Here is a 57,671-nt window from a genome sequence, read left to right as displayed (position 1 = left end):
CGGCGGGCTCCCCCTCGGGGCCGCTGATGAGCTCCTCCAGGTCGACATAATACCGGCCCGACCGCACCGGCTCCCCGAGGGCGATCCGGCGCGCCGTGTCCGCGGCCGCCGCCCCGCCGTGGACGACCGCCGACCCGAGCTGAGGCCATGTGCTCACCGACTGCTGCACCTCGATGAGCGACGCGCGGAGCCGGAGCGAGATCGCCTCTTGGCCGATGATCTGCATGACATAAGGCACCTTGTCCTCGGTCGACAGGCCGCGGACGCGCTCGGGCGTGAGATCGCCGACGAGCCCATGGAGAATCGGCCGATCGCCCTCCCGATCGAAGCGCTCGACGTCGATGAGCCCCCGGTCGCTCGTCTCCATCACGACCGGTATGCGGTGGGCGCGCGCGCTCGCGCGGAGCAGGAGCTTGATATCGAGGCTGTCGCACTCGTCCACGAGGACATCGAGCTTGCCCCCGTCGAGCAGGAAGCGCTCGATATTGTCCTCCGTGACCCCCTCGGGGAAGCACGTCACGTGGAGGAACGGATCGAGCTCGGCTATCTCGCGCGCCGTGGCGACGACCTTCGGCAGGTCGAGGTTGTGCGCGCCGGTCCGGATCCGGTTCAGGTTCGAGAGATCGAGGTGGTCGAAGTCCGCGAGGCGCAGCTCGCCGGCGCCCCGCTCGAGCGCGATGGTCATCGCCACGGACTGCCCCACCGAGAGGCCGACGACGCCGATGCGCCGGCGGGCGAGCGCCGCCTGCTCCTCGCCGCTGATCTTGTGCTTGTTCCGGTCGGTCCGCAGCTCGACGAACTCGGCCTCATCGAGCAGGTGCACGAGGCGGTGCGACCACGGATAGTAGACCCAGACTCCATAGGCCTCGATGGGGGCGCCGTTCAGGTGCTCTCCCACGAGCCGCGCGACGTCCCGCTCACCGAGGCGCTCCCGGGGGTGGCGGGTCTTCACGAGATCGGCGAGCTGCCGGTCGATCGTGTCGAAGATCTCGATTCGGGCGTCGTCGTGGAGCAGGCGGCCGAGCTCCTCCGCGTCGTCCTCGCGCGCCGGGCGGAAGAAGCGGGGCCGCCACGCGCCGTTCGGGGCCTCTCGCGCCTCTCGCGAGGAGATGAGCTGCTGCCAGCGGGTCGTGTTCATCGCGGTGGTCCGGTCCCCCTCCTACCACCCCCGCGCCCCAGGCGTCGCCACGATCTCCCCGGCGGCCCCCGGGTCAGCGCGGCGCGCGGGACGGCCGGCCCTCGATCTCGAGTCTCATCTTCGTGACCTTGTGTTGCACCAGGGCCGCCTCAGGCCCGGTGATCTCCAGATAGCGCAGCGCGGCCACGACGTCGCTGCCCCGGAACGCCTTGACCCGCGGGTTGAACCAGCTGAGCGCAGTCCCGATCTGCCGGACGAGGAGCGCGTCCGTGCAGATCGCCACGGTGAGCGCGGTCTTGCTCACGTAGTCGTTGATGGATGCCCGCTGCTTCGCGTTGGGTCCCCCCCCGGCGGTCACCACGAGAGTCTTCGTGCAGGCGGGCGGGAGACTGCCCGCCGCCTGCATATACCCTTCCCATTCCTCGTCGCTCGGCGGTTCCCTGCCGTGGACGGCGATGAGCACGTGCTCCGTCGTGTCGAACAGCATGCTGGGTTTCGTCATCGTCTCACCGAGCGCGCACCGATCTTACGTCTGCGCACCGCCGAGCCGCCAGCGCGCACAGCCATCCCCTGGGATAGTCGTGCGCCTGGCCACCGGGCAAGGATCCGCGAGGTCCATGGGGTGCACCTAGGACGGTTCGATCGACGGAGCAACGACCACGAGCGACTTTCGATGCGGTGCTCCGGTGGACGGGCCGCGCCGCGCTTCGGCGCGACTCCTCCCTGGCCGCGCGCGACGCGTCGCGCGCGGCGCGACCGCGACCGCGACCGCGCCGGGCCGGCTCGACGTGGGGCATCGCGGCGGATGGAGTCGCTCGAGCGGCATGGTCCTCTCGTTCGCGTCGTTCGCGTCGTTCGCGCGGCCCACCCAGGGCATACCCGAGTTATTTCCAAAGTATTTCATGACGTGCTGCTGGGCAGTTGCACGGTGGGCCGCCAGCTGCTCTGTGGTCTATACTACGGGATGTGCGCTGGGGATCTTCCGCAGGCGGGTGCGGTGCGCGCCGCATCGCACCGAGGCTTGACGGATGGCCCCCACCGCATGTAGCGCTCGATCGGTGGGCTGTGATGCCCAGCAGCCAGGGGCGGCGCCCGGCGTGTTGGTCGGGGCTGCCGAGTGACGACCTCGCCGGGGGGAAAGGTTTTTCACGATGCGTGTGCTGGAAAACTTCGTCGGCGGAGCCTGGTCTCGAGCTTCGGGGGCGACGCGCCTCGAGGTGAAGAACCCGGCGACCGGGGAATCTCTCGCGGAGGTGCCCCTCTCGACGGCGGCCGACGTCGACGCGACGGTGAAGGCCGCGCAGGCGGCGTTCCCCGGCTGGAGCGCGACGCCGCCGGTGCAGCGGGCGCGCTACCTCTTCAAGCTGCGCGAGATCTTCGACGCCCATCGCGACGAGATCGCGGCGATCTGCACCTCCGAGCACGGCAAGACGCTGGCCGAGGCCCGGAACGATTTCGGTCGCGGCATCGAGAACGTCGAGCACGCGGCCGGCATCCCGGCCCTCCTGATGGGGCAGGCCCTCGAGGACGTCGCGTCCCGGATCGACTGCCACACGATCCGCCAGCCGCTCGGCGTCTTCGCCGCGATCACGCCGTTCAACTTCCCCCCGATGGTGCCGCTCTGGTTCTTGCCGTACGCGATCGCGACGGGGAACACGTTCGTGCTCAAGCCGTCGGAGCAGGTCCCGCTCTCGCAGCAGCGCATCTTCGAGCTGATCGAGCAGGCCGGGCTGCCGCCCGGGGTGGTGAACCTGGTCCACGGCGGCCGCGACGTCGTGAACGCCTTCTGCGCGCACAGGGACATCGCGGGCGTCTCGTTCGTCGGCTCGTCGGCGGTCGCGCGCCACGTGTACAAGAGCGCCGCGGAGGCGGGCAAGCGGGTCCAGGCGCTCGGCGGGGCGAAGAACTTCCTCGTCGTGATGCCGGACGCCGAGCGGCAGATGACGGTCGCCAACGTGGCCGAGTCCATCTACGGCTGCTCCGGCCAGCGATGCCTGGCCGGCAGCGTCGTCGTGTGCGTCGGCGACACCTACGAGGCCGTGCGCGACGGGCTCGTGCGCCACGCGAAGGGGATCGTGCTCGGCGACGGATCGAAGCCGGGCGTGACCATGGGCCCGGTGATCTCGGCGGCGCACAGGGACCGGGTGCTCTCGTACATCAACCAGGGCGTGGCGGAGGGGGCCACGCTCCTCCTCGACGGCCGGGACGCCAGGGTCGAGGGGTATCCGAACGGCAACTGGGTGGGGCCCACGGTCTTCGACGACGTGCGGCCAGGGATGGTGATCGCGACCGAGGAGATCTTCGGGCCGGTCGCGTGCCTGATGCGCGCGAACGACCTCGACGAGGCGATCGCGATCGCGAACCGGAGCGAGTACGGCAATGCGGCGTCGATCTACACGTCGAGCGGCCGCGCGGCGCGCGAGTTCCAGCACCGCGCCGCTGCCGGGATGGTCGGCGTGAACATCGGCGTCGCGGCGCCCATGGCCTTCTTCCCCTTCGGCGGCCAGAAGGGCAGCTTCTTCGGCGATCTCAAGGCGCACGGCCCGACGGCCATCGACTTCTACACGGAGCGCAAGATCGTCATCACGAGGTGGTTCTGATGGCACGGAACGTACTTGGCGGGCTGATCCAGTGCTCCACCCCGATCGGCGACGACGGCGCCTCCGTCATGGCCATCCGGGACGCGATGTTCGAGAAGCACCTGCAGTTCATCGACGAGGCGGGGAAGAGGGGTGTGCAGATCCTCTGTTTGCAGGAGGTCTTCAATACACCTTACTTCTGTCCTTCGCAGGACGCGAAATGGTGCGATGTGGCCGAGCCCGTCCCCGGACCGACGGTCGAGCGGCTCGCGGCGTACGCCAAGAAGTACAAGATGGTGATGATCATCCCGATCTACGAGCGGGAGATGGCGGGCGTCTACTACAACACGGCCGCCGTGGTCGACGCCGACGGCACGTACCTCGGCAAGTACCGGAAGACGCACATCCCGCACACGAACGGGTTCTGGGAGAAGTTCTTCTTCAAGCCGGGGAACCTCGGCTATCCCACGTTCCAGACGCGGTATGCGCGGATCGGCGTCTACATCTGCTATGATCGCCACTTCCCGGAGGGGGCGCGGCTGCTCGGCCTGAACGGCGCCGAGATCGTGTGGAACCCCTCGGCGACGGTCGCCGGGCTCTCCCAGTACCTCTGGAAGCTCGAGCAGCCCGCGCACGCCGTGGCCAACGGCTACTTCATCGCCGCCTCGAACCGCGTCGGCACCGAGGCGCCGTGGAACATCGGCAAGTTCTACGGGACGAGCTACTTCTGCGACCCGCGGGGCAGCTTCCTCGCGACGGGGAGCGAGGACAAGGACGAGCTCGTCGTCGCCGAGATGAACCTCGACCTGATCGAGGAGGTGCGGAGGACGTGGCAGTTCTACCGCGATCGCCGGCCCGAGACGTACGGCGAGCTCACGGAACAGCTGCCCTGAGGGCCCGGGGCGGCGGGAGGACGGCGAGGTCGGGCAACGAGCGATGCGAAGTCCACCGCGAAGACACCAGCAGCGCCGGGGCGCTGGTCGCGGCCGGCTCTCCCCCCCGGCGTTTCCCCCGCCATGGCGGCGCCGCCCCCCGGAGGGGACGCGCCGCCCGGCGCTCACCCGCGGAGGAGCAACATGGGCATCCTGATCAAGAACGGCGAGATCATCACAGCGAGCGACCGGTTCGTCGGCGACGTCTACTGCGAGGACGGGAAGATCGCCGCGGTCGGCGCGGGGCTGTCGAAGGAGCGCGCGGGGGACACCGTGATCGACGCCTCGGGGCAGCTCATCTTCCCCGGCGGGGTCGACGCCCACGTGCACATGGAGCTGCCGTTCATGGGGACGGAGAGCTCCGATGATTTCGAGACCGGCACGGCGGCGGGCGTCGCCGGGGGCACGACCTCGATCATCGATTTCGTGATCCCGGCCCGAGGGCAGGCGCTGCTCGACGGGCTCGCGATGTGGAACGAGAAGGCGAAGAAGGCGGTCTCCGATTACGCCTTCCACATGGCCGTCACCTGGTTCGGCGACGACACGCTCGAGGAGATGGCCGTCTGCACGCGCGAGCACGGCATCCCGTCGTTCAAGACCTTCATGGCCTACCGCGGGGCCATCGGCGTCGACGATCCGGAGCTCATCCAGGTGATGCAGGCCGCCAAGGGCCTCGGCGCGCTCGTGACCGTGCACGCCGAGCACGGCGACGCGGTCGTCGCGCTCCAGAAGAAGCTCCTGAAGGAGGGCAAGACCCACCCGCGGTACCACGCGCAGAGCCGCCCCGCACCGATCGAGGGCGAGGCGACGGGGCGCGCGATCATGCTCGCCCGGATGATCGGCGAGCCGATCTACATCGTCCACCTCACCTGCAAGGAGGCGCTCGCCGCGGTCACCGAGGCGCGGAGCCGGGGCCAGGTGGTCATGGCCGAGACGTGCCCGCAGTACCTCCTGCTCGACGACTCGGTCTACGAGAAGCCCGGCTTCGAGGGGGCGGCCTACGTGATGAGCCCGCCGATCCGGCCGAAGGGCCACCAGGACGCGCTGTGGGCCGCGCTCTCGTCGGGGCTCATCCAGACCGTGGCGACCGACCACTGCCCCTTCAACCAGGTCGGCCAGAAGGACATGGGCAAGGACGATTTCTCGCGGATCCCGAACGGCGCCGCGGGCATCGAGAACCGCCTCGCCCTGCTCTGGACCTACGGGGTGCTCGCGGGGCGGATCGACGTCCACCGCTTCGTCGATCTCTTCTCGACGCAGCCGGCCAAGATCTTCGGGCTGTACCCGCGCAAAGGCTCGATCGTGCCGGGCGGCGACGCGGATCTCGTGGTCTTCGACCCGAAGGGGACGAGCACGATCTCCGCGAAGACCCACCATCACCGGTGCGATCGGAGCATCTTCGAGGGCTTCGAGGTGAAGGGGAAGCCGACGCACGTCATCGTCAACGGCCGGGTCCAGTGCACGGACGGCAAGCTCGACGTGCAGCGCGGCGCAGGGCGCTATCTACCCCGCCGGCTCGCCCCGACCCAGGGAGCCCAGGCCTTCTAGCCACCACGCACCATCCGAGAGGAGCCGCGCGAGCGCCAGCATGACCCGAGCCCCGATACGCCTCTCAGCCCTCCCGTCCGGCCGGATCGAAGAGCGATTCGAGGACAAGAGCCCGCGTTACACCGACGCCGAGGCGGTCGCCGAGGCGAACCGGTGCCTCTATTGCGTCGACGCGCCCTGCGTCAAGGCGTGCCCGACGGCGATCGATATCCCGAGCTTCATCCGGAAGATCGCGGCCGGCCAGGTGAAGGGCGCGGCCCGCACCATCCTCACGGCCAACCTGCTCGGCCAGTCGTGCGGGCAGGCCTGCCCCGTCGAGGTGCTCTGCGCGGGCGACTGCGTCTACAACGGGTGGGGGCGAGAGCCGATCGCGATCGGCCGCCTCCAGCGCTACGCGGTCGAGTCGGCCCTCGCGCGCGATCCGCGGATCTTCCGGGCGAAGCCGCCCACCGGCAAGAGCGTCGCGCTCGTGGGCGCGGGGCCCGCGTCGATCGCCGCGGCGGGCTACCTCGCCCTCGAGGGGCACCGCGCCGTGATCTTCGAGCGGAAGGCGATCCCCGGCGGCCTGAACACGCTCGGGATCGCGCCCTACAAGATGAAGGGGCACGAGGCGCTCCACGAGCTCGAGTGGGTCCTGTCGCTCGGGGACATCGAGCTCCGCGCCGGCGTCTCGGTCGTCGCGCAGGCGGCCGGGCCGGGGGAGGTCTCCGCGCGCGACCTGGTCGCGGAGTACGACGCGGTCTTCCTGGGGCTCGGCCTGGGCGCCGACGCGCGCCTCGGCCTCCGCGGGGAGGACGGCGACGGCGTGGTGGGCGCGACCGCGTTCATCGAGCGGCTCAAGGCCGACCCGGGCCTCGACCTCGCGGGCGTGCGGCGCGCCGTCGTCATCGGCGGCGGCAACACGGCGCTCGACGTTGCCCACGAGCTGGCCCTGCTCGGGGTCGAGGTGGCCGTTGTGTACCGCCGCTCCGAGGCCGAGATGTCGGGGTACGCGCACGAGCTCGAGGGCGCGCGGGTCGCCGGCGCGCGCCTCGTCGAGAACCGGGTGCCGGTCGAGGTGGTGCGCGAGGGCGGCAAGGTCGTCGCGCTGCGGATCGCGCCCGCCGACGCGCCCGCCGACACCGGCGCGCGGGGCCCGGCGCCAGGGCCGGCCCAAGAGGAGCTCCTGCCCGCCGACCTCGTCGCGGTCGCGATCGGGCAGAGCCGGGCGACGCAGGTGGCGCTCGCGTTCGAGGGGGTGGTGCTCGACCCGAGGGGGCGCGTGGTGGTCGATCCGGCGACGCACCGCACGGGCAACCCGAAGGTCTACAGCGGCGGCGACTGCGTGAACGGCGGCAAGGAGGTCGTCAACGCGGTCGCCGAGGCGAAGATCGCCGCGCGCGCGATGCACGAAGCGATGACGACGGGGGCGGGCGGCGCGGCGCCCTTGCCCTCACCGCAAGGGAGCTGAGCGATGGCCGACCTCTCTATCGACTTCGCCGGGATCAAGAGCCCGAACCCGTTCTGGCTCGCCTCGGCGCCGCCGACCAACACCGGAGATCAGGTCCGGCGCGCCTTCGACGCCGGCTGGGGCGGCGCCGTCTGGAAGACGCTCGGGAACCCCATCGTCAACGTGTCGAGCCGGTTCGGCGGCATCGACTACGGCAACACGCGGCTCATGGGGCTCAACAACGTCGAGCTCATCACCGATCGCCCGCTCGACGTGAACCTCAAGGAGATGCGCGAGATCAAGCGGCGTTACCCGGGCCACGCGCTCATCGCCTCGCTGATGGTCGAGACGAAGGACGAGTGGCGCGAGATCATCCGCAAGGCCGAGGACACGGGCGCGGACGGGCTCGAGCTCAACTTCGGCTGTCCGCACGGGATGTGTGAGCGCGGCATGGGCTCGGCCGTCGGCAACGAGCCGGCGGTCCTCCAGGAGATCGCGCGCTGGGCCGTCGAGTTCGCGACGACGCCGGTCATCGTGAAGCTCACGCCCAACGTCGGCGACATCCTGGAGCCGGGCGAGGCCGTGCTCCGCTCCGGGGCGCACGGCGTCTCGCTGATCAACACGGTCAAGTCGCTCATGGGCGTCGATCTGGAGCGGATGGTCCCGCTCCCGCGGGTCGGCGGCGCGTCGACGAACGGCGGTTATTGCGGGCCCGCGGTCAAGCCGATCGCGCTCCACCTGCTGAGCCAGCTGGCGCGCCACCCCGGCGTCGGCCGGCTGCCCATCTCCGGCATCGGCGGCATCTCGAACTCCCGCGACGCCGCCGAGTTCATCGCGCTCGGCGCGACGAGCGTCCAGGTCTGCACCGCGGTGATGCATTACGGCTACCGCATCGTCGAGGAGATGATCGAGGGGCTCAGCGACTGGCTCGACGATCACGGGATGCGCTCGGTGAACGAGCTGCGCGGCAGGGCGATCCCGCAGGTCCAGGAGTGGGGCGAGCTCGACCTCTCGTACCGCGTGGTCGCGGACATCAGCGCCGACAAGTGCATCGGGTGCCAGCTCTGTTACGTCGCCTGCATGGACGGGGCGCACCAGTGCATCCACCTGCCGGGGAGGACGGAGGCGGAGGCGCGCGCGGCGGGCCACACCCACCTCCCGAAGGTCCTCCCGGATCGCGCGGTGACGGCGGATCCGAGCGGGGACGCGGCGCCGTCGCGGGTCCCGTTCGTCGACGAGGAGGAGTGCATCGGCTGCAATCTGTGCGCGCTGGTGTGCCCGGTGCCGGGGTGCATCACGATGAGGGAGGTGCCTTCAGGCAAACCCCCCGAGACGTGGAACGACCGTGTCCAGAAGGGGACGGACTTCGTGCCCGGCGGGCTGGAGACGACGGCGCGCGCGCGGAGCTCGTGATCGCGGGCTCCTGGCCAGGCGGCCAGGAGCCCGCGACGACCGCGAGCGCGCCGGGGCGCTGCCCGGGCTACGGGGCGAGCTTCACGACGATCGCGTCCGCGCGGTCGTACGTGCCAACGCCGATCACGTTGCCGGCGCTGTCCACGGCCAGATCGAAGATGTCCCCGTGCTCCGCGTCGCCGATCGGGTCGACCGACCACAGCACGGCGCCCGACGGCGAGAGCTTCGCGACAGCGCCGGGCGGGTTGATGAACACGTTGCCAGCGCCGTCGAGGGCGACGGCAGGGATGCCCCAGGTGTTGGAGAGCAGGCCGAGGCCCGTCGTATCGACGCTCCACAGCGGCGCGCCCGAGGCGGTGAGCTTGGTCACGGTCGTGCCCAGGGCGACGATCAGCTCCCCGGACGGGGTCGCGGCGACGTCGGCGTCATCCGGCGTGCCGGAGACGACCTGGCTGAAGACGTGATTCCCGGCCGCGTCGAACTTCGCCAGGTACATGCCGTGAGCCGTCGGCGAGCTCGCCAGCGGTCCGCCACCGAGGTCGAGCGCGCCGGAGAAGCGGCCGAGGACGATGACATTGCCCGCGCCGTCCACGGTGACGCTCGCAGGGTCGCTGTCGTACGGGTCGCTCGCGAAGGTCCTGGTCCAGATCGGCGCGCCCGCCGCGTCGAGCTTCGCGACCAGGAGATCGCTGCCCGGCCCGCCGGCGAGGGGGCCGGTGCCGAGATCGACCGTGTCCCACAGGACGCCGGCGAGCGCGGCGGCGCCCGCATTGGCGCGGGCGACCTTGACCTGGCCGAGGCCAACGACCTCCGCGAGGAGGTCGCCCGACGCGGTGAACCGCTGCAGGCCGAAGTTCGAGCCCGCGATCAGCTCGCCGGACCCCGACGCGGCGACGCTCAAGAAGGTGCCGCCGTGCTGCGGGCGCCTGTCCCACACGTGGTTCCCCGCGGCGTCGAGCTTCGCGAGGAACTTGGTGTCGAGCATCCCCTCGGGGAGCGGCCCGCCGTGCCCGGCGAAGTCGATCGGGCCATAGGCGTAGCCGCCGAAGATCACGTTGTTCGCGCCGTCGACCGCGACGGCGCGCGCGCGCATCGACTCGTACCAGCCGTTGACGAAGCGCCTGCTCCAGAGGACGCTGCCGGGGGCGCACGGCGCGCAGCTCGGGCCCCCGCAGTCCACGCCGGACTCGGCGCCGTTCTGGATGCCGTCCTCGCAGGTGTCGTGGTAGCAGACAGTGAGCGCCGGCCGCTCCGTGGCGCTCGCGCTCTCGCTGCTCCGCAGGGTGCTCCGGGTCACCGCGGCCTCCTCGATCAGCACGCCGTGGTTGGCGATCTCGCCGCTCACCCAGGCCTGCGCGAGCGCGGTCACGTCGATGTTCCGGAAGCCGGTGGTGCCGGAAGGACCGCCGGTGACGAAGGAGGCCTCGATCGCAGGATCGAAATGGCCGCCGCCGCCGGAGTTGCCCCACGTGATGCCCGACTCCGTCCACGCGGCGGTGGCCCGGTGGACGCGCACGGTGCTGCTCTCGAGCTTGTACGTCTGGTACAGCGACAGCGTCGCCGAGGCGATCTCCGCGCTCGCCGGGACGCCGGCGAGGTTGAACCGGAGGAGGCTCCGCCGGACGCCGCCCGTGCCGGTGCCCGTCGAGAGCGTGGTGCTGGCGCCGTCGTTCCACGTGGGCGATACCTGCCAGAGCGTCGCGTCGGCCACGTCGCCGCCAAGGCCGCGCCGGAAGGTCACGCACCGCGGGTCGCACGCGTCGCCATGCCCGTCGGCGTCGCCGTCCACCTGCGACGGATTCGCGGCATCAGGGCAGTTGTCGTCCGCGTCGATCACGCCGTCGGCGTCGCTGTCCTGCGCGAGCTCGAGCGCGTACGCGGGGGAGCCCACGATGACCGAGCTCCCCGAGATCGCGACGGTCTTGCCGAACGCGCCGCCGGTCGGTCCGCTGCCGGCGAGCTTGGCCTGCGGGCCCTCGACCCACACGCCCCCGCTCCGCACGAACACGTAGGCGGCGCCCGCGCCCCCGGTCCCCCAGGGCGCCCCGACCACGGCCGTGTCCGCCGAGATCGCGACCGAGGCGCCGAAGCCGTCGCCCGCGGCCCCGTCGCCCGGGACGAGCCTGGCTTGTTGCGTCCAGGCGCCGCCGCTCTTCACGAACACGTACGCCGCGCTCCCGGGCGCCCCGACGATCGCGGTGTCGCCCGACATGGCGATCGCGTCGCCGTTCAGGTGGATCGGGGTCGAGCCGTCGACCGCGATGAGCGCCGTCCGCTCCGAGGCGGCGAGCGGATCCACCGTCACCGGGTACGCGGCCCCGGCGGTGTCCACGCGCAGCGACAGCGTGCGCTCGTCGACGCCGAGCTCCATCCACGCGGGCAGCGTCCGCCCCGCGGCGTCGGTGGCGTGGAGATCCGTGTACCGCATCGCCACCGCGCCGGACGCCTCGCGCAGCGCGACCCCCTCGCCGCCGGCGAGCGGCGTCGCGCGGAGATCGCCGCCCAGGGCGAGCTCGATGACGAGGTCCTGGTCCCCGGCGGCGAGGCAGGGAGGCGCACCGGGCACCGTGAAGCCCTGCTCCAGCCCGAGCGGCCCGTTCACGTACCACTCCACGAGCCCCTCGCCCGGCGACGCGCCCTGCCGGCGGAGCTCCACGCGGTTCTTCGTGGCGGTCGGCGCCGCACGCGGCACCTCGCGCAGATCGCCCGCGCAGCCGTACCGGGCGGCGGCCATCGAGAAGCTCCACCGCGCCTCGCCCTCCGGGGCGATCCGCACGCCCGACGCGCTGAAATCGGCCGCGAGCCGGTGCGCCGGGTTCGGCGCGCGCAGGCTCGCCTCGTTCCCGCCCGGAGACGCCTCGATCACCCGGTAGCCCTCGGGCGCCGACGCCTGCACGGCCGCGATGTACGCCGCCCGCAGGCGCGCGGGGCCCAGCGCCGTGTCGGGCGCCGTGGTCGCCGCCGCCGCGCCGTCCACCGACGGCGCGGGGTCTCGCGGCGCCTCGGTGGAGGCGCAGCCCCCCACCATGGCGGCTGCGGCCATCACCTGTCCAATCCTCCCCATTCGATGTCGCATAGGCTGGCTCTCCCTCTGGCTGACGCTCGCTGACGCTCCTCCGCGCAGGCGCACCGGGCGCCGGAGCGCTCCGCGCCGGAGGGCAGCGAGCTCGCGGCGCCTCATCGCAAGGTCCGCGCCCTCGCCGCGGACGGGGGCCGCGCCCTCGCGATGGACGAGGAGCGCAGCCGTCGCCGGCGCCCTCTGCCGACCGAGGCGGGGTCCAGGGCGCCCTCGCGGCCCGCTCCTGGCTCCTGGCCGGCCATCGGCGGCACGAGGACGTGCCATCTCGGCCGACCGTGCGCGCCGGACGGTCCTCCGACAGGGCGCGCCGGGGCGACCTCGAAGCGCCCCGGTGAAGCGGCGCGCGGCCCGCGTTTGCGAGCGACGCGCGGCCGCGTCCGATTTCGTGACACGCGCGACGCGGTGACCGGAACAAACAACACGGAGGGCAAGAGCCCTCGCTGGAGGAACATGGTCCCGAAAGACGCAGCGACGATCACCCCGCGGAATCGCGGTCTCACGCCGAACGCCCAGGCGAAGCAGGGGCGGGCGGGCATGTCCGATCACGATGAGCGGGCCGAGCTGCTCGCCGATCACCGCCCGGAGCTCGCGCGCCTGCTGCAGAGCCTCCCGGCCCGCAGCAGCGCCCCCGCGCCGCTGACGGGTTATCTCCTCTCCTTGCGAGAACCGACGGGCTATCTCATCGCGATCGGCCTGCAGCAGCGCGACCCGGCTCTCGAACCCGAGCGCATGCTCCGCGCCGCCCTGGCCGCGGGCGAGCGCGCGCCGATGCTGGTCGGCGTGATGGCGCGCTCGGCGATGGCCGACATCATCGCGCCGCTCGCGCCGGTCACGCGCGCGGTCGCCGCGCGCCTGAAGCGACCGGCCCCCTCCGGCACGCTGCGGGTCGTCGTCGCTGCGGCCGGCGGGGCGGAGCTCTTCACCGTGAAGCTCTCGGAGCTCACGTCCCCCTCGTCCGGCTCCGGCTGAGCGAGCTGCCCGCTCCGGCGCTCACTCGTTCGCGTAGACGCGCCGCTCGCTCGAGTCGAGCCCCAGGTACACCACCCGGCTGTCGAGGCTCGCGCCCCCGCGCTCGGCGCCCTCGGGCGCCGGCCGGCGGTCGGCGGCCTCGTCGCCGTTGCGCAGCGCCTCGTACTCCGCGACGGAGGCGCGACGGCACCCGTCGAGCGGGGCGTCGATCTCGAGGGCGGCCACGAGCGCCCCGGCCTCCGGCCCGATCCTGCCCGCGAAGAACTCGGCGCAGCAGCCCGAGCCGTAGCTGAACAGCCCGACGCGCTGCCCCTCGAGCGCGCGGGCCTCCGTGTTGAGCAGGGACGCGAGCGCCAGGTAGAGCGAGCCCGTGTAGATGTTGCCGATGCGCGACGGCAGATCGAGCGACGGCTCCACCTCGACAGCGAAGCTCTCGTCGGCGGCCTGCTCGGTCAGGCCGTCCATCGCCAGCCGGTGGCGGTGGGCCTTGCGGGCCATCTTGCCGTAGGGGACGTGATAGCAGGTGCGCGCGAGGGGATCGCCGTCGCCCGCCACGCGGCGCCAGTCGCCGTAGGCCCCGGCGAGGGCGTCGAGGTAGCACTGCACCGAGTAGTGACCGTCGACGAGCGCCTCCTTGTGGTGGAGCGGCCGCCAGAAATCGTAGACGTCGCGCGCATACGTGCCGGTCTGGCCGACCTCGATCTCGACGAGGCGCGGGCGCTCGCGCACGAGCAGCGCCACGGCGCCGGCGCCCTGGGTGGGCTCGCCCGCCGAGCCGAGCGCGTACCGCGCCACGTCCGAGCACACGACGAGCGCGGCGCGGCCGCGGGCCGAGCCCGAGGCGATCCAGTCCACCGCGTTGAGGAGGCCCGCGGTGCCCCCGAAGCAGGCGTGCTTGGCCTCGAAGACCCGGCACGCGCTCGGCAGCCCGAGCAGGCCGTGGAGGAAGGAGGCCGCCGGCTTCGCGTGGTCCACGGCGGTCTCGGTGCCCACGACGCAGAGCCCGATGTCCGCGGGGCTCGCGCCCGACCGCTGGAACAGCCGGCGGGCCGCGTTGGCGCCGAGGGTGATCGGATCCTCGTCGGGCGCAGCGATCGCCATCCGGCGGGTCCCCAGGCCGGTCAGGTACTTGGAGGGCGCGATGCCCCGCGCCTCGGCGAGCTCGGTGAGCTCGACGAAGCGGCGGGGGACGGCGAGCGCGATCGCATCGATGCCGATGCGAGGAAAGTCATGACGTAGGCTCATACCTGCATCCTAGGGGCGCATTGTGCAGAGACCATCCAGCCCATGCGGAGCGTCCGAGGAGCCGAGGCGCCCGACGGCCGCGGCGCCGCGTTCCAGCTGGCGCCCTCGCTTCACGCAACCGGTGGCGCGTGGCGCGTGGCCACGTGGCCGTGCCCGCGCCTCCATCCACCGCGCCTCGCCGTGCGCACCACGTGGAATGACAAAGACGCTTCCATGATACATGTCATGGAACAGCCTCCGAGAAAAATCGCGGTCAGGTCAAAATCGTCACCACATCTCGTTGCAATTGTGCAATCTGAAATAGCGCGTTCATGCGCCCTAGCGGTCGAGGTTCATGTGAAGCTCTCCCGGTCTACCATGTTGGTTCCGCTTCTTGGGTTGGGTGTTCTGGTGATGACCGGCGCCGCAGGGTGCTCCTGCAGCTCCGGGGCGGAGGGCGACGCGGACGCGACGGCTGGAGCGAACGTCGGTGGAGCCGGCGGCGCGGGCGGGGGCGGCGAGGGCGGCGGGGGCGGGGGCGGCGCGGGCGGTGACGACGGGGGGATGATCGGCAACGGCTCCAGCGGCGCCAACACGGGTGGCAGCGGCCCCGTGACGCCCGATACGGCCTGTGTCGCCACGGTCGCCGAGGCCACGCTCACGAAGCGGCCGGTCGACATCGTGTTCGTCATCGACAACTCGCCCAGCATGGCGAACGAGATCATCAGCGTACAGAACAACATCAATGAGAGCTTCGCCTCGATCATCGGCGAGAGCGGCATCGATTACCGCGTCATCATGATCTCCGCGCACGGCGCTGCGGAGGAAGACGACTCGATCTGCGTCGGCGCCCCGCTCAGCACCGAGAGCTGCTCCCCGGTCCCCGAGGCACCGGGGAACAACCCGCCCGTCTTCTACCATTACAGCCACGAGATCAGGAGCAACGACGCGCTCTGCGTGCTCCTCGGGAGCTACAACGGCGGCCTGCCCGACGAGCACGGCGTGGCGCCGTCCGGGTGGTCGGAGTGGGTGCGCGAGGACTCGTTCAAGGTGATCACCGTGATCACCGACGACCACGTGGGCTGCCAGTCGACGCACCTCCCGCGCAACATCTATATCGACGACACGCGGCAGCCCTGGGAGGACGTCGCCACGGACTTCGAAGAGCTGCTGTTCGGCCTGGACCCGGCGGTCTTCGGCGACGCGACCGCGCCCAACTACGTCTTTCACAGCATCGTCGGGCTCCACGAGAACACGGTCGCCACGGACGCCTACGCGCCCGATGCGGACGTGGTCGAGGAGACGTGCGGCACCGCCGTGGCGCCGGGCACGGGTTACCAGACGCTCAGCAAGAGGACGGGTGGCCTCAGGTTCCCGCTCTGCCAGACGGACTCTTATGACGTGGTGTTCCAGGCGATCGCGGAGGGCGTCATCACGGGCGCGGTGGTCGCGTGCGAGTTCGAGGTGCCGGACTCGCCGCCGGGGGAGATCATCGACCTCTCGACCGTGGTCGTCCAGTACACGCCCGGCGACGGGAGCGAGCCGCAATCGTTCGCCCAGGTGGCGAGCGCGGCAGCGTGCGCCCCGGGCTCCTTCTACATCGAGAACGACATGATCACGCTCTGCCCCGACGCGTGCCGGCTGGTCCAGGACGACGCCATGGCGGCGGTCGACGTCCTCTACGGCTGCGATCCCGAACCGGCGCAGTGAGCTTGTCGGGCCGGGCGGCGGCGCCGGTGAGCGCGGCCGCCGCCCGCTTCTGACCGGCGCGGGGCGCGTCGAGCGCCCTGCGCGCCCGCCGCAAGCGCGGCGGCCGGGCGGCCGCCTGGCGCGTATCCGGCGCGGACGCTCAGAGACAGCAGCGGAAGCCGATGTCCGCAGACGGGGTGAGGCGATCCTGGTCCAGGAGCGCATCGCACCTGGCCGCCTTGAGCGTGCCGCGCGCGACGTCATCCGCGTCCTGCTGCGAGGCCCGCGAGCCGCCGCGGACGAGGCAGTTGCCCTGCGCGTCGCAGGAGTTCTCCCACTCCGCCACGTTGCCGCTCATATGAAAGAGGCCCGTGATTCCGCCTTCGCAGGGCGAGATCTGCGGGAGCGGGTTGGGGGGCACGGGCTTCCTGGCGAACTCGCCGCTCGGGTCCTCCACCTTGCAGGTCGCCTCACTATAGAGATCGCTGTACGGGTATTCGTTCACGCCCTGGCCGGAGCACGCGTTGAACCACTCGCTCCGCGTCGGGCTCGCGACGTCGGCAGGCGAGTTCGCGCCTCCGCCGATCCTGCCGCAGAGGTGTTTGCCCATGTAGGAGCAGTACGCGTAGGCGTCGCACCAGTCGACGTGGGTGACGGGCACTCGCCCCTCCGTGTAGGGCCACCCGCTCGAGGGACGGTAGATGTTCCCCGCGCACTCCGCCGGCATGCCGGCGAGCACCGGGTTCGCCTGGAGGAAGACATCGTAATCCTGCTTCGTCACCTCGTATTGATCGATGCAGTAGCTCCCGCCGCCGCTCACGGGCGAGATCACCATCCACGCCGGGCACGCGCAGACGCGGTTCGTGGTGTTGCAGATCGACGTCGCGCAATCGGTGTTGGTGGTGCAACGCTGCCCCGCAGGGCACCGGGTGCTGCACCCCTCCGTCCCGCCGCAGTCGATGTCGGTCTCCTTGCCGTTCTTCACGCCGTCGCTGCAGGTCGCGGCCTGGCAGACCTGCTCGTAGCAGACGAGCTCGACACAGTCGGTCGATTTGGAGCACGCGTCGCCAGGCGGGCAGCCGGGGCAGATCCCCCCGCAATCGATGTCGGTCTCCTGGCCGTTCTTCACGCCGTCGCTGCAGGCCGGCGCCAGACACTGGTCGTTCACGCAGCTCAACGACTCGCAATCCGAGCCCGCCGCGCAGCCCTTGCTGGTCTTGCACGGCGGGCACGCCGGGTTGTCGTCGCGCGGCGCGGCGCCGCCGCCGCAGTCGGTGTCCGTCTCGTCGCCGTCCTTCACGCCGTTGTCGCACCGCGCCGCCACGCACGCGCGCCCGGCGCCGCCGCTGCCCCCGCCGCCCTCCTCGCACCGCCCTGAGAAGCAGTCCGCGGCCTCCGCGCACGCCTGATCGACCCGGCACGGCGTTGCGCAGGCGCCGCCGCAGTCGACGTCCGTCTCGTTGCTGTCCTTCGCGCCGTTGGAACAGCTCGGCATGTCGGCGCCGCCCTGGCCGCCGGCGCCGCCCTGGCCGCCGGCGCCGCCCTGGCCGCCGGCGCCGCCCTGGCCGCCGGCGCCGCCCTGGCCGCCGGCGCCGCCCTGGCCGCCGGTGCCGCCGCCCTGTCCGCCGGTGCCGCCGCCCTGTCCGCTGCTGGTCGTGACGCCGGCAGAGGGCAGGTCCCCCGTCGTGGGAGGCCGGTATCTGTCTTCGCTGCTGCACGAGACAGACACGGCGAGGGCCACGAGGGGAATCAGAACGACGGACGACCTGAGCATGGATCTGCCTCCCTGTGTTCGAACACAAGGTTAGAGGTAGAGGCTCAGCTTACTTGCGACGTCTCCTGTTCCGGGCGACAAAAAGATGCTCCCGCCCGACGGCCGGAATCACCGCCATGTGGGCTCCCCCGGACGCCGTGATGGCCTCTCGCTCTCGCCCGAGCGCGGCTGACGCTTTCAGGGCGCGTGTCCGTCGAGCCAGCCTTGCGCGAGCTCCAGGATCCGCGCGTTGTCGGGGACATCGCGCAAGAAGCGCTCGCGCCAGACAGGATCGCCGATCCTCCCGGCCCGCACGAGCAGCCCGTTGCGGGCCAGGGCGATGGCGCCCTTGGCCTCGGCCATCTGGCCCGTCGCGGCCAGCGCCTCGGCGTGGACCAGGCGCACAAGCGGGCCCTCCTCGTCAGGGCGGCCCGATTCGAGCAGGGACAGGGCCTGCGTCGTGGCGGCGAGCGCCTCGCCGGCGCGCCCGAGATCGAGCAGCGCGCGCGCGCGCGCCGCGATGGCCGCGGGGAGCCGCTCCGGCACCCCCCGCGCGAGCGCCTCGGCCGCCTGCGCCTCCGCCTCGGCGAGCGCGGGCTCGCCCGCGAGGAGCAGGACGCGCGCGAGCTGGAGCCGGCTCTCGCACTCCCGCCGCCGGTCGCCGCGGCGCGTGAGCGCCTCGATCGAGCTCCGCAGGGCCGCCCTCGCCGCGTCGACCTCGCCCGCGTGGGCCAGCGCGAGGCCGAGGTTCTGCAGCGCGTTCGGGACCCGGTCGTCGAGCGCCATCCGCTCCGCCTCCTCGAGCCCGGCGCGGAGGACCCCCGCCGCCGCCTCGAAGTACCCGAACTGGACGTAGCAGAGGCCCATGTTGAGCCGCGCGCGGCACGCCTCGCGGCGATCGCCGATGTCCTCGAACGCGGCGAGCGCCGCGCCCATGCTCGCGATGCAGGCGCTCGGATCGCCGTTGTGCTGCCGGAGGAGCCCGTGCAGGTAGAGGAGCTTCGCCTCGATCATGAGATCCGCGGCCGACGCGTCCTCCGTCGCGCGCTCGACCGCGTCGATCAGCGCGTCGACGCACGCGTAGCGGCCGCCGAGCAGGAGCACGATCGCCCCCTCGAGCAGGCAGGCGTTCCTCGCGATGCGCGCGCCGTCGAGCGGCTCCGTGCCGAGGACGACCATCATCCAGCGCTCGACGCGCTCGTAGTGGCCCTGCTTGTGCCCCGCCCCCGCGAGCTGGGTGAACGCCGAGAACCACGCCACCGAGCCCGGCACGAGGTGCCGCGTCGCCTCGATCCCACGCTGCTCCGCGAGGGCCGGCTCGCCGCGCCAGAGCAGCGCCTCGGCCTCGACCAGGCGGAGCGCGCCCACCGCGGCAGGGTCCGGCCTGCAGGCGATGCCGCGCTCGGCGCAGGCGATCGCCTCGGCGAGGTCGTTGCCGCGGAGCGCTTTGTCGGCGGCGCGCAGGTACCACTCGGCGGCCTTCTCGGGCTCCTCGCCGCGCTCGAAGTGCTCGGCGAGCGCCCTCGGATCGCCCTCGCCGGCCGCCTCGAGGAAGCTGCCCGCGAGCGCGTGGCCGATGCGGAGGTCGCGCGCCGTCAGCATGCCGTAGGCGGCCTCGCGGACGAGCGCGTGGCGAAAGCAGTACTCCGCGTCGTCCCGCGGCCGCCCCTCGCCCCGCCGCACGATCACCTCGCGCCGGAGCAGCTCCGCGAGGACCTGCGCGATGTCGGCGCTCCCGAGGAGCGCGGCGACCGCGCTCGACCTGAACGTCTCGCCGAAGATGCTCGCCGCCCGGAGGAGCCGCCGCGCCTCGGCGTCGAGCGTCTCCAGCCGCGCCTGCACCATGGCCACCACCGTCTCCGGCTGGCCCTCGCTCTTGCCCTCGGCGGCCGCGCGGATCTGCTCCTCGAGGAAGAACGCGTTGCCGTCCGCGCGCTCGATGAGCCTCCCCACGAGGTCGTGCGTCGCGTGCGCGCCCAGCGCCTCGCGCACGAGCCGCTCGCTCGCGCGGCGCGGGAGCGGCGTGAGGTGGAGCTCGTGGGCCAGCCGGCCCTCCCAGAGCTTCGGGAAGAGCCGGCGCACGTCGGGCCGCCCCAGCGCCAGCACGAGCAGCGGCATGTCCTTGAGCTGGCGCAGCGCCTCGTCGACCATCGTGACGGTGGGGAGGTCGCCCCACTGGAGGTCCTCGAGCACGAGGAGCACGGGCCCCGCGCGGCACGCCGCCCGGAGGAAGTCCTCCCAGGCGTGGCGGAGCTGGTCGCCCATCAGCACGGCGTCGCGCCGCGCGAGCCGGAGCTGCACGTCGTGCTCGTCGGGGAACGGCGCGCCGACGAGCTCGCCGAGGAAGGCCGCGACGCGTGGCGCGTCGATGCCCCCGTATTGCTCCACGCGGCTCCGGACCTTGCGCTGCCGCGCCTCCAGGGGCTCGCCGTCGGCGACGCCGAGGGCGTCCCGGAGCGCGCTCGCGAGCAGGCCGAAGGCCGCGCCGGCGCCCATGGGGTCGCCCTGGCCGAGCCAGACCTCGATCCTGTCTCCCCGCTCGCGGAGCTTGCGGATGAGCTCCTTTCGCAGGCGCGACTTGCCCATCCCGGCCTCGGCCGTCACGAGCACCGCGCCCGCGGCGCCCTCGTCGATGGAGCGATCGACCTCGGCCACGAGCATCGCGAGCTCGCGCTCGCGGCCCACGTAGGTGGTCGGCTTGCCGAGCAGCTGCGCGGTCCGCTCGTCGCGCGCCCCGTGCAGGACGCGGCCCGCGGCGTCCTCGGTGACGTCGAACCGCGTGCCGATGAGGCCCGCGGTCACCTCGTCGATGCGGACGCCCGCGGCGGGGGAGCGGTCGTCGTGGGCCGCGAGCATCTGGAAGGCGCGGTCGATGAGCTCGCCGACGGGCACGCGCGCCGAGAGCTCCGCCCGGCCGGTGGCGAGCGCGACGGGCGCGCCGCCGAGCAGCTCCTGCAGCGCGAGCGCGCACCTGGCGGCCCGCGCCGCGAGGTCGGTCGGCGTGCCCGCGCCGGACAGCACGATGAGCGGCGAGCGGCCCTCGAGGAGCTCGAGCTCGCCGCGGTACTGCTCGGCCACGTCGTGCAGCTGCCAGAGCTCTGCCTGGCGCGGCTCCGCCGCGGCGCTTGAGCTGACGGCGCGCTCGCGGGTGACAACGAGGCAGGTCACGCGTCGCTCGCCGGTCGTGAGCTCCACCGCGCGCGGCGGGAAGGAGCGGGGCCCGCCGACGCTGCTCTCGGGCGCGCCGATCGTGGCGATCTCGGCCGCCACGGCGCCGCCGTCGGCCGGCCGGTCCAGCGGGGATTTCGCCAGCATGCGGGCGACGAGATCGTCGAGCGCGGCCGGGGTGCCGGGCCGGAGGTCGCGCGCGCGGGGCGGCTCCTCGAGGAGGACCTTCATCAGCACGGCGAGCCCGGCGTTGCCCTGGAAGGCGGCGCGGCCGGTGAGGCAGCGGTAGAGGATGCAGCCGAGGGCGAACACGTCGGCGCGGGTGTCGACGCTGAGCTCGCCGCGCGCCTGCTCGGGGGCCATGTATCCGGGCGTGCCCAGGACGAGGCCCGCGGCCGTGAGCGGCTCGTCGGTGACGGCGCGGGCGAGGCCGAAGTCGATGAGGTGCACGCGCTCGAGCGAGCCGCCTTCCAGCAGCAGGTTGCTCGGCTTCAGGTCGCGGTGGACGAGGCCGAGCCTGTGGATGGCGCCGAGCGCCCTCGCGACGTGGAGGCCAAGCTCGAGGGTCTCCTCGAGGGTGACGCCCTGGCGGGTGAGCCGGTCGGAGAGCGTCTCGCCGTCGAGCCACTGCATGGCGAGGAACGGCTGTCCCCACGCGGTGGCGCCGTGCGCGACGTAGCGCACGACGCCGGGCACCCGGGCCGTTGCGAGCATGTGGGCTTCGCGCGCGAAGCGGACGAGGTGCTGCGCGCTCTCGGTGGTCAGGAGCTTGATCGCGACCGCCTCGCCGGTCTCCTGATCGCGGGCCCGGTAGACGGCCCCCATCCCGCCCGAGGCCGCGAGGTGCTCGATGCAGAACCGGCCGTCGATGATGTCACCTGCCTGCATCGCTCACCGAGGATCCGGACGGGGAGCCTCGCCGGCGGGCAGCCTGCCAGCGAGGTGAGCGCTGCGTCCAGTGCTCATTGGCGCGGGCGCGTCGCGGCCAAGCGGGCGTACGTCTTAAGGAAATACCCGATCGAGGAGGCCGGTGGCGGCCGTCCGCCTGGCGGCGCGCGGCGCGGTCCTTGGGCCCTGTTCGGGGCTGGGGTCGAGCGCGTCCCTGCGCCGCTATCCCAGCAGCCGCTTCCACTGCTCCGTGAGCCGCTGCGGCGAGACCGGGACCGCCGCCTTCAGCTCGGGCGCGAAGAGCGACACCCTGAGCTCCTCGATCAGCCAGCGGAACGACTCCAGCTCTTCCGCGGGCACCCCCTTGTCGCGCAGCCCCTGCTGGTGCTTGAGGTAGTCCTGCCAGAACGGCAGCACCTGCGCGGCCTTGCTCTGGTCCTTCTGCGGCCCGTTGGGCAGCCGCTCGAGCCGGATCTGCGCGGCGCGCAGGTACCGGGGCAGGTGCGCGAGCCGGTCGACCGGGGCGCGCGAGAAGAGCCCGACCGGCAGCAGGAAGTCGACCTGCGTGCGCACGTCGTCGAGCGCCGGCCTCGACGCGCCCGGCTTGCCCGTCATCGACCGGAGCATCGCCTGCACGCGGTCGAGCTCGACGCCGATCTCCCGCGCCAGCCCCGCGAGCTTCCCGAGCACGCCCTGCAGCGACGCGCGGCCCTTGTCCAGGCGCGCCTGGAACGCGGCCTTCGTCCTCGGAAAGGCGCCGGGATCGCCGAGCTGGAACGCCTCGTCGAGCGCGCGCAGCGCGATCTGCCGGGCGAGGCCTGGCTCGCCCGGGGCCACCTTGGCGCCGAGGCCGCTCACGGCCACGGCGCTCCGCAGCGGCTGCTCGAGCTGGCTCATCTTGCCCCCGAGCTGCAGCAAGAGGAGCCGCCGCAGCCCGGCGCGCGTCGCCTCGGCCGCCGCGGCCCTCGAGGCGAGCACGCGCACCGACACGGACGTCTCGCCGTCGACCAGCGCCGGGTAGCCGAACACCTTGTGGCGCCCGGCGTCGACCTGGACGCGCTCGGGCAGCGCCTCGACGCTGAACGACGTGAGCCCGTCCCGCTCCAGGCCCGCCTTGCCGACCCTCGCCCAGGCCTCGCGCGCCCGGCCCGACAGCCGCTCCTTGAGCTCCCGGAGCTCGCGCCCCTCGCCGATCACCCGGCCGTCCTCGTCGAGCACGCGGAAATAGAAGCGCAGGTACGGCGGCAGATCCTGGGGCCGGAACGCGTCGGCGGGCACGCGCTCGGCGGTGCGGTCCTCGATCGCGCGCGCAAGGACGGCCCGCAGCGGGCCCTGGAACGGCCGTAGCTCCGCCGCGATCTCCCGGGCGACCTCGCGGAGGGGGGCGAGCGGGACGAGCGCCTTGCGCAGCGACTTCGGCAGCGACTCGAGCAGCTGCGCGATCTTCTCGGCGTGCCACCCGGGGATCATCCACTCGAGCTCGTCGGGATCGGCCTGCGGCAGGAGCACGAGCGGCAGCGAGAGGGAGATGCCGTCGTCGTCCTCGCCCGGATCGAAGCGGTAGGAGAGCGGCACGGCGGCGCCGTAGAGGTCGAGCGAATCGGGGAAGCGCTCGGGCGTGAGCTCCGCGGCCTCGTCGAGCAGGACGTCGGCGAGCGACAGGTGGAGCGCCCGCGGGTCCTCCGCCTCGGCCTCCTTCCTCCACGCCTCGAACGTCTTGCCGTTATAGACGCCCTCGGGGACGCGCCGATCGAAGAAGAGCTCGAGCGCGTGCTCGTCGGCCAGCATCTCGCTCCTCCTCGCCTTGTCGCGCAGCTGGCTGACCTCCTCGAAGAGCCGCCGGTTCGCCTCCATGAAGGGCGCGCGCGTCGCGTACTCCTGCCGGACCAGCGCGTGGACGAGGAAGATCTGGCGCGCGGACTTCGGGTCGATCGCCCCGAAGTCGACCCGTCGATCCCGCGCGATCGGCAGCCCGTACAGCGTCACCTGCTCCCGGGCCATCACGGCCGCCGGCTTCGCGGCCCAGTGCGGGTCGCTGTGGCTGCGTTTGCAGAGCGGCCCGGCCGCGGCCTCGATCCACGCGGGATCGAGGGCCGCCACCATCCGGGCGAAGAGCTGCGACGTCTCGACCAGCTCGGCGGCCATGATCCACGCGGGCGGCTTCTTCGCGAGGCCCGACGAGGGGTGGAGCTGGAAGCGCGTCTGCCGGGCGCCCAGGTACACCTTGTTCTCCTGGTTCCACATGCCGATCCGGCTGAGCAGGCCAGGCAGGAGCGCGCGGTGGATGGCGTCGCCCTTCGCGGGCGCGTCGCTCGGCGAGAACCCCATCTCCTTCGTGATCCGGCTGATCTGCCGGTGCACGTCGGCCCACTCGCGCATGCGGAGGTACGAGACGAAATGGTCGCGGCAGGCCTTCCTGAGCTGGTTCTGGGTCAGCCGGCCCTGCGCGTCCTGGTAGAAGCTCCACAGCTTCAGGAGCCCCACGAAATCGGAGGCCTCGTCCTTGAACTTCCGGTGCGCGTCGTCGGCCTGCTTCTGGGCGGCGAGCGGCCGCTCCCGCGGATCCTGCACGCCGAGCGCCGCGGCGATGATCAGCACCTCGGCGAGCGCCCCCTCGGCCTCGCCGCCCAGGACCATCCGGCCGAGCCGCGGATCGAGCGGCAGCCGCGCGAGCTTCCTGCCGGTGTCCGTGAGCTCACCCGCGTCGTCGAGCGCGCCGAGCTCCTCGAGGACCCGGTAGCCCTCGTCCACGGCGCGCTTCGACGGCGCGTCGAGGAAGGGGAAATCCTCGATGGCGCCGAGCCCGAGCGCCTTCATCTGGAGGATGACGCCCGAGAGGCCGACGCGCAGGATCTCCGGATCGGTGTAGGCGGGCCGCGCCCGGTCGTCCTGCTCGTCGTAGAGCCGGAAGCACACGCCGCTCTGCACGCGGCCCGCGCGCCCCTTGCGCTGATCGGCGCTCGCGCGCGAGATGGGCTCGATCTGGAGCTGGGTGACGCCCGTGCGCGGGCTGTAGCGGTTGACGCGGGCGAGCCCGGAGTCGATGACGTACACGATGCCCGGGATGGTGAGCGACGTCTCCGCGACGTTGGTCGCGAGCACGATCCGCCGCCCCGGCAGGGACTGGAACACGCGCTGCTGGTCGCCCTGAGGGAGCCGTCCGTAGAGCGGCAGCAGCGTTGTGTGCGGCAGGCCGTGGCGCGTGAGCTCGGCCATGGTGTCGTGGATCTCGCGCTCTCCAGGCAGGAAGACGAGGATGTCCCCGCGCGGATCGATCGAGGTGATCTCCTCGACCGTGGCGGCGACGGCGTCGGCGACCTCGGCCTCTCCGCTCTCCGGGCGGCGGTGGATGACCTCCACCGGGTACGTGCGGCCGGAGACCTCGATGACCGGGGCGCCGCCGAAGTAGGTCGCGAACCGGTCGGTCTCGAGCGTCGCGGAGCTGACGATGACGCGGAGATCCGGGCGCTTCGGCAGCAGGCGCTTGAGGTAGCCGAGCAGGAAATCGATGTTGAGGCTGCGCTCGTGGGCCTCGTCGATGATGAGCGTGTCGTAGCCCGAGAGCCGCGGATCGCCCTGGATCTCGGCGAGGACGATGCCGTCGGTCATGTACTTGACGTAGGTGGCCGGGCTCGTCCTGTCCGAGAAGCGGATCTTGTAGCCGACCTCCTTGCCGAGCTCGACGCCGAGCTCCTTGGCGACGCGGGCCGCGACGCTTGTGGCGGCGATGCGGCGCGGCTGCGTGACGCCGATCCGGGCGGAGAGGCCGCGGCCCATGGCCAGGCAGATCTTGGGGAGCTGCGTGGTCTTGCCCGAGCCGGTCTCGCCCGCGACGATCACGACCTGGTGCGCCTCGATGGCCCGGGCGATGTCGCGCACCCGCGCCGAGATGGGCAGCTCCTCGGGAAAGCGGACCGGGCCCCTCGACGCGGGCGGGGACGAGGTCCGGCCGCCGGGGGCGGGCGGAGCGGGGGGCTGCTCTTGCGGAACGCGGTGGCTCACGGTGCGCGAGGGGGTAGCACCTCCCGCCGCGGGATGCCGTCCGAAGCGGCGCGCTCGCCACACCGCGCGCCCTGTCGAGGGACCCCTGCGGATGACGATGGATGGATGCGCGCAGTACGACAGCGCGAGCGCGCGGTGCGCTGTCGTCGGCGTCGCGGCGGAGGGCGTCGTCGCGCCGGGAGGGAGCGCACCTTGTCTCCCAAGGCCAATCACGAGTGCCTGGAAAAGCCAGCTCCGGAGGAGCTGGCTTTCGGCGTTCTTTCACTTGAACGTGATGTTGGACACGTACTGGTTCACGTTCCAGCCGTTTCGGCTCGTGACCTTGTTGCCCTGGATGGTGAAATTGTCGAAGTGAATCCCATTGAAGTTCACGGTGCTCGACTTGCCGTGAATGTAGATCTCTTTGTTCACGGCAGAGGCAACATTGTTGATGAACACTTCCTTGACCGTGGCCCGGTTGGGAGCGTTGCGCCAGGTCGCCGTTGCATCTTCTTCGAAGTCGATGATCCTGCCGTCGACCGTTTCAACCCTGACGTCCTGCCAGGTGATGTTCTGGATGACAGCGGTGTCGTCCGCGTTGATCCCGAGAGCCCGGCCGGCCTTGACGATATCGAGGTCTTTGAAGGTGATATCCTCGATCACCTGCCCGTAGGTCTTGGTTCCGATCTTCGTCGCCGCTGAGTTGCTGTAGGCAACCACCTTCTCATAGGTGATGGCCTTGGTGTCCAGCTTGCCTTCTTGCTCGCGCTTCGGCGACATGCTGTCGTCGCCGCTGTAGATGAAGGCATTGTAGAGCCTGCCGTTCGTGGAGCAGTCGAAGTCCACTCCGTCGGTTTGGTTGTAAGCTGTTGTGGTGGGACGGCGATTGATCACCTTGAAGTTCTGGATGGTCACCTTGTCGCTGTCGAAGATCAGTGTGTTCCAAAAGACTGGATCGCGCACGACGATGCCGTCGACCAACACGTCCGTGCTGTCGTCGATTCGGAGGGTGTTGATCTTGAAAGAGGGTGTATCGTTGTTGGTGCCACGGATCTTCGAACCGTTGCCGTCGATCACTCCCCGACCGAGGATCTTCGTGTTGCTCACCTTGTTCATGTGAACCACGCCGTGGGAAGTGTTTTCGACGGCCGGTGCGCCCGTGCCATTGTAGTCGCCCGTGCTGGTCGAACCGTCCAGGATGGCGCCGGCCGCCAGATACATGGTCATGTTGCTCTTCAGCCACAATTCCCCGGTCTTGTAGCGCCCGGGAGGCACGTACAGGATGTTCTGCGCGGATCCGGAGGCGGCGTCGATGGCGGACTGCACCTTGGAGGTGACGAGCGCAGCGCCCGTGTTGTCCACGTCGTAGTCTGCGAGGTTCTTCACGTCGGCATCGCCCAATTTCGGCGGATTGACCTCTTGGTCGTCAATGAGGACGAACAGTAATTCCTTGGAGGCGATCTGCAGGATCAAGTAGTTGGGCCCGCTGTCGAAAGTGAGCGTGTCACCGTTTTTGGTTGCCGACAGCATTCGGCTCTTCGGGCTCAAGGTGTAGGAGTTGAAGCCGCCGTTCACCGTAACGGCGACGGTCGCCTTGCAGCCGCTTGCCACCCCGAAGTGGGCGTAGTGCACCTGCATCTCTTGGCCAAACTTGGTCATCTTTTCGACGAACTGCGCCGCCCCGTTGGCCGTCACCGTATAGAGCGGGCTCTCGGAGGCGCCGGGAAGGGTAGGGTAGGTCATCACTGCCCCGTCGGAATCGCAATCGATGGGCGTGGCCCCGCCGGAGCCTTCACCCGTCTCACCGCCCGAACCCGAGGTAGCCCCACCCTCCGCTGCACCGCCGCCCGCGTTGGTTGCACTGCCGCTTCCGCCTGCGCCATTGCCGCCGACCTCACCTCCGCCGGTGCCCGCTCCTCCGCCGGTGCCCGCTCCTCCGCCGGATGTGACGCCGCCCGAACCTGGAGGAATGACCGTGCCGCCGCTGCTCGTTCCGCCTCCGCCGTCATCGCCGGTTCCGGAGCAGCCTGCTCCGAAAGCCAACGAGACGCCCACTGCGAGGCCCATCACCCAAATGTGAGAAAGGTTCATCTTTGCTCCTCCAAACCGCAGCGGCCACCTTGGCGCTCGCGCGTCAATGTTGCAGTGACGCAAACGGATAGGACGCGCAAACGCGTTCCACAAAGTCAACGTTCACATGGCTGTTCCTGGCTCGTGCAGTCCGACTGTATGAATTCATTGGCAGGACGGGCCTTATGCGATGAGGCAGGTCTTCCACGCCTGAAACGCCTGGGATCACCGCGACATAGCACCAAGCGGAAGGCATCCTACCGTATAGCTGTACCCTACTGAGCTCGTCCAGACGGCCGCCGTCGCGGTTCGCGGCGCGTCGTGGCGGCCGGCGTACGCGCCTCAGGGCAGACTTCCCCCCCGGCCACGTCGTCGAGCTGCGCCCCTCTCTGTCGGTTTCGTGTGGACACGCGAAGCCGAGTGGGCCTCCGAGCTTCTCGTTCGTGAAGCCGCCGAGCCATCGACCAAGCGGCGAAGAGCTACTGCGGCAACGATGAGGTTCACCGCGACGCCATCGCCGTCTGCCGTCGGGTGTCGGAGCGGCTCGGTGGGTCGGTGGCGCGAACGGATAGTCGATTGGCACCGGTTGCGAGTGTGGACACGGTCGGCGACGCCTACGTTGGGTCGCAGGAGATTCACCACATGACCAAGACGATTCTCATTACCGGAAGTTCGAGCGGAATCGGCCGCGCCACGGCCAAGCATTTTAGCGCAAAGGGGTGGAACGTCGTCGCGACGATGCGCAACCCCGAACGCGAGGAGGAGCTGATTCGGCTCGACCGGGTGCTCGTCACCCGTCTCGACGTGCAGGACCTTGCCTCCATCCACGCCGCCGTCGACGCGGGCATCTCCAGGTTCGGGCGCATCGACGCGCTCATGAACAACGCGGGCTACGGCGCGTACGGACCGCTCGAGGCGACCTCGCTCGACAAGATACGTCGCCAGTTCGACGTGAACGTCCTCGGCGTCCTCGCGACGACGAAGGCGCTCTTGCCGCACTTTCGCGCGAACCGAAGCGGCGTCATCGTCAACATCTCCTCTGGGGGCGGCCGCGTCACGCTCCCGCTTGGCACGCTGTATCACGGGACGAAGTTCGCGGTCGAGAGGCTCTCCGAGTCGCTCCACTTCGAGCTCGCGCCGCTCGGGGTTCGCGTGAAGATCGTCGAGCCGGGCGCGATCAAGACGGATTTCATGAGCCGCTCGCTCGACTTCAGCAACGACCCGCAGCTCAGCGAGTACCAGCCGCTCGTGCAGAAGGTCCTCGCCGTGATAGGCCCCATGATGGAACAGGGTGCGCCGCCAGAGCGAGTCGCCGAGAGCGTGTACGCCGCGACCACCGACGACTCGAATCAGCTCCGGTACGAGGTCGGCGTTGACGTCGTAGAACTGCTCGGGAGCCGCCGCTCGATGGACGACGCCACCTTCCTTGGCGGTATGCGGACCCAGTTCGGGCTGGAGGGGTAGCGCCAGGCCATTGTGGCGCGATCGGATCGCGTGGCACACTCCGAGCGATGGTCGTCATGCGCGCGCAGTCCTACGCCCTCGACACGACCTGGCGCGCCTTGCTGAAGGATCTCGGCGTCTCGCCGGCGAACGTGCTGCGCCGTGCTGGCCTCGCGGAGGATCTCCTCCAGCAGCCTTCCGTGCGACTCGCGTCCGAGGACTACTACCGGCTCTGGGACGGCATCGAGGCCGAGCTGGGCGACGCGCTCCTCCCGCTCCGCTTGTGCGGGGCGATCCGCAGCGAGTCGTTCTCGCCGCCTCTGTTCGCCGCGCTGTGCAGCCCGAACCTCCTCTGCGCCGCGCGGCGTGTCGCGCAATACAAGCGCCTCATCGGGCCCATGCGCATCGATGTCACCGAGGAGCGCGACGTGGTGTCCTTCGAGTTGACCTGGCTCGACGCGCCGCTCACGCCGCCGCTCTCGTTGGTCGTGACCGAGCTCCTGTTCTCGGTCGCGATCGCGCGCATGGCGACCCGCGAACCCGTGCGGCCGATCGAGGTGACGACCACGGTGCTGCCGTCGCCGATCGCGGCCTACGAGCAGTTCCTCGGCGCGCGCATGAGGAGGGGCACCAGGCACCGCGTGTCGTTCACGGCTGCTGATGCGCTCCGGCATTTTCTGACCTCGGACGACAGCCGGTGGCGCACGTTCGAACCGACGTTGCGCCAGCGCCTCGCCGACCTCGAGTCGTCGGCGCCCACTTCGGAGCGCGTGAGCGCCGCGCTGCTCGAAGGGCTCCCGAGCGGCCTCGTTACGATGGAGACGATCGCGCGGCGCCTCGGGCTCAGCAAACGGACGCTGCAACGGCGGATCGAAGACGAGGGGACGAGCTTCCAGCAGATCTTGAAGGAGACGCGCGAAGCGCTCGCGCGCCACTACCTGGACAATACTTCGCTGCCTGTCGCAGAGATCTCCTTCCTGCTCGGCTTCTCGGAGCCGAACTCGTTCTACCGCGCCTTCCGAGCATGGACTGGAACCACGCCAGACCAGGCCCGGCGCGCTGTTTGATCGGCGAGGCGCGTCAGTCCACGTCCTCGGCGAAGGCTCGCCGAAGATGTCTGCTATGCGCTGCCTCCCGGGTGGAAAGCCGTCCGGGGAGGCGCGTCGGGGTAAGGGCGCGTGGATCGTACAGAAAGCTGCGATCAGGGAGCCGGTTTCGCATTGTTCATCGGGAAAGCGCGCTGCGCCGGGCGCGCGAGGTGCTCTGCCTCGATCAGCGTCTTCAGCCGCCCCATCTCCTCGCGCACGTCCCTCGCCAGCCATTCACGCAGGAACGGATCCATCACCCAGCGCCACGGCGCGAAGAAGCGGAAGCGCTCGGTATGCACCACGCGGGTGCCCACGGCGGTCTCGTCGAGATCGAAGCCGCCCTCGAAGGTGAGGAACAGGCAAGCGGGGAACGAGCGCAGGCTGCGATAGCGCACCGCGTGGCGGCCAAGGATCGTCATCTCGAGCGTCACCGGCGGCCCCGGGAGGCCGCGCAGCTTGCCGTCGTGGCGCATCCAGATGTGGTCGCCCTCGCGGCGCATGCCGAGGACGCGGCCGATCTTCCAGTCGGCGAGCTTGTACCGATGGAGGTCCGTCACGAAGTCGATGATGGCTTCCGGCGGTCGCTGGATGACCGCCTCGCCGATCCCCTCGATCATGCCGCCGTCATAGGGCCCCCCGCGCTGCGAGGGAAGGCCTGTAGACGGCCATCACGATCCGCGGGTTCCGGACGCGATCTCGCCGTCGGCTGAAGCTTCTCAGTCGGGGCCGCTGCGGACATGGGGCCTCCCGGCGCTCGGCGAGGGTGCGAGCGTCCTGCCCTGAGCTACCCCCTTCCGCGCCCCGCGCAGAAGTCGACGAGGCGCCCGCTTCAAGGCGCCGGCGCCGCGTCCGCGAGGCCGTCGGCGGCCCGCGCGATCCGTTCCAAGATCTCGCCCACTTCCTCGTAGGAGGTGTCGTGCTCGACTCCGACGTACTCGCGCAGCTCCGCGGTGTACCCGGCGCGCCGCAGCTCGGCGATCGAGGCGCGCGCGCCTCGGGTCGGCACCGCCAGGTCGGAGGCGCCGTGGAAGGCCGTGACCGGCGGAAGCGTCACCGGGCGCGGCTCCGAGCTGAGCGCCGCCGACGGGTAGAGCGACGGCGGGAGCAGGCCGCTGATGGGGAAGGCGGCCGCCAGCGCCTCGGGGTGGGTGACCGCCAGGGCGAAGGTCATGATGCCGCCCTGCGAGAAGCCGGTGACGAGGGGCTTGCCGACGGTGGGGCGGGCGGCTACCAGGGCGGCGAGCGCGGCGGCGATCCGCTCGGCTTCCCGCGTGACCAGGGGGGCGGCGACGTCGTCGCCGACGGAGTCGTACCAGATGTACATCCCGCCGCTCGGGTGGCCGTACGGGAGGATGAGCCGGGCGCGGCGTCGGTAGCGCCGGAGCAGCTGCAGGAAGTCCGCGGGGTCCCCGCCCATGGGGTGCAGCGCGACGATCATCGGCACCCGCTCGTCGGGTCGCGCCCCGCCCGTCATGTGCTCGAGGTAGCGCACGCCCGCGATCTCACCCCGGGTCGTGCTCCCCGGCGCTCCCGCCGGCGGCGGAGGCGCGACCGGCCCCGCTGACGGCGTCTCCGACGACGGACGCGCGGCCGCCGACCCCGCTGGGGGCGCCGGCGCCGGCTCGCGGCTGCACCCAGGCCCCGCCAGGAGGACCACGCCGATGGAGAGGAGCAGGCGCAAGCGAAGAGGATCGGCCGGCGGGTGGCGCATCAGTACAACAGTACTCCGATCGCGGGAGCGACGCCGCGCGCGGATCGACGCGCGGCCTCTTGCGTTCGTCCGCAGTGCTGCAGTCCCGATCGCCGTGGTCGCAGCCCATCACGGTGTCGCGGCGAGGGCAACGGCTTGCCAGCCGATGGACGCGAAGGAACGGCGGTTACGGCCCAGCCCGGGCGCATCGGCGCAATGGGCGTTGCCGCAGGCCGCATCCAGGTTCGTCACGCATTTCAGCAGGCCGACCTTGGGCACTTTCCGGACGAAAGCGCTGCGGGCCAGGTGGTAGGCCGGGGCCTCGCCCCAGAAATTCCGGCGCATCTCCGCCAGTTCCTCTTCCCGGTAAGCCGCCAGCGGTTTCCGCCGCTCGTCGGCGGCCCGTTCGGCCCGCTTGCCCTCCAGCCAGGCGTGATGATGGCCGCTGCTGGCCAGCTGCTCGGCGATGCGGCCGATCTGCTCGCGGAACTGGGAGAAATGGCTGCCGCCCAGGTCGTCCTGCACGATGATGTCATCCACCAGGCCGATCGCCTTGGCCTCGCGGATGCCGAGCGGCAGGCAGCGCTCGGTGAGCTCCACGGCCTTGGCCAAGCCCACCCGCCTCGGCAGGGAATAGGTCCAGTATTCGGAACCGTAGAGCCCCCCCATGCCTTTGTAATGCGGGTTGAGGACGATGCCGTCGCGGGCGAGCACCCGGTCGGCGGCCAGGGCCATCATCACCCCGCCGGCCCCGGCGCTGCCGTACATGGCGGCGATCACGAGCTGGTCGGATGCGGTCAGGATGGCCTTGCAGAGGTCATCCATGGCATTGATGTTGTTCCAGGACTCCTGGGCCGGGTCGGCGGCGGCCTCGATCAGGTTGAGGTGGATGCCGTTGGACCAGAAATCCCGCCCGCCCTGCAGGACGATGACCCGGGTGGGGCGGCGGCGGGCGAACAATACAGCCTGCTCCAGGCGCCGGCAGTGGTCGGTGCCCATGGCGCCGTTGTAGAAACGGAAATTCACGTAGCCGACGCTGTTCTTCTCCTCGTACCAGATGTCGCGGAAGGTCTTGCCCCGGGTGGCGGCGTCGATGAAGAGCGGCAGCTCCGGCACGTCCTGCATCGCATCGGGACCCAGCACCATGGCCGCAGGCAGCTTGAACCGCCGCTCCTCCGGACCGTTCTTCGGCTTCAGGTGGGAAATCCACACGGCCCCGTCCACCGCTGCCCGACAGATGGCGCCATGGCGCTGGGTGATGATGTCCCCCGGCTTGCCCACCAGCGCGCTCTCCTCGTGGGCACCGAAGAGATAGACCTCTTGGCCGGCGATCTCGTCCAGCACCCCCGGTGCGCCGTCCCCGGTCCGCACCTTGCGGAGGATGTCCGCCACCCGGTCCGACTCCCAGTCGACGCGGCGCTGGGCCTGCTTCAGCACAGGCCGGAAATGGCCCAGGGGCTCGGCCCGCGCGTAGTCCAGGGGCGCCGGCACGAACATCCGGCTCTCGAAGCGCTGCACCGCCACCTCCATGGCCTTCACCGCGCAGCGGGTGATCTCGTCCCGATACAGGCTGCTCTTGCTGCCCTCGCGCATGGCGCAGCGGTAGGTGGCCCAGATGGGGCCGGAATCCATGTGCTCGACCGCCTCCACGACGGTCACGCCCCACGCGGTTTCCCCGTTGTAAATGGCCCAGTCCAGGGAACTGGGACCACGGTCGCCGACGATGCCCGGGTGGACGATCAGGCAGGGCGTTCGGCTCCAGATGTCACGCGGAATGACATGGGCCAGCATGGGGCAGAGAATCAGATCGGGCCTGAACTGCGCGACCACTTCGCGCATCGCTCCCGCGGTCGTCGCCGCGGCAACACCCACCTGATGGCGATCCTTGAAGAGCACGTACGCCTGCTGGGTCAGGCTGTTGAAGCTGCTGGATAGCAATAGTAGTCGCATGGTTGCTCCGGACGGTTGATGGGCTTCAACAGGAACTATTGCCATGGAAAGTGCCGTCGGAATGACGGGAGTCTAACCGTTGCCGCATGACCGGATGATCGGATTACAGAACACCCGCCCTTCTGAAACGCGACCGGTAGACCAGGGGGCTCACCTTGAAGTTCCTCTGAAAACAGCGACGCATCGCTTCTGCGCCGCCAAATCCACACTTTTCCGCGATCATCTCCACCGGCGACAGACTATTTTCAAGCCATGCCCTGGCCTTCTCCAGACGGCTCTGCTCGACGAACCTGGCGGGGGTCAGCCTCACTTCGCGCTCGAACAGGCGAGCGAAATTGCGGGGGCTCATGTGCATGCGCCGCGCCAGGGCGTCGACGCTCAGGTTGGCCTCGGGATGGGCGTCGATCCAGGTCTGCAGCTCCCGGAAATCCCGCCGGGCGCCGGAGCTGTTGTGCAGGGCCACGTTGAACTGGGACTGCCCACCGGGTCGGTTGGGGAAGACCAGCATCCAGCGCCCCACCATGGCGGTCGCCTCCGGCCCGAAATCCTCCTCGATCATGCAGAGGGCGAGGTCCATGCCCGCCGTGACGCCACCCGAGCTGTAGCGGGAGCCGTCACGGATGGCGAGACGATCAGGTTCCACCCGGATGTCCGGGTACTCCTCTGCCAGTTGCTGACACCAGTGCCAGTGGGTGGTGGCGCGGCAGCCGTTCAGCAGCCCGGCCTCGGCCAGCAGAAAGGCGCCGGTGCAGACCGAGCCGATCCGCCGCACCCGCTGGTCCATGCTCCGGACCCAATCCACCAGGACCCGATTGTCGCGGGCCCGGTCGACCCCGATGCCGCCCGTCACCAGCAAGGTGTCGATGTCGTCCCCCACATCGGCAAGGTCATGGTCCGCAATGATCTGGAGCCCTGACATGGTCCTGATGGGTCCCGCCCGCTCGGCGATCACCGAAAATCGGTACGCCGCCCAATCGGGATTGCAGGCGAGGTGGAGCCAGCAGTTGACGAAGGAGAATACTTCCAGTGGACCGCACACATCCAGGATCTGGCAGTCGGGGAAAGCCAGCATGGCAATGTGGCGGGTTTTCGGTGAGGTTGTCGGGGTGATGTCGGTCACGGCCACCTCCTCGGACTGGGATTCCGCGCCGATTGGGGCCTGGGCTGGATGTGCGGCGGCTTGAGCCTGTCGGCAATGTCAAAGATCCCACCCTTTCTGCCAACGACCAGCGAATGACCGGTCCCAACAGGTGACGGCAACGGAGCTCGCTCGTGAGGTCAAGACCCCGCAGCCAACCTTGTCAACGTGGCATGCTCTCTCTCGAGCAGTCATGCCGCAGGGAGGAACGCCCAACGACCTCGAGCAGCTCGCCGGACCGGTACGATCGGCCGGCGACAAGGTCCGCATCGTGCTGGCTGCCGAGCGGCTCTCCGACGACGAACTCGGCGCGTTGCTGAGGCGCGAAGGCGTGCACACGAGCGAGCTGGAGGCGTGCGGTAGTGGTCGTGCCGGCGCGCGCGTCCGGGATCTACGCCGCGGCGATGCTGGGTTCGCTGGCGACCGCGATCCTGCTGTGGCGGCGCGAGTCCGCGCCCCGCGCCGCCCAGGCGTCTCAGGATCGCGTCAAAGGGTCGTGATCGTCACGTCGTCGAAGCGCACGTCGCTCATCGCCCACGAGAAGAGGGCGACCGAACCCCACGCGTACGTCACCTCGCTCGGCACGGCCAGCACCACCTGATCATTGACCTTGATCCGGTGCGTCGTCCCCTCGCGCTCGACCCGCACCGTCATCCATGCGTTCTGCGGCGGCACATAGCTCGTGTTGACCGCGAGCTCGGTGAAGACGCCGTTGTCCACCCGGACCAGGCGCGCGACGCTCAAGCTCGCGTCGAACATCACCCGGTAGTAGCTCGCGCCGGTGTCGTTGATGGCGTACATGAGGCCGAAGCCGTCGGGGTCGCCCGCGTAGATCTTCGCCGAGAGCGCTCCCTGCCCGAAGGCCGTGTGGGGCGCGACGAGGTAGGTCCCGCGCATGTCGACAGCTCCGTCGGCCGCGGTCTGGGGGTAATCGAACGCGCTGCCCGTCTCGATCGCCGCTCCGCCTACCCCGCTCCAGCTCGGCGAGCTGTCGGTGATGCCCTCGTTGATCACGGTCCACACGCTCGGCGCGACGCCTTGATCGAACGTCTCTTTGAAGGGGATGGTGCCCAGCTTGGCCACGTTGACCGAGCTCAGGTCCACGGTGACGATGGAGCCGGCCGCCTTCCCGCATGAGGTGGTCTTGATCTCCTCCCAGAGGAGGTAATCGTGGGAGACCCAGGTGTGCCGCACCGACTGCAGGTTGACGTTCTCCACCGGGTAAAGCGACTGATCCTGGAGGCCCGCCGCGTAGATACCCTCGTATTCGTCCGTGAGCGTGCTCTTGGCGAGGTTGGGCAGGCCGTAGAGGCCGCCCCACGTGTCGTTGTGGAGGTCCTCCCATTTCTTGTAAGAATGCCCGCTCACCGAGGCCAGCTTGTATTGCCAGCCGAAGAGCGAACCCGAGGAGAAATCGATCACGTCGAAGTCGTTCAAGGACTGAGAGGCCTGCTCGCTCACATCGAAGCTGAAGCTCGTGGACGGCCCCTCGACGCCCACGCCCGCGCCAACCGAGAACCCGTTCGACGTGGTGAACGTCGAGGACTCGTTGGCCGAGTGGGGCCTGTGGGCGTAGGGCGAGAGCCCCTCCCGCAGGGGACGAATCGAGTGCTGGAGGGTCTCCTGGAAGTAGCCGCGGTTGTTCCCCGAGTTCCACTTGAGCCCGCCGGGGTTGTACTGGGTGCCATTGCCCGCGAAGACGACGTATTTGCCCTCCGGCGCGTTGGAGGCGAGGAGCGTCACCGTGAAGTTGCGGTCGATGACGGAGCGCTGGCCGTCGTCGCCGCACTCCCAGTTGATGGAGGTGGGCGTCACGTTGTACGAGCGGTAGGTGCCCTCGGGCAGAGGCTCGGTCACGAGCTGGGCGAGCGCGTGGGCCTTGTGGTCCGCGAGCAGGCCCTTGATCTCGGCGAGGAGCTCGCCCCGGGCAGGTAACGCCGCCTGCGCGACCTCGGACCTCGAGGCGATCCGGGGCTTTGCGTCGATGGTGATGGGCTCGGCCTCGGGCGCCGCGTCGAACAGCGCGTCGAGCTCGGCCTCGCTCCTTTCGAGCCTCTTTCCGAGCTCGGCCCGCTCGTCCGCGGTCATCCGGGCGTACCTCGCCTTCGCGGAGGCCGGCAAGCGCACCGAGCTGTGCTCCTCGGTCTCTTCACCGGTGACGTCGCCAAAGACGCGCACGTCGAAGCGCTGGCCGCCCGGGCTGGGCGCCGCGTAGACGACTTGCGCGGACATCCCGATGCCCAGCGCCAGCGCGACCTTCTCGGCGTCGCGCGCGTTCTCGAGGATCACAGGCACCCCCGCGAGGCGCGCTGCCCGGAGCAGGGACGCGTAGGAGCGGATGTCGTCGGCGCTCGCGGCCTCGGCGTCGATGAGCACGGCGGACGCCTCTGCCAGGCGGCTCGCGGGGTTCGGATCCGCGATGAGGTCCGCCCGGAACCTCGAAGGGGCGCCGTCCATGAGCTCCGCGAGCAGAGGGGCCTTTTCGCGTTGAATGGACGTGAGAGCGACGACAGGGCCCGTCGTGACATCGGCGGGCTTCGCGGCCGGGTCGCTGGGCTCCTCGGCGCCCGGCTCATGGTCCATGAAAGGATCCGCCTGGGTCTCCGGGGCAATGCCCCCGCAGCCCGCGGCGGTCAGGAGGGTGAGGGCCAGGGGAGAGAGGCGAGCCAGAAAGGTGAATTGTCGCATGGGGGTCCTCCCAGAACATTCGTTGCAGGGTGAGATCGGACGCGCGGGCGGTGGGGGCGCCGATGCCCCTCGCTCCACGCGCCTCAAACCTTTTCCGTAAACGGAGAGGAAGACCCGACACGGGCTCGGTCGATTTCTGGATCGACCGAGCCCGCGCTCTCCGAGCCCCGCGGCGCGCTACGGAGGCTCGATCGCGATGGCATCCTGGGTGATGACATCCCGGACGCCGGCGTTCTGGTGGTGCGAGTTCTCGGGGATGTTCGGAGGGCAGACTCCGTTCGAGCACGCGCAGACGGTCGGCGACGAGGCGCCGTCCTCGCTCGGGTCGAACCCGGCGGCCTCCTCGACGCCCGGCGGCATCGAGTAGATCACCAGGGACGGCCCGAGGCTGGCGGTGTTTGTCTTCGTGGCATACCCAAGAGTGACTGCCGTTCGATCGTAGACCCCGATACCTGCCCCTGGAACGATGCTGAGCATGTCGTGGACTTCGAGCCGGAGGTCCCCCTCGCTGCGCCAGAGCCATCCGGCGAAGGGGCTCACGGCAAGCCTGGGTTCGGTCCCGATCTGGATCCCGCCCACGCTCACGCCGCCGTTGAACTCGAGTGCCTGGGCCGGCGCCGGAACCACGACGAGCGCACCGACGTAGAGCGAGCCGATCTTGCCGAGTAAGCGTATGGACATGGTGGAAGTCCGGGGTCGACGTGTCCCGGAGGGCCGCGCCGCCGCGGCGAAGGGCTATGTAGCGCTCGCGCCCGCGCTCCTCGTCGCCAGCCGTCGTCGGCGTCCGCTTCGACCACCGCGTCCTGCCGCGGAGGCTGCACCGAACTCGCGCTCGAGCTGCTCGTCGCTGGCGACGCGCCCGAACTCGACCAGGTGCACGGAGATCGCGCCGCGCTCGCCGAGGTCCGTCCGCCTCGGCCACCGCACCCCGCCGTGGGGGCTGCGCCGCGCTCACGCTCGAGACCTCCCGCCCCGGGCGTCACAACGCGCCGAGCAGGCTCAAGGCCGCGCCGACGTGCGCCTCGACCTCCGATCGTCCGCGCCGAGCTCGGCCGCGACGAGGTGCAACCCGCTGCGCTCAGCTCGAGCTCGGCTTCGGACCGGGGCGAATTTGACAAGCCGTAGCCGCAGGGACGCAATCCGTGCCCTGAATTACAGTTGACATTGCCCCTCCGCACATGCATCTGGAAAAACTTGGAGGATGAGCATGCGCCACAGGCTGAAATTGAAGGCGATCCTCGTTCTTATTCCTCTCGGTCTCACGGTGTGGGCGTGCAACTACGACGTGGGCGAGTGCTATCTTAGGGGGACGGAAGGCACAGGGGCCGGAGAACCATACCCACCGGGGTCAGCAGCTACGGGGGACTGGTTCGGAAACGGTGACGACGTGGGGAGCGGCGCCACTGAGGAGATGGCAGGATGCACGCCCGACAAGACATGCACAGACATGTTCGTGGATTGCCAAGAGATCGGCGGCCAGTGCACCACGGGATATCCAGGCTGCGACAAATGGCGCCATACACCGTGCAGGAGTTGCCTTGAAGCCTGCCAATCGGGCACACCATACCCGCCAGCGTGCAAATGCAGATCGTGCGGATTCAGATGATGAATGAGCCGATACAGGGCGCAGTCTACGTTGCCATGGGCAGGGTTGCCGGAGCGGCTCTAGCCAAGGTTGCATCCCCCGTCGTGGTCGACGATGACGTTCTCCTGCTGGGGCCATCAAGAATCAATCCGAAACGTCATCGTGCTGCGCGCATTAGATACTTGGGTGGAGAGCCGTCTACCGATCTCAATGAAGAGCTTGCGCGTTCTGATGGGCCGCCGGTCTGCGTGGCGCTTCCGCCGACACCAGGCGGCCTGATGAGCCTCTGTCGAATCTGTGCTTCCGTAGTCGAGCGCGGGCGTACGGTGCTCGTCGTTGATCTCAGCCCAGAGACCGCCGGAACATTTCCGCAAGGGCCCGGCCCAGGCAGGGCCATATCCATCTATGTCGCGGATGCTCTGCTACGCAAGCCGCCCGTGGTCCAATGGTCGAAGCTCGAGACAACTTTCGCGGCTACGCTCTGGAAATTGTGGTGCCGCCGCTCGCCCGTTGCCTTTTCTAGGTTCTGTGCATCTGGGAGCATGTTCCACCCGCAGTTGGCCAACCTTGGGCGTTATCATGCCGGACTCTTTCCCCGACGGGCAGGCAATGGGCTATTACCGTCGCTCTTTGACGAGCTCCTCCTGCGACAGCTATCGCAAGAGTGGCTCTCGCCAGTTAAAGTATATGCCAACGCACTCAACGCCGGATCTGAGCTCGCTGCATGGTTTCCACACACGGGAGATCTGTACATAGCCAAACGGCTCAATGAGTGGTATCGCCATACGCGAGGCCGTATCATCGAACGTCGAAACGCGCATCATCCGAGACCTTCCGAGATGACGAGATGGTCCTTTCGCTGGCGTGCGGGTAGCGAGGCGATCCTCGAGGCGCTGCCGAGTGTGCAAGCGGCTCCGCCTGTATCTATCGGAGGTGCTACCGCGTATGATCCTGACCACATATGGGCATGCCAATTTGATGCACGAGGCACACCTTACCTGAGCCGATTTGGCACCGTATCGTCGGGCGACAGCCTGGAATAGGGCGTATCGGATAGCGCCTGTGACGATGCGAAGTCCTTCGCCAGTGCGTCCGTTGCTGCTGGAACAATTCTCCCCCTGGCTGTTCGTCAACCAATGGATTTCGGACGCAGTCGACGCTCCGGCGACGAGTAACCACGGGACCCAAGGGTACCATGGGACCCTTGGGTCCCTTGTGGGTTCATTGATACCCTCGGATCGTAGGGTAGGGATGCCGGCGGCCGCGCCGGGCTCGCCGACGCCCGCATCGACCTCCGCGACCACGCCGCCGCGGAGGGGACGCCGGCGAGCTCGCCTCGAGCGGCGCAGGACGGTGCTATTCCAGTACGGCGGCCCTCGGTTGGGCGAGCGGCCTGGAGCGTCGGTCGGCTCACCGAGCGCGGTGAGGAAGCGGGCTCGTCGTCCGCCTTCGCGGGCTGTTGCGGCTTCGCAGGGCGCGGTCCGATCAGCTTGCGCGCCAACGTGGGCGGCTAGCAGACGCGAGCACCCCGCGTAGTTGACCGTGTGAAACCGCGGCGGCGGGACGCTGGCCGCGAGCCGGCAGCGAAACGGATCGTCAAAACTGAGGGACGGCACTGGAATACCGCTCACCTTGTGGACTCGAGAGAAGACAACAGGGAGACGAGGAGGCGGGGAGGAAGAGAAAGAAAAAATCTCCTCGTCTCCGTGCCTTCCTGTGAAATTTCTGCTCCTTCTCGGGTTTTCAGCCTGTTCGGCGCGCTAGGGTCTGTGCGGCGACCGCGGCTCCGGTTCGCCGACGGTTACGGTCCTTGGCGGCGGGGTCCGCGGCCGCGCCGTCGGTCCCGCGTCGCCCAGCCCCGCGTCTCGTTCGCGGCTGCATACGAGATGAATACGTCAATCGGGAAACCGCAGGAACCACGAGGATAACGTAACAGGAAGGAGCCAGGCGGACGAGCGGCGCGGGCTTTCATCAAAGCCTTTCCTTGTCATCCAGATGCTGGCGAGTCTGTACATCGAAGAGGGCTGGCCCCGAGGTGCAAGGCTTGCCCTCCGGTATCCGTCCTGTACGAGGGCCGGCTGCATCCGCACCGGTCGAATGGCATGGAGCGCTGGAGACGCCACCGCGTCGTCCCAGGCCGAACGCCTCGACGAGGCACCCGTCCCCGCCGGCCCTGGCCGGCCAGCGCGACCAATTTGCCGAGGGTGGGGAAGGAGACTTCAATCCTGTTCGTGGTAGGTTCACGCATTGCGCGCCTGCCCGATCGACGATGCAGCCCCGCTCGCATCCTTTGGCGGAGCCTTCCTCGAGCGCCGCGTGGACACGCAGGTGAACATTCTCGTTGATGGAGGCCCGATGATACGGATGAAGCTTCTTGGATTGTTGATGGCCGGCCTCTCGCTCGTGGCATGCGGCGATGGGGAGGGGAGCAATGGGGGCAAGGCCGGCGGCAACACCGGCGGCGGAAGCGACACCGGCGGCGGGACCGATACCGGCGGCGGGACCGACACCGGCGGCGGAAGCGACACCGGCGGCGGGACCGACACCGGCGGCGGGACCGATACCGGCGGCGGGACCGATACCGGCGGCGGAAGCGACACCGGCGGCGGAAGCGACACCGGCGGCGGGACCGATACCGGCGGCGGGGATGCTCTCGACGGCGAGCAGCTCGGCGAGCTGACGGCCGCAGAGGCCCAGCAGGTGTGCGACGACGTCACCGGGTCACTCGATCTCTCGAAGGAGGACCTGTGCGACCTCGCCGGGGTGCTCGCCAGCGTCGTGGATGGAACGGACTGCGAGACCGCCAGGGCGGATTGCATCAGCGCTCCGGAGGCGCCCGAGCCGACCGGCTCGTGCGACACGGCCGGCTTCGCGGGGTGCACCGCCACGGTCGCGGAGCTCAAGGCCTGCATGATCGCCACGGGCGACGCCTTCGAGGCGATCACGTGTGCGTCGGCCATCGATGACTTCTCGCCGCAACCCGCGGCGTGCGCGGCCGTCAACGTGAAGTGCCCGGGGCTCCTCGCAGGCGCCTGAGCGCTCGTGAGATCGCCCCTACGGGGACGGCGGTCCTTCGGCGTGCCCATGGACGAGCTGACCGGTCGCGTGATCTCGGCGCGCGATCTGCTCCCCAGGGAGCACGCCCGGCTGGCGGAGCACCTTGAGGAGCTCCCGACCTGGGACGCGCGCTTCGACCTGATCGAGCGGGCGCTCGGCGAGCGCGTGGACGAGGCGCGGATCGACGTCGGCGTGGTCTCGTGGGCGTTCCGCCAGATCGAGGAGCGCGGGGGCGCGGTCGACATGCGCGCCCTCGCGCGCGAGCTCGCCGCTGACAAGCGCCACGTCGCGGAATTGTTGCCGTTTTCGACTGGCCCCTGGGGTATAGCCTGTCAGCAGGATGGTCATCCATCTGCGATGATGGCTGGATGGCTGGATTTCCATCCGGCTGGATAACGGCTATCCCGACGCCCGGCGCCATGCCCGGACGCCGCCGTTCACACGGCTGTAGGGCTTATCGATACAAGGTCTGTCGTGAGTTGACATAGCCCATCATCGAATTCATTGTTGCGGCGCGCGGCCGAGCTGTAGGAGAATTGTTCCGTGAATGCGCTCGGCTCACGTCTCCACGGGTTCGCGCTGTTCTCCCTGATGCTCGCCCTCGCTGCCGGGTGCGGCAGCTCGTCCGACGACGCCGACGCCCCGGCGAGCGGCCAGGGCGACGACGAGCCGCCCCGGATGGTCGGGATGACGGCGGCCCACAACGCGGCGCGCGCCGCGGTCGACCCGCCCGCCGAGCAGCCGCTGCCCCCGCTCTCGTGGTCGTCCGAGCTCGCCGCGGTGGCTCAGGCCCATGCCGACAAGTGTGTGTTCCGCCACAGCGCGAACGGCTACGGAGAGAACCTCTTCGCGACGTCGAGCGGCGCCTCACCCGCCCCCGAGGATGTCGTCGGCTCGTGGATCAGCGAGGCGGTCAGCTACGACCTCGCGAGCAACGCCTGCAGCGGCGCCACGTGCGGCCATTACACCCAGGTGGTCTGGGCCGACTCCCTGCGGCTCGGCTGCGGGATCGCCAGCTGTGCGGACGGCTCACCGTTCGAAGGGGGCAGCGCCTGGCAGTTCTGGGTGTGCACTTACGATCCTCCCGGCAACTTCGTCGGCCAGCGCCCTTACTGAGCCGAGCACGCTGCGCGCCCTGAGCCGCCCGCGTCGCGCCCGCCCTGAGTGTTGACGCTCCCGGTAGATGATGGGTGGGGGCCGTTTTTCGCTCACGCAGGATGATGGCTCGCTCACGCACGCGATGGCCATCGCCCGCCCATCCGGTGCCCGGAGCCCCCGCCGGAGGCTCCGTCCGTCCGTCGCCCGTGCGACGTGGCCGCCGGGGCGCGTAGGGCGCGTCAAGGGCGGCGCAGCCGCCGAGCCCTGCGAGAGAACCCTTGACGCGTCCGAGCACCCCGGCACGCTCAGGACGCGATGAGCCGACCATCACGCCCGTGACCGGAGCCCGCTCACCGTCGCGATGGTCATCAGCCAGCCCGAGCGAGAAAGCATCAACCAGCTTGATTCTCAACAGATGACGTGGATGACGGGACGTGACGGGGGAGGGGCAGCCCGAAGTCCCAAGCCAGGCCGAGTCCCGGTGCACGTGCCGACTTGAAGCAGGTCTGGACTACGGGAGTATACTGGCTTGGGCTACTCTTTGCTGCTAACCCCTATCCTTCGGCGGCGTCGAAGTGGTCTCGTAGGGGGGCTTGCAGCCACCGCCACGCCGAGGGCAGCTAGAGTGCCAAGGATAGCAGCAGCGACTTCGCCCTCGCTGAGGTTGAGATCCTTGGCGTTCGTGAGCTGACGCGCAACAGCCTCGCGGATTGCCGGCGTTGCTGGGGTTGACTGCGGCACCAGCGCGGCACGAGCTGGAGCTCCACCACGGGTTTCTCCGAAGATCTTCTTCAGGATTTCGTCTGTGCTTACCTGCTGCTTCTCCTGGTCCTGACGAACCTGCCTGACCTCCTTGACGGTCTCCTCACGGACCGGATGATGTAACATCTTGCGTGCCTGCTCCAGGAATCTGTCACCGGAGTACATGTGAAGAATCACCTCGGCTTCCTTGTGTAGCTCGTTGCGAAGCGCTGGCAGCGGTCCGACTGTCTTGCCATCGATGCGTAGCCACCAGTCTTCCTTCACATCATCTGTGACGAGGATGACTGGCTTTTTGCGGCTCTTTGCTTCCTCGATGATCTGGAACCAGATGACCAGGTCTCCGTACTTCTCATCGCCTTTTTTCTGCTGTCTATCCTTGAAGCCAGGCGGTATTTCGTCCTTGTATCGCTCTTCTCCCTGCTTATAGACTTTCTTGAGCCGCTCCTGGTCCCAATCAGGGCCAACCTTGCCCTCGAACAGCCCCGCGATCCGCTCGATGAGGGCCTCGCGATCGGGGTGGCGATAGTCCTTGTCAGCTTCTTCGACGAATTTGTTCACCAAGGCTGACAGCTGTTCGGCCCTCGTCCTGTGGTCGCCTGCTCGCGACGACTGTCCCCACTTTTCGACTTGGTGCTTGATGTCGATGCACTTTCTGACCTGCTCGTAGCGCACCTCGTCGAGGTTCCGGTGGTACTCGCACGCCACCTGGTACGGGATCCAGATGCGGGGGGCCACCTCGGGCGAGCTCAGGAGGTCGAGGAACTCCTTGCGCGCCTCCTCCGAGTACCTGTAGACGTTCAGGAGCATGTTGGTGTCGAACACGAACATGCCCTCGGACCATAGAACCTTGAAGTCCTCGTCCTTAAGCGGGTAGCTGCCGGGGAACAGCTTTTTCATGGCTAGGGATCCTACCTGCCAACCACGCCGGTCCTCCAGGAATCAGACCGGGCTGTAGAATTTCAGACGGACTTACGGACGGGTCCGCTCGTTAGGTGGGTCATGATACTGTGCGCCATGTGCGTCATTGAAGGGAGCAGTACGGTCACCACTCGAAGCGGCGGCCATTCCAGCGGCCGTCCTCCTCGTAGCAGGGGCTTCGAGGTAGACCGAGGGAGTTCCATAACGCATCGAAGGCTGGACGCAGCCAGGTCGGCAGCGGATGTAGGTCCAGAGAGGGAAGCGGATCGATGTGCTCCCGGATGAGTACGTCCGGCAGCAGGAGGACATCGCGATCAATGGTATAGCGATCCCCAGGGCGAACAAAATGTCGTGACGGCTGAGGTAGCGTCGCTCCCTTCACTCCGATGAATGATACGGCGATCACGATTGGTAGGTCGACGCCGTGTCTCTGATAGAGCGGCAGGTGTTGCTTGAGTCCGTCGATGATGGTCCGCTCGATGTCCCAGGGAGCCAGGAGCGGCGTGCCCTCTTGGCCGAAGCCGACAGGCAATACCGCCTCGATGGCACCAGTCCGAAAGAGCTGCGTGTATGCGAACTGTGGACCTTCAGTCGACCCACTGAAGACCACGTAGCCATCGAAATTGAATCGTCCGCTCCACCCTCTGCTCGTCAGAGGACGGATCGACGGGTTGCCGTTTTCCCAGGCCACCAGGTCGACATGCGCATCAACTCCCATCGAGCTGAACGGGACCAAATGCAACACGAGCTTGGCCGATGTGTGCCTGAGCAGAGGCACAGGGGTCTCGTCGGCCATGATCCTCCCGAGGCGTTCATCTCGGAAGCGGCGGATCAGGGTAGGCATCTCCGCTGAGAGGAGGAAGGCCGAGCGGATCTCCCGGACGTCCATCGGCTGGTTCCCGCCGCTCCCGCGCGACCAGAAGCGGGTGTCCTTGTCCACGATGAGCATGTGGGGGGCTGACCAGCTCCGCGGGACGTGGACGACGATGACCTGCACCTGGGCAGGGTCTCCGAGCGCTTTCATCTGGAGCCCGGGGATGATCGGGTCGATGTTGGCGCGGGCCATGCCCTCCAAGCGAAGGATCTCCTGATCGGCGTTGATCCCCGGAAGGCCGACCAGTGCCGGACTCCCTGTGTTCTTCCCGGAGGCATCCTTGCGGTCCCCGATCCCGTAGATGATGTAGCCTCCGGCCGCGTTCGCGAATGCCGTGAGGTCCTTCACGAAGGACCTCTTGTCAGGATCCGCCTTACCCGGAAGCTCTACCTTGTAGTCGAGCTGGCGCCCCTCCTGGACCTCATCACGGACGAGGAACTCGACGTCCTCCATGGTGATTTCTGCGAACGGCTTGTTGAACACCATGGCCGGCATCCTACCCGGCCGGTTGGGCCGCCGTCACCCCAATGGATGGGTTGTGGTGTGACGTTCTACGTCCGGGTCATGACGCCGACGGTGGGCTTATAAGCACGAACCGTGCCATGTTACGGACCCCAGATCGTCGGGTGGAAATCATGAAGTTCCTGATTGTGTGCATGAGCTCGCCCGAACGACTGGCACGCCGACCAGGTAACTGAATAAATGATCCGTATCTATTGCGGTCGTTGCGTCCATGTTGAAATCGCGCGAGGTTCGCAGACAGATTTGACCCATACCCACGCCCTGCTTACTGTCTGTCTGTAAAGCTCGCCGCCCTCCGCTCTTGGCACACCTCCAGCCGCTCGTGCACAGCGAACGCCCTCGCTCACCTCGCGACGAGGGCCTCCGGGTGGGATCAGGCGGGAGGCGGCCGGGCTCCTCGTGCAAGGGATGACGCTTTGCGTTGTCGATGCGTCGTCCGGGGGCGCCGGCGCGGAAGGGTGGCGCGAAAAATTCGGAAGCCGCGGTTCTCGATGATTCGGGAACCCTGATTTCCGAAAATGATCGGAAGCTGTCGAGTCGCGGCTGGCCGCGACCTGAGATTATCACCTCCCCGCGATGCGGGGAGGAGGTAGGCCCAGCTACGCCACTTGGGCGGAGTTGGGCGAAAGCAACATAGAAAGGAAATTGAAATGGCTATAGCAAACGAGAGGCCGATTGTCGACTTGATCAACCCGGGACCCCCAGCCCAGACGTGCAGCTTCAACTGGGAGTGCGGAACGATGGAAATCCGAATGGGGAATGCCGCATGCACGGCTACGTTCACCACGCCTCAAGCTCAAGAACTCTCCGACGCTCTCAACAGCATCCTCGCGGAAGAGGAAGTGCCTTGCGAGTTCGAGATTACGGAAGGTGTAGAGCCGAATAAGATGTCGCGCAGGTGCGTTTTCGAACCAGGGAGGCGAATACTCGCGCTTGAGCTGATAGGCGGCGCGTCTAAGTCGGGAGCTTATATTCAATTCCCGGCTACGGCAGATGGCTTTGCTAACGTCGAATTGCTCGCCGACGCCCTCTACCTGTATGCGTCCGGCTCACTCCTCGGAGGGCTAGATGTAAGATGAAGTGCCAGGTGATATAGGCGTCACTACCTCGAGAAGCGGGGTGGAGGCTCCGGCCGAGCAGGTCGGAGCCCCCTCTCTTTCCATGCCTTTGTCCACCAGTCCGGCTGGTGACGCGGGCCGTGGTGTGCCCGCGGTGTCGGTCTCCGGCTGCCGGCTCAGGTCTGAGCTACTCCGGCCTCGGGACCCGGACGTCGCTGGGGAACTAACCTGAAATCGCAGCGAAGCCGCGGTGAAAGGCAGTGACGGCGACGTTCATGGTCAGTTCGTCCTCGAGGTCAGGGTCATCGGCGACGATCCTCGCCATCAGGCCTACGGAAATGCACGTAGCCACCAACCTGCCCTCAGACCGCTGGAGAGCCCGGCACGCGGAGCTCAGTCGTGCCCTTACCTGCGGATCGAGCTCGCGGATCACCTGCGTCACGATCGGGGACCGATGGAGGTGCATGGAGGTCGAGACAATCTTCAACAACCGCGGGAAGCGAGGGAGCTCCGCAGGTGAGGCGTCCGGTTCGGGCTGGAAAGGGGTCGCACGCCGCGGCGGGCGGAGCATGTCCGAGAGTAAATTGAGGTCGTCGGGGTCGTCGTTCTCGGGGGAGCTGGCCTCGCGGTCAGTGGGATCGTTGGGGGGCATGTTAGTCGGGATCTGAGCTGTCATGCCCCTCTACAGAGCGTGGGGCTCGCCGATCAACCTGTTTCGGTCGATTTGTAGGTGAATGTAGGACGGCTTCCGCAGGCAGGGTGGAGGGCTCGGGCTGAACGGACACGCAGCGCGGATCCTGGTAGGATGCCCCTCATGGCCGTGACCATCGAGGACGTCCTGCTGTTCTGCTCGCGGTTCGACCGGATGACCGACAAGCTGACGAAGCGCGGCAGGAACAAGCCCCCCTTGGAGATCGTGGACGAGTATGACGTTCAGGATCTCGCCTACGCTGCGCTGAAGCCCCTGGTAACTGACCTAAAGCTGGAAGATCCCACGTCCAAGGTCGCAGGTAACGCCGGGCGGGTCGATCTGGTGAGCTACGGGCTCGGGCTGGCGATCGAGGTCAAAGCCACGCTGAGGGCAAGTCGCGGCGGAGACGAAATAATCAAGGAGTGCTTCCAGCGGATTAAGCTGTACTCCTCGGTGCGTAACATCCGAGTGCTTGCCTTCTTCATCCACGACCCCGACGAGAAGATCCATGACGTGGACAACGTACAGCGTGAATTGGAGGGTCCTCATCCTTCAGGCGACGGCGGCACATTCCAGGTTTACGTCGTGGGGCCGCGCTTCGACAAGACGTTTCGGACCTATGACCCCGCATCCTCAGGGCCAATTGATGTGAAGATCGGTGACGTGAGATATATCCCCGATGTGGGTGGCGTGTTCGTCAGCGTGACCGCTCGAGGAACCGGCCGGACGCCTGTGGTGCCCAAGCTCTCTCTTCGGGTCGGGAACATTAAGTACGAACTGGGAACACCGCCAACGGCGTACCAGACCGGCACGCCACAAGCCGTCTACCAGCCGACAGACACCGACCTGGTTCAGCGTGGGGATGCAACCCTCTACTTCGGACCCTCAGACGCTGGAGGCCAGGGTGTTGACCTCCGCACGACAGGGCTCCTGGAGGTCGACGTTCCCGGGCTGGCCCGTCCGATCCAGGTGCCGTTTGAGATCCCCGTACCGCGCCGGGAGAGGGTGACGGACGAGGATGCGCTGAACGAGCTGACATCATGGTTCAACAAGCTAAACGAGGACGAAAGCGAAGCCTCTATCACATTCGCCGTCGTCGACCAGAAGCTTCAGCTCCCGGACGGGACGGCCAAGAGACTCTTGGAACGAGCCGTCTCGCAGCACTACAACGTTTTGCGTAAAGGGGATGACACGATCATGTTCGAGTTCCGGCGTCGCGAACGACCCGCTCCAACTCGGCGGTTAGGCTACTAGGCGGGAACGGAAGAGACCTGGGGCTGCGAGTGCAGCTTGTGGCCGGGGAGCAGGCACCTATGGTCATGGCGTCTATGGTCCTCGCGGCCCCAATCACAGATGTTCTCGCAGACGTCCTCGTCGCTGAACGGGCCATGGATGAAATGCCCAAAGAAGAGAGGGGCGTGGGAGGGCGCTATTGCGGGTTGGGGGGATCCGAGCCCGCTTCGCCTACGCGTGCGATTATACGTGGCCCGGTTTCTGGTTGAGCCCGAGCACCGATTCAGCTATCGGACGAGATCCTAAGCAATCATCACAGGAGAACCGTGTTGGCCGTAAAGCTCGGTCCTGGGCTCATCGGTAGCGGACTTGTCGACGTCAAGCAGCGTGAGTATTCCCGAAGCTGCGCCTCCGCACACGACCTGACCATGGAGCTCTAGGAGCCCTTTTTCTGCCTCTTCATGAAGGTTGCCTTCGCTCGACGCCACGACCTTCATCATGAGCCCAAAGCTTGGCTCCGGTCTGTGTTCTTTGCGATAGCACAGCAAGATCCATGCGCTCTTGCGATCGAACAGCGTATCAGTCGGCATGAGTTCAGGGCCTATGAGCGCGTACAACGTTGCGCGAAGTACCTCGATGGCGACTTTCGACCAAGCTTCGCGAGACGGATTCGCTTGGCGTCTCACCCGGAGAACGGCCTGAAGTGCAAGTGGTAACGCTGTCCAGAAGACGTTGGTGTCAGTCTTTTGTCCATCAAGTCGTGTCGCCTTCAGCTCGTCGATCGCGGCGAGCGTGGCTCGACGCAACTCCTCCGAGAATTCCAGATCATTTGGAATGGCCAACAGGGGCTCGGATGCTGCGGGAACTCCGGGAGCTGGCTTTTGATGATCCATCCCGCCCCCGGGCGCCGCTGCCATGGCGAGCGCGCGGAGTCGCGCGTGCAGGGGCTCGCCGAATGCCTCGAACTCGATGACCTCGATTGGCAGCTCTGCGGCACGCTGCTCGAATGCCCTCCGGTCCTCACTCCGAACGAGAGCAAAATGCGGACCGACCGCGCCCCGAAATGCCTCGGAGACCCAGCGGAGTTGGTTGCCAAACAGCCGATCCTCGAGGCTGAAACCGACAAAGAGCAGCGTCCTCCCTGCCATCTGCGTGCGCAGCGACTGAAGGGCGGCCGTGTAGCGCACCGCCACTGTGGGGCTCGACGGGTACAGCGTCGTGTATCCGTCGGGTGTGAGGATGATGTCGTCCACATGGTGGATGGTGCCGTGCAGGTGCCACACCGTGGGCCGCTGCAGCGTGCCCTGGAGTAGCTCGACCAGGCCGGATGGGGTCTCGATGATCCACTCGCGTAGGTTGGGAGGATCGGGGCACGCCCAGCGCAGGACGGCGTCGTAGTTCGTGGTGATGACAAGCTGGCTGCCCAGCCCCCACACGAGCCGCGCCAGATCGAGCGATGACGGCTGCACGTCCTTCGCGTCCGGGTTGAGCTGCTCGACGAGGAAGCGGTTCCAGGTCGGCCCGAGCGCGCGCTTTGCCTCCTGCGCCGCCTCGAGCAGCCGCGGCGTGTCGTACGAGAGGAACGCGTTCACCAGCACCGCGTCCTTGTGGCGACCCTCTTCCTCGAGGCGTACCGCGGCAGCAGCGAGCAGCGCAGGCCAGCTCGGGAAGAGACACTTGCCATCGGCAGCCCGCCGCACTGCCATTGCGACGCCCGCCCCGACGAAGGGGACGAGCTGTTTGTGGCGGAGGGCCTCGACCAGGCTACGCGGGAAGGGCATCGATACCTCGGCTGCTGCTCCAATGCGTACCACAGGTCCGGGTCGCTCGTACGCCGGCGCTGTGCGCTCAGGGGCAAGTGCGTTCACGAAGTTGTCCTCCGACTGCAGCGCGCGCACGTCACGCTCCGCGGCCGACAGATCGTCGAAGTCTTCTCGCGCGATGTAGGCGCTGACCCCGACGAGGGGCGCCTGACCCGCCTGGTACCGGCGCTGCGGTTCGCGCGCCTGCTCCGGCGCGGAGATTCCGTAGCGGCGCCGTGCCGCGGTGGCGTAGAGCGTGTTGCGCGGTCGGCAGAGCCCGGACGCGTCGCGTAGCACGCCCATCAGCTCGAGCCGCGCGACGGCGTCATCGAGGCGCGTGAAGGGGACCGGCTCGCCAGCGACGATCTGCCGGAAGAGAGGCTCGAGGCCTTCGCGGACGATCGCGTGGAAGACGTGCGGGATGTTGTGGGTCTCGGCGCGCAGGAGCGCCGCCGCCCCCGCCGCGAGCGATTCGGCGCGCGCGGCCTCCTCGGCCAGTGCCTGCGTGAGGTACGGGTGCCCCGCCGTGGAGGCGCAGAGCTCGGCGGTGTGCGAGGCGAGGAGTCCCGGCGCCGCGGCCGCGGTGAGCAGTGCTGGCGCGTAGGTAAAAGAAGTCGGATCGCTGCGCGAAGAAGTGTGGCGCGGCGAACCGAAGTGGCGGGACCGCGCGCGTCGCGACGCCTCGTTCATGGGTCGAAAGAGCGGGCCCCGCGCGGCGCAGAGCGTGCAAAGAGGCGCATCGGCGTGCCGCAGGCACAGATCGCCCTCCGGGAGTTGGTCCGGCCCGGGATGTTGTGGCGGCTACGCGGCGTCCCCGAGCGCCGTGCGGCGCAGGACGGTGCTCTTCAACGCTCGGGGCTCCGGGTCGCCTGCGGCGCCCTGCGCCCCGAACCCCCAGTACGGCGGCCGCCGCGTCGGCGCTGGGTGAGCGGCCTGGAACGTCTGTCGACTCACCGAGCGCGGTGAGGAAGCGGGCGATGTTGCTCGGTTCGGTGATCATGGCGACGAGCTTCATCCTGCCCTTGCAGGCCGGGCACTCGAGGACATCGAGCGCCAACGTGCGGCGCAGAAGCTCGGCGCGGGTCGTCGACCGCCCGGTAGCCGCCCCGCTTGCGTCTCTGAGCAGGCTCGTCGTCCGCCTTCGCGGGCTGTTGCGGCTTCGCAGGGCGCGGTCCGATCAGCTTGCGGTCCGGCAGGCGGCTCTCGTCCGGAGACCGCGGAGGCGCACAGCGCGGCCTCGGGCTCGTTGTCCTTGTCGACGCCATGCTCGAGCTCGAACAGCCCGTGCCGTCGCAGGGGGCGCATCATGTGCCGGACGGCGTCCTCGAGCACCTGACCGACAGCGCGCGTCTGCAGGTGACCGAGCTCGTTCCACACGAGCTCGGCGCCGTCTTCGTGGTAAGCCCCGTTGAGAAAGACAACGTGCAGATGTGGATTGAGCCGCAGGTCGCCGGACGTGCGTTGCACGACGGTCACCGCGCCGCTCTTGGCTGCGCCGAGCGCGCCTCGGCGCACGGCGCGCTGTTCGTACAACCGCTCCACGCTCTCGACGAAGAGACGCGTCATCGCGCTGAAGAGCGCGCCATCCTGGGCTAGTCTGCGCTGCCACGGGAGTCCGCGATTTCCATCCGCGAGCCTCGGGTCGGCGAGACAGCCGGCGGGGTGGCGATGCGCTGACGCAGATGCTTTACCCGGTCGCGCGGCGTCACGTACGCTCGGAAGCGGTGCGCGATCGATGACTCGCGCGGCGGCCGGGCGCGACGATCGACGGGCCACGAGGCACAATCATGGCAGAACAGGGCGCGTACACGTTCACCGCGAGGCTGCACGAGGGCGCGGGCGTGGTCATCCATCGGGCCGTCCGCGTCCGCGACGGCGCCCGCGTGGTCGTCAAGATCGGCAAGGGCGGGCCGCTCGCGCCGGCGATCCACGGCGCGCTTCGGCGGGAGTTCGCGGTGCTGCGATCGCTCGACTTGCCGGGCGTGATCAAGGCGCACGCGCTCGAGACGATCGGCGACGAGCTCGCGCTGGTGCTCGAGGACTGCGGCGGTCGCTCGCTCGACGTGCTGTTCCACGCCGGCGCCCTCGACCTCGCGGCGGTGCTGGCGATCGGCGTCGAGGTGGCGGGCACGCTCGACCTGCTGCACCGCTATCCGCTGCTGCACCGCGACGTCAAGCCGCACAACATCGTCCACAACCCGGCGACCGGGCAGGTGAAGCTGATCGACTTCAGCCTGGCGATCGCCGGCGGCGAGGACGAGGCGTCGCGCGTCGATGCGGGCGCGGGGATGGCGGGCACCCTGGCGTACATGTCGCCCGAGCAGACCGGGCGGATGAACCGGCCGGTCGACGCGCGCTCGGACCTGTACTCGCTCGGCGTGACGCTCTACGAGCTCGTGACCGGGGTGCTGCCGTTCGAGGCCGGCGACGCGATGGCGCTGGTCCACAGCCAGCTCGCGCGCGTGCCGGTCGCCCCGGCGGTGCTGATGCCGAAGGTGCCGCCGGTGCTGTCGGACATCATCATGAAGCTGCTCGCCAAGGCGGCCGAGGATCGCTACCAGAGCGCGGCCGGGCTGCGGGCCGACCTGCAGCGCTGCGCGGCCGCGTGGGCGGCGACGGGGACGATCGAGCCGTTCGCGCTCGGCAGCGCCGACCGGCCGTCGACCCCGCGGATCCCGCCGCGCCTGTACGGACGGCAGCAGGAGATCGACGTCCTGCTCGCGACCTCCGCCGGCGTCGCCGACGGCGCGCGCACGCTGCTGCTCGTGCGCGGGCCCGGCGGCGCCGGCAAGTCGGCGCTGGTCCAGACTCTGGCGGCGCCGGTCGCCCGCGGCGGCGGGTTCTTCGTCGCCGCCAAGTGTGATCAATACGACCGCGGCGCGCCGTACGCCCCGATCGCCACGGCGCTGCGCGAGCTGTGCCGCACCCTGCTGACGGCCGCGCCCGAGGTCCTCGAGGCGTGGCGGCGAGCCCTCGCGTCCGCCCTCGGCAGCAGCGGCAAGCTCCTCACCGATCTGATCCCCGAGCTCGAGCTCATCGTCGGCCCGCAGCCCGAGGTCCCGCGGCTCGGCCCGGCCGAGTCGCAGAACCGCTTCAACCTGATCTTCACCGCCCTGCTGCGGGTCTTCGCCGCCGCCGACCACCCGCTCGTGCTCGTGTTCGACGATCTGCAGTGGGTCGACCCGGCGTCGCTGCGCCTCTTGCAAGAGATGCTGCTCGACGCCGAATGCAGGTACCTGCTGGTGCTCGGCACCTACCGCGACGACGACGTCGGCCCCGGGCACCCGCTGCCGGCCGCGCTCGCCGATCTGCGCGCGGCGGGGGTCGAGGTCGGCGACGTGCCGCTCGGTCCGCTGGCGCTCGCCGACGTCGAGGAGCTGCTGGCGGACACCCTGGTGATGGAGCGGTCGCAGGTCGCCGCGCTGGCGCGGATCGTCGGCGAGAAGACCCACTGCGACCCGTTCTTCATCGGCCAGTTCCTGCTGCTGCTCGTCGAGGACGGCCTCCTGCGCTGGGACCCCGCCGCGTGCCGGTGGGTGTGGGACGACGCGCAGGTGCAGGCGCGCGACGTCACCGACAACGTCGTCACCCTCGTCACCGGCAAGATCCGCCGCCTGACCCCCGCGGCCCAGCGGCTGCTGCAGCGGGCCGCGTGCGTCGGCTATCGCTTCTCGTGGCGCGTGCTCGCGGCCGTCGGCAGCGACGACGGCGACGACGCGACCGCGGCGCTCGGCGAGCTGGTCCGCGAGGGCCTGGTCATGCCGCTCGCCGGCGGCGAGGGCGACGATCTCCACCGCTTCCTCCACGACCGCGTGCAGCAGGCCGCCGACTCGCTGCTGGCGAGCGAGGTGCGGGAGGCGACGCACCTGCGCGTCGGCCGGCTGCTGCGCGACGCGTACCCGGCGGGCGTGCCGGACGAGGCGCTGTTCGAGGTCGTCGGCCACCTCGACGTGGCGCTGGCGCGGATCGACGGCGACGAGCGGATCGCGCTGGCGCGACTCAACCTCCGCGCGGGCCGGCGGGCGCGTGCGGCGACGGCCTACCACGCGGCGCGGCAGTACTTCCAGGCCGGCTGCGAGTGCCTCGGCGCCGACCCGTGGGCGCGCTGGTTCGAGCTGGCGTTCGCGCTGCGCGTCGAGCTGGCCGAGTGCGCGTACCTGTGCGGGGCGTTCGCCGAGGCCGACGCGCTGTTCGAGGAGGCGCTCGCGCGGGCGCGCTCGCGCGAGGAGCGGGCGCAGGTCTACGACCTCCGCGTCCTCTTACACGCGGCGATGGGCGACTTCGCGGCGGTGGTCGCGGCCGGGCGCGCGGCGCTGGCGATGTACGGCTTCGGCCTGCCCGATGAGGGCCCGGCGCTGCAGGAGGCCGTCGCGGCCGCGTTCGCGGCGGCCCACGAGAACCTCGGCGAGCGGCGGGTCGGCGCCCTGCTCGACGCCCCGCCGGCGCGCGACCCGGACGTCGAGGTCGTGATGCGGCTCCTGGCGTCGATGTCGGGGCCGGTGTTCGTCGGCAGGCCGGCGCTGTTCCCCCTGATCGTGCTGCACATGGTCAACCTGTCGCTGCGCCACGGCAACGTCGACGGGTCGGACTACAGCTACGCGGTGTACAGCATCCTGCTCGCCGGCGTCACCGGCGAGCTCGGCAAGGCCTACGAATTCGGCGAGCTCGGGGTCAAGCTCAACGAGCGCACCGGCAACCTGCGCACCCGCTGCATGGTGCACTTCTTGTTCGGCACGTCGGTCGTGTTCTACCGCCAGCCGTATTCGGCCGGCGAGGAGTACCGCGATTCGGCGCGGCGCGTCGCGCTCGAGGTCGGCAACTTCGCCTACGTGTCGTTCTACTGCCTGCAATCGGCCGCGCTGGCGCTGATCGCCGACGCCGACATCCGCGGCGCCGAGGCCCGCATCGACGACGTCACGGCGCTCCTGCGGAAGACCCGCGATGTCGCGTCGACGGCGGTGGTCGAGTTCATGCGCCGCGTGGTCGTCAATTTGATGGGCGAGTCGGCGACGAGCGCCCTCGACGGTGACGGCTTCGATGATGACGCGTTCGTCGCCCACATGCCGCCCGGGGGGCTCGTGCCGTGGCTCTACGCGGTCAGCAAGCTGCGCCTCGCCTACCTGTACGGCGAGTACGAGCGCGGGCTCGAGCTCGCCGTCCGCGCCCGCGAGCTGCACGAGAGCGGCGCCGGGGCCGGGCACATGTACTCGCCCGAGCAGTACTCCTATTCGGGCCTGGTCGCCGCGGCCCGCTGGGACGCGGCCGGCGAGGCGGAGCGCGAGGCGCTGGCGCACCAGCTCGAGCGCGAGCGCGCGGCCCTGCGGCCGTGGTCGACGAGCAACCCGTCGCAGTTCGTGGCGCTCCAGCACCTGCTCGACGCCGAGGCGGCGCGCCTGGCCGGCCGCGACGCCGAGGCGATCGCGGGCTACGAGCAGGCGATCGCCGAGGCGCAGGCGCGCGGGTTCGTGCTCCACGCGGCGCTGGCGAGCGAGTGCGCGGCGCGGCTGCACCTGCGCCGCAACCGTCGCGCGCTGGCCGGCGCCTACCTGCAGGACGCCCACGTCGGCTTCGCCCGCTGGGGCGCGGCCGCCAAGGCGGGCCAGCTGCTGCTCACCCGCGCCGACCTGCTCGCCCCGCCCGTGCCCGCACGCGCTGGGCACAGCACGAGCCGCTCGACGACCACCACCCGCAGGCTCGGCGGCGGCTCGCTCGACCTCGAGGGCCTGATGCACGCCGCCCAGGCGGTCGCCGGCGAGCTGGTGCTCGACCGGCTGCTCGACCGCCTGATGCGGATCGTCATGCTCCGCGCCGGCGCCCAGCGCGGCTTCCTGCTCGTGCCGCAGGGCGAGGACCTGTCGATCGCCGCCGAGATGCGCACCGCGCCCGACGAGGTCCGCGTCGGCCTCGACCAGCCGATGCGCGACGACGCCGCCCTGGCGACCTCGGTGGCCCGCTTCGTCGCCCGCAGCCGCGAGGGCGTGCTGCTCGGCGACGCCGGCGCCGAGCCCCGCTTCGCCCGCGACCCCTACGTCGCCAGCCAGCGCCCGCGCTCGGTGCTGTGCCTGCCGCTGCTCCACCAGGGCCGGCTGTCGGGGATCCTCTACGTCGAGAACAACGCGACCCGCGACGCCTTCGCGCCCGAGCGCGTCGAGCTGCTGCAGCTGCTGTCGGCGCAGGCGGCGGTGGCGATCGAGAACGCCCGGCTGTACGCCAG

At 69.4% G+C, this 57,671-nt stretch carries 35 protein-coding genes (2 of these 35 only partly in view); 16 read left to right on the top strand and 19 right to left on the bottom strand.

The features are described 5' to 3' along the window. Both WMF39_RS34190 and WMF39_RS34185 read right to left on the bottom strand, forming a co-directional pair. On the bottom strand, nucleotides 1–1,138 hold the 5' end (the start) of the coding sequence (locus tag WMF39_RS34190; RefSeq protein WP_437740665.1) for an Rv1355c family protein. The gene continues 1,169 nt to the left of window position 1, outside the view; only the first 1,138 of its 2,307 coding nucleotides appear in the window; it begins with the start codon at nucleotides 1,136–1,138; its stop codon lies beyond the left edge, outside the window. Nucleotides 1,139–1,211: 73 nt separating this feature from the next. Further along, entirely contained in the window at nucleotides 1,212–1,640 is a 429-nt protein-coding gene (locus WMF39_RS34185; protein ID WP_437740664.1) for a hypothetical protein, read from the bottom strand. Nucleotides 1,641–2,289: 649 nt separating this feature from the next. Here WMF39_RS34185 and WMF39_RS34180 point away from each other — a divergent pair. From WMF39_RS34180 to preA, 5 genes are all read left to right on the top strand, one after another. After that, nucleotides 2,290–3,738 carry a CoA-acylating methylmalonate-semialdehyde dehydrogenase gene (locus tag WMF39_RS34180; protein ID WP_437740663.1) on the top strand — a complete coding sequence of 483 codons (1,449 nt, stop codon included), beginning with the start codon at nucleotides 2,290–2,292 and terminating at the stop codon, nucleotides 3,736–3,738. Next, a complete protein-coding gene (locus tag WMF39_RS34175; protein WP_437740662.1) occupies nucleotides 3,738–4,610 on the top strand; it encodes a nitrilase-related carbon-nitrogen hydrolase in 873 nt (290 codons plus the stop codon). The genes WMF39_RS34180 and WMF39_RS34175 overlap by 1 nt, the downstream gene beginning before the upstream one ends. Nucleotides 4,611–4,793: 183 nt before the next feature. Continuing rightward, nucleotides 4,794–6,197, top strand: coding sequence for a dihydropyrimidinase (hydA, locus tag WMF39_RS34170; RefSeq protein WP_437740661.1), 1,404 nt, complete (start codon nucleotides 4,794–4,796; stop codon nucleotides 6,195–6,197). 40 nt (nucleotides 6,198–6,237) lie between these two features. Beyond that, nucleotides 6,238–7,647 (top strand): FAD-dependent oxidoreductase, encoded by a 1,410-nt coding sequence (locus WMF39_RS34165; RefSeq protein WP_437740660.1) that lies wholly within the window; start codon nucleotides 6,238–6,240, stop codon nucleotides 7,645–7,647. A gap of 3 nt (nucleotides 7,648–7,650) precedes the next feature. Then, nucleotides 7,651–9,039, top strand: a complete 1,389-nt coding sequence (preA, locus tag WMF39_RS34160; RefSeq protein ID WP_437740659.1) for an NAD-dependent dihydropyrimidine dehydrogenase subunit PreA — start codon at nucleotides 7,651–7,653, stop codon at nucleotides 9,037–9,039. Nucleotides 9,040–9,106: 67 nt separating this feature from the next. Here preA and WMF39_RS34155 read toward each other — a convergent pair whose 3' ends face one another. Beyond that, entirely contained in the window at nucleotides 9,107–12,082 is a 2,976-nt protein-coding gene (locus tag WMF39_RS34155; RefSeq protein WP_437748065.1) for a DNRLRE domain-containing protein, read from the bottom strand. Between the two features lie 570 nt (nucleotides 12,083–12,652). On the opposite strand from WMF39_RS34155, the gene WMF39_RS34150 reads away from it, so the two are divergent. Further along, nucleotides 12,653–13,087, top strand: a complete 435-nt coding sequence (locus WMF39_RS34150) for a hypothetical protein (RefSeq protein WP_437740658.1) — start codon at nucleotides 12,653–12,655, stop codon at nucleotides 13,085–13,087. A gap of 21 nt (nucleotides 13,088–13,108) precedes the next feature. Here WMF39_RS34150 and WMF39_RS34145 read toward each other — a convergent pair whose 3' ends face one another. Continuing rightward, nucleotides 13,109–14,332, bottom strand: a complete 1,224-nt coding sequence (locus WMF39_RS34145) for a hydroxymethylglutaryl-CoA synthase family protein (RefSeq protein WP_437740657.1) — start codon at nucleotides 14,330–14,332, stop codon at nucleotides 13,109–13,111. Between the two features lie 357 nt (nucleotides 14,333–14,689). Between WMF39_RS34145 and WMF39_RS34140 the strand changes: the two genes are divergently transcribed. Further along, nucleotides 14,690–16,021 (top strand): hypothetical protein, encoded by a 1,332-nt coding sequence (locus tag WMF39_RS34140; protein WP_437740656.1) that lies wholly within the window; start codon nucleotides 14,690–14,692, stop codon nucleotides 16,019–16,021. 139 nt (nucleotides 16,022–16,160) lie between these two features. On the opposite strand, the gene WMF39_RS34135 is transcribed toward WMF39_RS34140, so the two are convergent. The 4 genes from WMF39_RS34135 to WMF39_RS34120 all read right to left on the bottom strand — a co-directional run bounded on the left by WMF39_RS34135 (nucleotide 16,161) and on the right by WMF39_RS34120 (nucleotide 27,881). Next, nucleotides 16,161–17,774: a formylglycine-generating enzyme family protein gene (locus WMF39_RS34135; RefSeq protein WP_437740655.1), complete on the bottom strand. Its 1,614-nt coding sequence runs from the start codon at nucleotides 17,772–17,774 to the stop codon at nucleotides 16,161–16,163. A gap of 177 nt (nucleotides 17,775–17,951) precedes the next feature. Beyond that, entirely contained in the window at nucleotides 17,952–21,809 is a 3,858-nt protein-coding gene (locus tag WMF39_RS34130) for a serine/threonine-protein kinase (RefSeq protein WP_437740654.1), read from the bottom strand. Between the two features lie 222 nt (nucleotides 21,810–22,031). Continuing rightward, nucleotides 22,032–25,811, bottom strand: coding sequence for an ATP-dependent RNA helicase HrpA (gene hrpA, locus WMF39_RS34125; RefSeq protein WP_437740653.1), 3,780 nt, complete (start codon nucleotides 25,809–25,811; stop codon nucleotides 22,032–22,034). A 261-nt stretch (nucleotides 25,812–26,072) separates the two neighbouring features. Next, the gene (locus tag WMF39_RS34120) at nucleotides 26,073–27,881 is read right to left on the bottom strand and encodes a glycoside hydrolase family 28 protein (RefSeq protein ID WP_437740652.1); all 1,809 of its coding nucleotides are present in this window, start codon (nucleotides 27,879–27,881) and stop codon (nucleotides 26,073–26,075) included. Nucleotides 27,882–28,502: 621 nt separating this feature from the next. Between WMF39_RS34120 and WMF39_RS34115 the strand changes: the two genes are divergently transcribed. Together WMF39_RS34115 and WMF39_RS34110 are read left to right on the top strand one after the other, a co-directional pair. Further along, nucleotides 28,503–29,324, top strand: coding sequence for an SDR family oxidoreductase (locus WMF39_RS34115; protein WP_437740651.1), 822 nt, complete (start codon nucleotides 28,503–28,505; stop codon nucleotides 29,322–29,324). A 56-nt stretch (nucleotides 29,325–29,380) separates the two neighbouring features. Then, the gene (locus tag WMF39_RS34110) at nucleotides 29,381–30,370 is read left to right on the top strand and encodes an AraC family transcriptional regulator ligand-binding domain-containing protein (RefSeq protein WP_437748064.1); all 990 of its coding nucleotides are present in this window, start codon (nucleotides 29,381–29,383) and stop codon (nucleotides 30,368–30,370) included. A gap of 134 nt (nucleotides 30,371–30,504) precedes the next feature. Here the strand turns inward: WMF39_RS34110 and WMF39_RS34105 are convergent, their stop codons facing one another. From WMF39_RS34105 to WMF39_RS34080, 6 genes are all read right to left on the bottom strand, one after another. Continuing rightward, nucleotides 30,505–31,008, bottom strand: a complete 504-nt coding sequence (locus WMF39_RS34105; RefSeq protein ID WP_437740650.1) for an SRPBCC family protein — start codon at nucleotides 31,006–31,008, stop codon at nucleotides 30,505–30,507. Between the two features lie 212 nt (nucleotides 31,009–31,220). Next, the gene (locus WMF39_RS34100) at nucleotides 31,221–32,102 is read right to left on the bottom strand and encodes an alpha/beta hydrolase (protein ID WP_437740649.1); all 882 of its coding nucleotides are present in this window, start codon (nucleotides 32,100–32,102) and stop codon (nucleotides 31,221–31,223) included. A gap of 108 nt (nucleotides 32,103–32,210) precedes the next feature. Beyond that, nucleotides 32,211–34,031 carry a hydrogenase maturation protein gene (locus tag WMF39_RS34095; protein ID WP_437740648.1) on the bottom strand — a complete coding sequence of 607 codons (1,821 nt, stop codon included), beginning with the start codon at nucleotides 34,029–34,031 and terminating at the stop codon, nucleotides 32,211–32,213. A 103-nt stretch (nucleotides 34,032–34,134) separates the two neighbouring features. Further along, nucleotides 34,135–35,151, bottom strand: a complete 1,017-nt coding sequence (locus WMF39_RS34090; RefSeq protein ID WP_437740647.1) for a GlxA family transcriptional regulator — start codon at nucleotides 35,149–35,151, stop codon at nucleotides 34,135–34,137. A gap of 504 nt (nucleotides 35,152–35,655) precedes the next feature. Continuing rightward, nucleotides 35,656–37,857: a hypothetical protein gene (locus tag WMF39_RS34085; protein WP_437740646.1), complete on the bottom strand. Its 2,202-nt coding sequence runs from the start codon at nucleotides 37,855–37,857 to the stop codon at nucleotides 35,656–35,658. A gap of 177 nt (nucleotides 37,858–38,034) precedes the next feature. After that, nucleotides 38,035–38,538 (bottom strand): hypothetical protein, encoded by a 504-nt coding sequence (locus WMF39_RS34080; RefSeq protein ID WP_437740645.1) that lies wholly within the window; start codon nucleotides 38,536–38,538, stop codon nucleotides 38,035–38,037. A gap of 3,268 nt (nucleotides 38,539–41,806) precedes the next feature. Here WMF39_RS34080 and WMF39_RS34075 point away from each other — a divergent pair. The 3 genes from WMF39_RS34075 (at nucleotide 41,807) to WMF39_RS34065 (ending at nucleotide 43,615) form a co-directional block, all read left to right on the top strand. Then, a complete protein-coding gene (locus WMF39_RS34075; RefSeq protein ID WP_437740644.1) occupies nucleotides 41,807–42,478 on the top strand; it encodes a hypothetical protein in 672 nt (223 codons plus the stop codon). Nucleotides 42,479–42,526: 48 nt separating this feature from the next. After that, nucleotides 42,527–42,895: a hypothetical protein gene (locus WMF39_RS34070; protein ID WP_437740643.1), complete on the top strand. Its 369-nt coding sequence runs from the start codon at nucleotides 42,527–42,529 to the stop codon at nucleotides 42,893–42,895. Between the two features lie 147 nt (nucleotides 42,896–43,042). After that, nucleotides 43,043–43,615 (top strand): CAP domain-containing protein, encoded by a 573-nt coding sequence (locus WMF39_RS34065; RefSeq protein WP_437740642.1) that lies wholly within the window; start codon nucleotides 43,043–43,045, stop codon nucleotides 43,613–43,615. 516 nt (nucleotides 43,616–44,131) lie between these two features. Here the strand turns inward: WMF39_RS34065 and WMF39_RS34060 are convergent. Together WMF39_RS34060 and WMF39_RS34055 are read right to left on the bottom strand one after the other, a co-directional pair. Continuing rightward, nucleotides 44,132–45,256 (bottom strand): PIN domain-containing protein, encoded by a 1,125-nt coding sequence (locus WMF39_RS34060; protein WP_437740641.1) that lies wholly within the window; start codon nucleotides 45,254–45,256, stop codon nucleotides 44,132–44,134. A 145-nt stretch (nucleotides 45,257–45,401) separates the two neighbouring features. Beyond that, the gene (locus tag WMF39_RS34055) at nucleotides 45,402–46,637 is read right to left on the bottom strand and encodes an AlbA family DNA-binding domain-containing protein (protein ID WP_437740640.1); all 1,236 of its coding nucleotides are present in this window, start codon (nucleotides 46,635–46,637) and stop codon (nucleotides 45,402–45,404) included. A gap of 686 nt (nucleotides 46,638–47,323) precedes the next feature. On the opposite strand from WMF39_RS34055, the gene WMF39_RS34050 reads away from it, so the two are divergent. Beyond that, nucleotides 47,324–47,752, top strand: a complete 429-nt coding sequence (locus WMF39_RS34050) for a hypothetical protein (protein ID WP_437740639.1) — start codon at nucleotides 47,324–47,326, stop codon at nucleotides 47,750–47,752. 202 nt (nucleotides 47,753–47,954) lie between these two features. On the opposite strand, the gene WMF39_RS34045 is transcribed toward WMF39_RS34050, so the two are convergent. Then, nucleotides 47,955–48,407, bottom strand: a complete 453-nt coding sequence (locus WMF39_RS34045) for a hypothetical protein (protein WP_437740638.1) — start codon at nucleotides 48,405–48,407, stop codon at nucleotides 47,955–47,957. A 138-nt stretch (nucleotides 48,408–48,545) separates the two neighbouring features. On the opposite strand from WMF39_RS34045, the gene WMF39_RS34040 reads away from it, so the two are divergent. Further along, a complete protein-coding gene (locus WMF39_RS34040; protein ID WP_437740637.1) occupies nucleotides 48,546–49,676 on the top strand; it encodes a hypothetical protein in 1,131 nt (376 codons plus the stop codon). 281 nt (nucleotides 49,677–49,957) lie between these two features. Here the strand turns inward: WMF39_RS34040 and WMF39_RS34035 are convergent, their stop codons facing one another. Together WMF39_RS34035 and WMF39_RS34030 are read right to left on the bottom strand one after the other, a co-directional pair. Then, nucleotides 49,958–52,147 (bottom strand): SIR2 family NAD-dependent protein deacylase, encoded by a 2,190-nt coding sequence (locus WMF39_RS34035; RefSeq protein ID WP_437740636.1) that lies wholly within the window; start codon nucleotides 52,145–52,147, stop codon nucleotides 49,958–49,960. 321 nt (nucleotides 52,148–52,468) lie between these two features. Then, nucleotides 52,469–52,885, bottom strand: coding sequence for a hypothetical protein (locus tag WMF39_RS34030; protein WP_437748063.1), 417 nt, complete (start codon nucleotides 52,883–52,885; stop codon nucleotides 52,469–52,471). Here WMF39_RS34030 and WMF39_RS34025 point away from each other — a divergent pair. Then, on the top strand, nucleotides 52,766–53,053 hold the full coding sequence (locus WMF39_RS34025) for a hypothetical protein (protein ID WP_437748062.1): 288 nt from the start codon (nucleotides 52,766–52,768) through the stop codon (nucleotides 53,051–53,053). The genes WMF39_RS34030 and WMF39_RS34025 overlap by 120 nt on opposite strands. A gap of 191 nt (nucleotides 53,054–53,244) precedes the next feature. After that, on the top strand, nucleotides 53,245–57,671 hold the 5' portion of the coding sequence (locus WMF39_RS34020; RefSeq protein ID WP_437740635.1) for an AAA family ATPase. Its footprint extends 601 nt past the window's final position; the window shows 4,427 of its 5,028 coding nt (coding positions 1–4,427); the start codon lies at nucleotides 53,245–53,247; its stop codon lies off the right edge, out of view.

It is taken from the genome of Sorangium sp. So ce1504, assembly GCF_051521635.1.
Classification (GTDB): domain Bacteria; phylum Myxococcota_A; class Polyangia; order Polyangiales; family Polyangiaceae; genus Sorangium; species Sorangium cellulosum_B.
The sequence above is the reverse complement of the archived record's forward strand: the minus strand, read 5'-3'. Positions and strand labels throughout refer to the sequence as shown.

What these genes read in the sequence shown, in the direction of transcription:
- WMF39_RS34185 (WP_437740664.1), bottom strand. Translation starts at nt 1,640, where the DNA reads ATGACGAAACCCAGCATGCTGTTCGACACGACGGAGCACGTGCTCATC.
- WMF39_RS34180 (WP_437740663.1), top strand. Translation starts at nt 2,290, where the DNA reads ATGCGTGTGCTGGAAAACTTCGTCGGCGGAGCCTGGTCTCGAGCTTCG.
- WMF39_RS34175 (WP_437740662.1), top strand. Translation starts at nt 3,738, where the DNA reads ATGGCACGGAACGTACTTGGCGGGCTGATCCAGTGCTCCACCCCGATC.
- hydA (WP_437740661.1), top strand. Translation starts at nt 4,794, where the DNA reads ATGGGCATCCTGATCAAGAACGGCGAGATCATCACAGCGAGCGACCGG.
- WMF39_RS34165 (WP_437740660.1), top strand. Translation starts at nt 6,238, where the DNA reads ATGACCCGAGCCCCGATACGCCTCTCAGCCCTCCCGTCCGGCCGGATC.
- preA (WP_437740659.1), top strand. Translation starts at nt 7,651, where the DNA reads ATGGCCGACCTCTCTATCGACTTCGCCGGGATCAAGAGCCCGAACCCG.
- WMF39_RS34155 (WP_437748065.1), bottom strand. Translation starts at nt 12,082, where the DNA reads ATGGCCGCAGCCGCCATGGTGGGGGGCTGCGCCTCCACCGAGGCGCCG.
- WMF39_RS34150 (WP_437740658.1), top strand. Translation starts at nt 12,653, where the DNA reads ATGTCCGATCACGATGAGCGGGCCGAGCTGCTCGCCGATCACCGCCCG.
- WMF39_RS34145 (WP_437740657.1), bottom strand. Translation starts at nt 14,332, where the DNA reads ATGAGCCTACGTCATGACTTTCCTCGCATCGGCATCGATGCGATCGCG.
- WMF39_RS34140 (WP_437740656.1), top strand. Translation starts at nt 14,690, where the DNA reads ATGTTGGTTCCGCTTCTTGGGTTGGGTGTTCTGGTGATGACCGGCGCC.
- WMF39_RS34135 (WP_437740655.1), bottom strand. Translation starts at nt 17,774, where the DNA reads ATGCTCAGGTCGTCCGTCGTTCTGATTCCCCTCGTGGCCCTCGCCGTG.
- WMF39_RS34130 (WP_437740654.1), bottom strand. Translation starts at nt 21,809, where the DNA reads ATGCAGGCAGGTGACATCATCGACGGCCGGTTCTGCATCGAGCACCTC.
- WMF39_RS34120 (WP_437740652.1), bottom strand. Translation starts at nt 27,881, where the DNA reads ATGAACCTTTCTCACATTTGGGTGATGGGCCTCGCAGTGGGCGTCTCG.
- WMF39_RS34115 (WP_437740651.1), top strand. Translation starts at nt 28,503, where the DNA reads ATGACCAAGACGATTCTCATTACCGGAAGTTCGAGCGGAATCGGCCGC.
- WMF39_RS34110 (WP_437748064.1), top strand. Translation starts at nt 29,381, where the DNA reads ATGCGCGCGCAGTCCTACGCCCTCGACACGACCTGGCGCGCCTTGCTG.
- WMF39_RS34105 (WP_437740650.1), bottom strand. Translation starts at nt 31,008, where the DNA reads ATGATCGAGGGGATCGGCGAGGCGGTCATCCAGCGACCGCCGGAAGCC.
- WMF39_RS34100 (WP_437740649.1), bottom strand. Translation starts at nt 32,102, where the DNA reads ATGCGCCACCCGCCGGCCGATCCTCTTCGCTTGCGCCTGCTCCTCTCC.
- WMF39_RS34095 (WP_437740648.1), bottom strand. Translation starts at nt 34,031, where the DNA reads ATGCGACTACTATTGCTATCCAGCAGCTTCAACAGCCTGACCCAGCAG.
- WMF39_RS34085 (WP_437740646.1), bottom strand. Translation starts at nt 37,857, where the DNA reads ATGCGACAATTCACCTTTCTGGCTCGCCTCTCTCCCCTGGCCCTCACC.
- WMF39_RS34080 (WP_437740645.1), bottom strand. Translation starts at nt 38,538, where the DNA reads ATGTCCATACGCTTACTCGGCAAGATCGGCTCGCTCTACGTCGGTGCG.
- WMF39_RS34075 (WP_437740644.1), top strand. Translation starts at nt 41,807, where the DNA reads ATGAAGCTTCTTGGATTGTTGATGGCCGGCCTCTCGCTCGTGGCATGC.
- WMF39_RS34070 (WP_437740643.1), top strand. Translation starts at nt 42,527, where the DNA reads ATGGACGAGCTGACCGGTCGCGTGATCTCGGCGCGCGATCTGCTCCCC.
- WMF39_RS34060 (WP_437740641.1), bottom strand. Translation starts at nt 45,256, where the DNA reads ATGAAAAAGCTGTTCCCCGGCAGCTACCCGCTTAAGGACGAGGACTTC.
- WMF39_RS34055 (WP_437740640.1), bottom strand. Translation starts at nt 46,637, where the DNA reads ATGGTGTTCAACAAGCCGTTCGCAGAAATCACCATGGAGGACGTCGAG.
- WMF39_RS34050 (WP_437740639.1), top strand. Translation starts at nt 47,324, where the DNA reads ATGGCTATAGCAAACGAGAGGCCGATTGTCGACTTGATCAACCCGGGA.
- WMF39_RS34045 (WP_437740638.1), bottom strand. Translation starts at nt 48,407, where the DNA reads ATGACAGCTCAGATCCCGACTAACATGCCCCCCAACGATCCCACTGAC.
- WMF39_RS34040 (WP_437740637.1), top strand. Translation starts at nt 48,546, where the DNA reads ATGGCCGTGACCATCGAGGACGTCCTGCTGTTCTGCTCGCGGTTCGAC.
- WMF39_RS34035 (WP_437740636.1), bottom strand. Translation starts at nt 52,147, where the DNA reads ATGAACGAGGCGTCGCGACGCGCGCGGTCCCGCCACTTCGGTTCGCCG.